General features: G+C 46.5%; 49 protein-coding genes and 1 other annotated feature (2 of these 50 running past the window's edge). Of the genes, 41 read left to right on the top strand and 8 right to left on the bottom strand.

Annotated elements, in window-relative coordinates:
- Nucleotides 1-188: the 3' portion of an NADP-dependent phosphogluconate dehydrogenase gene (gndA, locus tag ACWGXJ_RS15830; protein WP_013310934.1), read on the top strand. Its footprint begins 1219 nt before the window's first position; only the last 188 of its 1407 coding nucleotides appear in the window; its start codon lies off the left edge, out of view; the stop codon is at nucleotides 186-188.
- 248 nt (nucleotides 189-436) lie between these two features.
- Here the strand turns inward: gndA and ACWGXJ_RS15825 are convergent, their stop codons facing one another.
- Nucleotides 437-742, bottom strand: a complete 306-nt coding sequence (locus tag ACWGXJ_RS15825; protein ID WP_010345522.1) for a rhodanese-like domain-containing protein — start codon at nucleotides 740-742, stop codon at nucleotides 437-439.
- A gap of 270 nt (nucleotides 743-1012) precedes the next feature.
- Here ACWGXJ_RS15825 and aroA point away from each other — a divergent pair, with 270 nt between their 5' ends.
- The 4 genes from aroA to ptsP all read left to right on the top strand — a co-directional run bounded on the left by aroA (nucleotide 1013) and on the right by ptsP (nucleotide 6703).
- Nucleotides 1013-2305: a 3-phosphoshikimate 1-carboxyvinyltransferase gene (gene aroA, locus ACWGXJ_RS15820; protein WP_061828990.1), complete on the top strand. Its 1293-nt coding sequence runs from the start codon at nucleotides 1013-1015 to the stop codon at nucleotides 2303-2305.
- Nucleotides 2306-2338: 33 nt separating this feature from the next.
- Nucleotides 2339-2773 carry a CoA-binding protein gene (locus ACWGXJ_RS15815; RefSeq protein WP_322161139.1) on the top strand — a complete coding sequence of 145 codons (435 nt, stop codon included), beginning with the start codon at nucleotides 2339-2341 and terminating at the stop codon, nucleotides 2771-2773.
- Nucleotides 2774-3077: 304 nt separating this feature from the next.
- Complete coding sequence (locus ACWGXJ_RS15810; RefSeq protein WP_023989337.1) at nucleotides 3078-4961, top strand: glucose PTS transporter subunit IIA; 1884 nt, start codon at nucleotides 3078-3080, stop codon at nucleotides 4959-4961.
- Nucleotides 4958-6703: a phosphoenolpyruvate--protein phosphotransferase gene (gene ptsP, locus ACWGXJ_RS15805; protein ID WP_452567125.1), complete on the top strand. Its 1746-nt coding sequence runs from the start codon at nucleotides 4958-4960 to the stop codon at nucleotides 6701-6703. Before ACWGXJ_RS15810 ends, ptsP begins: the two co-directional genes overlap by 4 nt.
- Nucleotides 6704-6953: 250 nt before the next feature.
- Here ptsP and ACWGXJ_RS15800 read toward each other — a convergent pair whose 3' ends face one another.
- Entirely contained in the window at nucleotides 6954-7490 is a 537-nt protein-coding gene (locus ACWGXJ_RS15800) for a type 1 glutamine amidotransferase domain-containing protein (RefSeq protein WP_023989335.1), read from the bottom strand.
- A 338-nt stretch (nucleotides 7491-7828) separates the two neighbouring features.
- Here ACWGXJ_RS15800 and ACWGXJ_RS15795 point away from each other — a divergent pair, with 338 nt between their 5' ends.
- The 4 genes from ACWGXJ_RS15795 to ACWGXJ_RS15780 all read left to right on the top strand — a co-directional run bounded on the left by ACWGXJ_RS15795 (nucleotide 7829) and on the right by ACWGXJ_RS15780 (nucleotide 10645).
- Nucleotides 7829-8275, top strand: a complete 447-nt coding sequence (locus ACWGXJ_RS15795; protein WP_452567124.1) for a hypothetical protein — start codon at nucleotides 7829-7831, stop codon at nucleotides 8273-8275.
- A 101-nt stretch (nucleotides 8276-8376) separates the two neighbouring features.
- A complete protein-coding gene (ytxJ, locus tag ACWGXJ_RS15790) occupies nucleotides 8377-8718 on the top strand; it encodes a bacillithiol system redox-active protein YtxJ (RefSeq protein ID WP_061828995.1) in 342 nt (113 codons plus the stop codon).
- A gap of 106 nt (nucleotides 8719-8824) precedes the next feature.
- Entirely contained in the window at nucleotides 8825-9832 is a 1008-nt protein-coding gene (gene ccpA / locus ACWGXJ_RS15785) for a catabolite control protein A (protein WP_061828996.1), read from the top strand.
- A 114-nt stretch (nucleotides 9833-9946) separates the two neighbouring features.
- Complete coding sequence (locus ACWGXJ_RS15780) at nucleotides 9947-10645, top strand: 5'-methylthioadenosine/adenosylhomocysteine nucleosidase (protein ID WP_061828997.1); 699 nt, start codon at nucleotides 9947-9949, stop codon at nucleotides 10643-10645.
- 12 nt (nucleotides 10646-10657) lie between these two features.
- On the opposite strand, the gene ACWGXJ_RS15775 is transcribed toward ACWGXJ_RS15780, so the two are convergent.
- Nucleotides 10658-11290 carry a GNAT family N-acetyltransferase gene (locus tag ACWGXJ_RS15775; RefSeq protein WP_061828998.1) on the bottom strand — a complete coding sequence of 211 codons (633 nt, stop codon included), beginning with the start codon at nucleotides 11288-11290 and terminating at the stop codon, nucleotides 10658-10660.
- A gap of 239 nt (nucleotides 11291-11529) precedes the next feature.
- Here ACWGXJ_RS15775 and acsA point away from each other — a divergent pair, with 239 nt between their 5' ends.
- On the top strand, nucleotides 11530-13245 hold the full coding sequence (acsA, locus tag ACWGXJ_RS15770; RefSeq protein WP_452567123.1) for an acetate--CoA ligase: 1716 nt from the start codon (nucleotides 11530-11532) through the stop codon (nucleotides 13243-13245).
- 122 nt (nucleotides 13246-13367) lie between these two features.
- On the opposite strand, the gene ACWGXJ_RS15765 is transcribed toward acsA, so the two are convergent.
- On the bottom strand, nucleotides 13368-16391 hold the full coding sequence (locus tag ACWGXJ_RS15765; protein WP_452567122.1) for a transglycosylase domain-containing protein: 3024 nt from the start codon (nucleotides 16389-16391) through the stop codon (nucleotides 13368-13370).
- Between the two features lie 135 nt (nucleotides 16392-16526).
- Nucleotides 16527-16793 (top strand) — a binding site (T-box leader).
- Between the two features lie 66 nt (nucleotides 16794-16859).
- Here ACWGXJ_RS15765 and tyrS point away from each other — a divergent pair.
- Complete coding sequence (gene tyrS, locus ACWGXJ_RS15760; RefSeq protein ID WP_069289895.1) at nucleotides 16860-18113, top strand: tyrosine--tRNA ligase; 1254 nt, start codon at nucleotides 16860-16862, stop codon at nucleotides 18111-18113.
- A gap of 201 nt (nucleotides 18114-18314) precedes the next feature.
- Nucleotides 18315-19184 (top strand): AraC family transcriptional regulator, encoded by an 870-nt coding sequence (locus ACWGXJ_RS15755; protein WP_250268772.1) that lies wholly within the window; start codon nucleotides 18315-18317, stop codon nucleotides 19182-19184.
- Nucleotides 19185-19261: 77 nt separating this feature from the next.
- Here the strand turns inward: ACWGXJ_RS15755 and rpsD are convergent, their stop codons facing one another.
- The gene (gene rpsD, locus ACWGXJ_RS15750) at nucleotides 19262-19861 is read right to left on the bottom strand and encodes a 30S ribosomal protein S4 (protein WP_013310919.1); all 600 of its coding nucleotides are present in this window, start codon (nucleotides 19859-19861) and stop codon (nucleotides 19262-19264) included.
- Nucleotides 19862-20297: 436 nt separating this feature from the next.
- Here rpsD and ACWGXJ_RS15745 point away from each other — a divergent pair, with 436 nt between their 5' ends.
- The 5 genes from ACWGXJ_RS15745 (at nucleotide 20298) to ACWGXJ_RS15725 (ending at nucleotide 25281) form a co-directional block, all read left to right on the top strand.
- Nucleotides 20298-22283, top strand: coding sequence for a diguanylate cyclase domain-containing protein (locus tag ACWGXJ_RS15745; RefSeq protein ID WP_452567121.1), 1986 nt, complete (start codon nucleotides 20298-20300; stop codon nucleotides 22281-22283).
- 218 nt (nucleotides 22284-22501) lie between these two features.
- Nucleotides 22502-23326: a hypothetical protein gene (locus ACWGXJ_RS15740; protein ID WP_452567914.1), complete on the top strand. Its 825-nt coding sequence runs from the start codon at nucleotides 22502-22504 to the stop codon at nucleotides 23324-23326.
- 75 nt (nucleotides 23327-23401) lie between these two features.
- Nucleotides 23402-24517, top strand: a complete 1116-nt coding sequence (locus ACWGXJ_RS15735) for an aminopeptidase (RefSeq protein WP_013310916.1) — start codon at nucleotides 23402-23404, stop codon at nucleotides 24515-24517.
- 89 nt (nucleotides 24518-24606) lie between these two features.
- Entirely contained in the window at nucleotides 24607-24849 is a 243-nt protein-coding gene (locus ACWGXJ_RS15730; protein WP_013310915.1) for an HPr family phosphocarrier protein, read from the top strand.
- A 141-nt stretch (nucleotides 24850-24990) separates the two neighbouring features.
- A complete protein-coding gene (locus ACWGXJ_RS15725) occupies nucleotides 24991-25281 on the top strand; it encodes a YlaN family protein (protein ID WP_007431028.1) in 291 nt (96 codons plus the stop codon).
- 141 nt (nucleotides 25282-25422) lie between these two features.
- On the opposite strand, the gene cax is transcribed toward ACWGXJ_RS15725, so the two are convergent.
- Entirely contained in the window at nucleotides 25423-26493 is a 1071-nt protein-coding gene (gene cax, locus ACWGXJ_RS15720; protein ID WP_061829007.1) for a calcium/proton exchanger, read from the bottom strand.
- A 192-nt stretch (nucleotides 26494-26685) separates the two neighbouring features.
- On the opposite strand from cax, the gene ACWGXJ_RS15715 reads away from it, so the two are divergent.
- Nucleotides 26686-27051 carry an Asp23/Gls24 family envelope stress response protein gene (locus ACWGXJ_RS15715; RefSeq protein WP_013310912.1) on the top strand — a complete coding sequence of 122 codons (366 nt, stop codon included), beginning with the start codon at nucleotides 26686-26688 and terminating at the stop codon, nucleotides 27049-27051.
- A 225-nt stretch (nucleotides 27052-27276) separates the two neighbouring features.
- On the opposite strand, the gene ftsW is transcribed toward ACWGXJ_RS15715, so the two are convergent.
- Nucleotides 27277-28536 carry a putative lipid II flippase FtsW gene (gene ftsW, locus ACWGXJ_RS15710; protein ID WP_250261026.1) on the bottom strand — a complete coding sequence of 420 codons (1260 nt, stop codon included), beginning with the start codon at nucleotides 28534-28536 and terminating at the stop codon, nucleotides 27277-27279.
- Between the two features lie 249 nt (nucleotides 28537-28785).
- Between ftsW and ACWGXJ_RS15705 the strand changes: the two genes are divergently transcribed.
- The 9 genes from ACWGXJ_RS15705 to ACWGXJ_RS15665 all read left to right on the top strand — a co-directional run bounded on the left by ACWGXJ_RS15705 (nucleotide 28786) and on the right by ACWGXJ_RS15665 (nucleotide 38080).
- A complete protein-coding gene (locus tag ACWGXJ_RS15705) occupies nucleotides 28786-29991 on the top strand; it encodes a M20 metallopeptidase family protein (protein ID WP_452567120.1) in 1206 nt (401 codons plus the stop codon).
- An 84-nt stretch (nucleotides 29992-30075) separates the two neighbouring features.
- Nucleotides 30076-30504, top strand: a complete 429-nt coding sequence (locus ACWGXJ_RS15700) for a CBS domain-containing protein (RefSeq protein ID WP_023989320.1) — start codon at nucleotides 30076-30078, stop codon at nucleotides 30502-30504.
- A 177-nt stretch (nucleotides 30505-30681) separates the two neighbouring features.
- Complete coding sequence (locus tag ACWGXJ_RS15695; RefSeq protein WP_452567119.1) at nucleotides 30682-32502, top strand: DNA repair helicase XPB; 1821 nt, start codon at nucleotides 30682-30684, stop codon at nucleotides 32500-32502.
- Nucleotides 32503-32508: 6 nt separating this feature from the next.
- Complete coding sequence (locus ACWGXJ_RS15690) at nucleotides 32509-34527, top strand: helicase-associated domain-containing protein (RefSeq protein ID WP_452567118.1); 2019 nt, start codon at nucleotides 32509-32511, stop codon at nucleotides 34525-34527.
- A gap of 108 nt (nucleotides 34528-34635) precedes the next feature.
- Nucleotides 34636-35076 (top strand): YlbF family regulator, encoded by a 441-nt coding sequence (locus ACWGXJ_RS15685; protein ID WP_061829012.1) that lies wholly within the window; start codon nucleotides 34636-34638, stop codon nucleotides 35074-35076.
- Between the two features lie 39 nt (nucleotides 35077-35115).
- Nucleotides 35116-35376, top strand: a complete 261-nt coding sequence (locus ACWGXJ_RS15680) for a YlbG family protein (protein ID WP_023989316.1) — start codon at nucleotides 35116-35118, stop codon at nucleotides 35374-35376.
- A 230-nt stretch (nucleotides 35377-35606) separates the two neighbouring features.
- Entirely contained in the window at nucleotides 35607-36044 is a 438-nt protein-coding gene (locus ACWGXJ_RS15675; protein WP_023989315.1) for a hypothetical protein, read from the top strand.
- Nucleotides 36045-36254: 210 nt separating this feature from the next.
- On the top strand, nucleotides 36255-37211 hold the full coding sequence (locus ACWGXJ_RS15670) for a selenium metabolism-associated LysR family transcriptional regulator (RefSeq protein ID WP_250268768.1): 957 nt from the start codon (nucleotides 36255-36257) through the stop codon (nucleotides 37209-37211).
- Nucleotides 37211-38080, top strand: a complete 870-nt coding sequence (locus ACWGXJ_RS15665; RefSeq protein ID WP_235309499.1) for a PHP domain-containing protein — start codon at nucleotides 37211-37213, stop codon at nucleotides 38078-38080. The genes ACWGXJ_RS15670 and ACWGXJ_RS15665 overlap by 1 nt, the downstream gene beginning before the upstream one ends.
- Before the next feature lie 93 nt (nucleotides 38081-38173).
- On the opposite strand, the gene ACWGXJ_RS15660 is transcribed toward ACWGXJ_RS15665, so the two are convergent.
- Nucleotides 38174-39919, bottom strand: a complete 1746-nt coding sequence (locus tag ACWGXJ_RS15660) for an Rqc2 family fibronectin-binding protein (RefSeq protein WP_452567117.1) — start codon at nucleotides 39917-39919, stop codon at nucleotides 38174-38176.
- 229 nt (nucleotides 39920-40148) lie between these two features.
- Between ACWGXJ_RS15660 and ACWGXJ_RS15655 the strand changes: the two genes are divergently transcribed.
- The 14 genes from ACWGXJ_RS15655 to rlmN all read left to right on the top strand — a co-directional run.
- Nucleotides 40149-42947: a calcium-translocating P-type ATPase, SERCA-type gene (locus ACWGXJ_RS15655; protein ID WP_452567116.1), complete on the top strand. Its 2799-nt coding sequence runs from the start codon at nucleotides 40149-40151 to the stop codon at nucleotides 42945-42947.
- 109 nt (nucleotides 42948-43056) lie between these two features.
- Nucleotides 43057-43890 (top strand): diaminopimelate epimerase, encoded by an 834-nt coding sequence (dapF, locus tag ACWGXJ_RS15650; protein WP_452567115.1) that lies wholly within the window; start codon nucleotides 43057-43059, stop codon nucleotides 43888-43890.
- A 396-nt stretch (nucleotides 43891-44286) separates the two neighbouring features.
- Nucleotides 44287-45309: a hypothetical protein gene (locus ACWGXJ_RS15645; RefSeq protein WP_254325343.1), complete on the top strand. Its 1023-nt coding sequence runs from the start codon at nucleotides 44287-44289 to the stop codon at nucleotides 45307-45309.
- 147 nt (nucleotides 45310-45456) lie between these two features.
- Nucleotides 45457-47343, top strand: a complete 1887-nt coding sequence (locus ACWGXJ_RS15640; RefSeq protein WP_348620017.1) for a bifunctional homocysteine S-methyltransferase/methylenetetrahydrofolate reductase — start codon at nucleotides 45457-45459, stop codon at nucleotides 47341-47343.
- Between the two features lie 35 nt (nucleotides 47344-47378).
- Nucleotides 47379-48266, top strand: a complete 888-nt coding sequence (locus ACWGXJ_RS15635; protein WP_013310895.1) for a YicC/YloC family endoribonuclease — start codon at nucleotides 47379-47381, stop codon at nucleotides 48264-48266.
- A 56-nt stretch (nucleotides 48267-48322) separates the two neighbouring features.
- Nucleotides 48323-48583 carry an extracellular matrix/biofilm regulator RemA gene (gene remA, locus ACWGXJ_RS15630; protein WP_005548256.1) on the top strand — a complete coding sequence of 87 codons (261 nt, stop codon included), beginning with the start codon at nucleotides 48323-48325 and terminating at the stop codon, nucleotides 48581-48583.
- Nucleotides 48584-48597: 14 nt separating this feature from the next.
- The gene (gene gmk / locus ACWGXJ_RS15625; protein ID WP_013310894.1) at nucleotides 48598-49170 is read left to right on the top strand and encodes a guanylate kinase; all 573 of its coding nucleotides are present in this window, start codon (nucleotides 48598-48600) and stop codon (nucleotides 49168-49170) included.
- A 122-nt stretch (nucleotides 49171-49292) separates the two neighbouring features.
- Nucleotides 49293-49496: a DNA-directed RNA polymerase subunit omega gene (gene rpoZ / locus ACWGXJ_RS15620; RefSeq protein ID WP_013310893.1), complete on the top strand. Its 204-nt coding sequence runs from the start codon at nucleotides 49293-49295 to the stop codon at nucleotides 49494-49496.
- Nucleotides 49497-49586: 90 nt separating this feature from the next.
- A complete protein-coding gene (gene coaBC / locus ACWGXJ_RS15615; RefSeq protein WP_452567114.1) occupies nucleotides 49587-50891 on the top strand; it encodes a bifunctional phosphopantothenoylcysteine decarboxylase/phosphopantothenate--cysteine ligase CoaBC in 1305 nt (434 codons plus the stop codon).
- On the top strand, nucleotides 50891-53467 hold the full coding sequence (gene priA, locus ACWGXJ_RS15610; RefSeq protein ID WP_028540561.1) for a primosomal protein N': 2577 nt from the start codon (nucleotides 50891-50893) through the stop codon (nucleotides 53465-53467). Before coaBC ends, priA begins: the two co-directional genes overlap by 1 nt.
- Before the next feature lie 132 nt (nucleotides 53468-53599).
- A complete protein-coding gene (gene def, locus ACWGXJ_RS15605; RefSeq protein WP_452567113.1) occupies nucleotides 53600-54097 on the top strand; it encodes a peptide deformylase in 498 nt (165 codons plus the stop codon).
- Nucleotides 54098-54103: 6 nt separating this feature from the next.
- Nucleotides 54104-55063, top strand: a complete 960-nt coding sequence (fmt, locus tag ACWGXJ_RS15600) for a methionyl-tRNA formyltransferase (RefSeq protein WP_452567112.1) — start codon at nucleotides 54104-54106, stop codon at nucleotides 55061-55063.
- Nucleotides 55060-56475, top strand: a complete 1416-nt coding sequence (rsmB, locus tag ACWGXJ_RS15595) for a 16S rRNA (cytosine(967)-C(5))-methyltransferase RsmB (protein WP_452567111.1) — start codon at nucleotides 55060-55062, stop codon at nucleotides 56473-56475. Before fmt ends, rsmB begins: the two co-directional genes overlap by 4 nt.
- Nucleotides 56476-56662: 187 nt before the next feature.
- On the top strand, nucleotides 56663-57671 hold the 5' portion of the coding sequence (rlmN, locus tag ACWGXJ_RS15590; protein ID WP_013310887.1) for a 23S rRNA (adenine(2503)-C(2))-methyltransferase RlmN. The gene runs 32 nt beyond the window's last position; only the first 1009 of its 1041 coding nucleotides appear in the window; it begins with the start codon at nucleotides 56663-56665; its stop codon lies off the right edge, out of view.

The following is a 57671-nucleotide window of genomic DNA, read 5'->3' as shown; positions in this document are numbered from 1 at the left end:
AAGTGATTTCCGTGGCTGTATCCCAAGGTATTCCAGTGCCTGGCTTCTCCAGCGCGCTTGCATACTATGACAGCTACCGCACTGAGCGTTTGCCAGCAAATCTGCTGCAAGCACAACGTGACTACTTCGGTGCCCATACGTTCAAACGTGTGGACAAAGAAGGCGTATTCCATCATCAATGGTTCTAATGAACGGACGGATATGCATGAATAGCATTATGTAATACAACGGAAGCTTTTTTGCCCTATGGGTAGAAGAAGCTTCCGTTTTTTAATTTATAATTATGGATACGATTATGATGGCAGTAGAGGATTGTGTAATCTTTTGACGCTATGGTATGATAGGGACAAAATAATTTAATGCATTACCGCGTCTAAGCTTTGAGTCAAAACAAAAAAGACGGGAAGGTTCCCGTCTCTTTTGTTAAGTAGGTTTTCTATTGCTCCTGTGACCATTGCAGCATGCCGCCAGTCATGTTAGTACAGCCTTCATAACCTAGCTGCTGTAGATATTCGCAGGCTCGTTCACTGCGGTAACCGCTCCGGCAAATAAAGATAATTTCACCGGTGCGTTCAATTTCTTCAAGACGACCCGGAAGCTGTCCGAGCGGAATGTGCTTGGCACCTTCAATCATGCCTTCCGCTACTTCTTCCGCTTCGCGGACGTCGATTAATTGCAATTGCTCTCCTGCTTGCAGACGTGCGCGCAACTCAGAAGGTTCAATCAGGGCGATTTGCGTCATGGCCGGACCTCTTTTCTGATATATATTGGGTGCTACGTATGTTTTTGACGTGTGCAAAATGTCACACACACTCTATGTATGATAGCTAAGCTATCTCTAGGCTGTCAATCGGCTTAATCCTAAAGGCAGATAAAGATTAATTAACCGACGGAATTCAACTTGGGGGACTTAGATTAATATTTCTTATTTTTTGGGTGGAGAAATGAATGCTACAACTTGTATAATTAACGTAAAATAGGATGGTTTGAACCGAAAAGGAGCATGTACATTATGGATGTTATCGTTAGACCTACCCCTTCCTTGCAAGGAGAGATTGGGGCCCTGTCCTCCAAAAACTACACTACTCGTTATCTGCTCACTGCGGCACTTGCTGAAGGACAAAGTACCATTTATTATCCAGCCCATAGTGAAGACAGTGATGCTATGCGTCGTTGTATCGCCGATCTGGGTGCAGTACTGGAAGAGGATGATGAAAAAATAGTGATTACAGGTTTTGGTAGCCATCCTCAAGCTGTGAAGGAATTGAATGTGGGAAACGCAGGAGCAGTGCTCCGTTTTTTGATGGGTATTGCATCTCTTTGTCCGGATGTTACATTTGTTAATACATATCCCGACTCATTGGGCAAGAGACCGCATGATGATTTAATCGATGCACTGGGGCAACTGGGCGTGAAAGTAGATCATCGTGAAGGTAAGTTGCCCATTCGTATTCAGGGTGGTCAGGCGAAGGGCGGTAAAATTCAGGTGTCCGGCTCGGTTAGCTCACAATATTTGAGCGCCCTGCTATTCCTTACGCCTTTACTGGAGGAAGACAGTGAAATCGAAGTGCTCCATGATTTGAAATCTAAGGTGGTCATTGGGCAGACTCTGGAGGTATTGCAAGAGGCTGGTATTATCATTCATGCAAGCGATGATTACATGTCTTTCCGTGTCCCGGGGCGGCAATCTTATCAGCCACGTACGTATACGGTACAGGGAGACTATCCAGGGAGTGCAGCGGTGCTGGCGGCGGCTGCAGTAACGAATTCCGATGTTACCATCCATCGTCTTAAAGAGCAGAGCAAACAGGGAGAACGCGCTATTGTAGATGTGCTGCGTATGATGGAAGTGCCACTGACACATGAGAACGATACCGTCGTTGTGAAGGGCAATGGCCGATTGAAAGCTGTTGAGTTTGACGGTGATGCTGCAACAGACGCTGTGCTTGCAATGGTGGCTGCGGCTGTATTTGCTGAAGGCACGTCCCGTTTTTATAACGTGGAGAATTTACGGTATAAGGAATGTGACCGCATTACCGATTATTTGAATGAGCTGACCAAGGCTGGAGCTCGGGTAGAAGAACGTCAAGCGGAAATTATCGTACATGGCAGACCGGAGGGTGTCGAAGGTGGCGTGGAAATTAACGCGCACTTTGATCACCGTGTTATTATGGCCTTGACGATTGTTGGTTTGCGCGCACAGAAGCCGTTAGTGATTAAGGACGCACATCATGTCGCCAAATCGTATCCGCAGTATTTTGACCATCTAACGACGCTTGGTGCTTCTGTAGAATGGGTAAAATAAAAACAAACGAAGATGCGAATAGGAGGGAACAGAATGGCTTTTGAAAATCCGGCGAGAGAAGAGATTAAAAGCATTTTGGAACAAGTAGGCAATATTGCGGTTGTTGGTTTGTCTGATAAATCAGACCGTACTTCATACATGGTTTCTTATGCCATGCAGAAGCGGGGATACCGTATTATTCCAGTTAACCCTGCGGCGGCAGGGCAAACGATTCTTGGGGAGACTTGTTATGCCAGTCTTGCTGAAGTACCTGAGCCTGTGGAACTGGTCAATGTATTCCGCCGCAGTGAATACTGTGCAGAGGTTGCGCGTGAAGCAGCTGCTATTGGAGCTAAGATTTTGTGGCTTCAACAGGGAATTATAAGCCAGGAAGCCGCTGACATTGCGCAGGAGTATGGAATGACGGTTATTATGGATCGTTGCATTAAGGTGGAGGACTCAGTGACCCAAGCTGTACGTAAAGGATAAACATGGATCAGTGATCTGTGCTATACGCAGATGAATAAAAACCTTCTTCCCTTGCTTCACAGGGTTGAAGGTTTTTGGTGCGAAACGAGGAATATGGTACAGTATATTATACTCTCAGGAATCCATATAATGTATGTATGTCTTGATGATGAAATAGCTCTAAACGGATTCATAGTGTTATCTGTTGTGATGATAAAGTTTTTGACCTGTAGTAGCGTAAATAAATATTTTGGCAGATGGAATCATTGCTTTGACAAAAGTATTTATTCGGCTTACCATCAGGGATAGAAAGGAGAGGAATGCCATGAATTGGCTCGGATCCTTACAACAGCTCGGTCGTGCTGTCATGCTCCCGACGATGGTGCTACCAGCCGCTGCAATATTGCTAAGTCTCGGCAGCCTTCCTTGGTCCACATGGGGATTCCCTATGGTGTCTGATATGGCAAATGCGGCTGGACACGGGATTTTTTATTTTTTGCCATATTTATTTGCGGTTGGTGTTGCCCTGGGTATGTCGAATCAGGCAGGTCAGGCGGGACTGGCAGCATTGGCTGGTATGGCTATATACGATCAGGTCACATTGAGATTTGGAAACGGACTCATTCAACCGGCGACGCTCATTGGTATCATTTTGGGGGTCATTTCAGGGGTGGCCTATAATCGGTTCAAAAGCATCAAATTGCCCGAGGTGCTTCAATTTTTTGGAGGTACCCGATTTGTTCTGCTGCTTATTGGCCTCTTCTCGGCTGTGTTTGCAGGACTCATGCTAATTATTGCCCCACTCATACAGAGAGGGCTGCAATTTATAGTAGGTCTGGAATCAAGCTTGGGCGGCTTTGGACTGTTTATCTACGGTATTCTATACCGGTTGCTGGCGGCCTTTGGTCTGCACCATCTGCTTAATAATATTTTTTGGTTTCAACTGGGTACATATAAAACGCCGTCTGGCAACGTTGTGCAGGGCGATTTACCCCGGTTTTTTGCTGGCGATCCGACAGCGGGCTATTTCATGTCCGGGTTGTTCCCCATTATGATGTTTGCCATCCCTGCCATTGCGCTGGCGATCATTCAGGAAGCGCGTGAAGATTTGAAGCCAAAGGTGCAAAAAACATTTTTGACAGCTGCGCTTGTTTGCTTTTTTACTGGAGTGTCGGAACAGATCGAGTTTGCCTTTTTGTTTGCGGCACCATATTTGTTCCTCGTTCATGCAGTTATGTCTGGGCTGGCCATGTGGCTTACCTTTGAGCTGGATATTCATCACGGATTTTCCTATTCGGCGGGTTTTATAGATTATGTTCTAAATTTTCATCTCTCACATAACGCCTGGTTGTTAATTCCAGTGGGAGTGGCGTACGGGCTTGTATATTATGTACTGTTTCGATGGGCTATCCGACGGTTCCGTATTCCAACTCCTGGGCGCGAGGAGGGTTCGGTTCTGGAGGATTGGGCCGGCAATATTCCTTATAGTGCTCCGCTTATTTTGGAAGCACTCGGCGGGAAGGAAAATATTGTGCAGGTAGAGGCCTGCATCACACGTTTGCGGCTGACCGTCCACAATGACAGGCTGATTGATACCGGAGCGATGAAGGCTTTGGGATCGGCCGGGCTTATCAATCTGGGTGGGGGTAATTTGCAGGTTGTATTCGGAACGTATTCAGAACTGATTCGTGAGGAAATCGCGAAGCTGATGGAGCGTGATCTCCCTCAAATTTTGTTCAACGCTCCTGTACATGGAAAAATGCTACCGATTCATGAAGTGCCTGACAAAATTTTTGCGACGAAGCTGGTCGGGGACGGTGTTGCTTTTGTTCCCGAACGTGGTGAACTTGTGTCTCCAGTGTATGGTACTGTGATGCACTTGTATCCGACCATGCACGCTTTAGGCATCTCCACACGAGAGGGACTTGAGGTTCTGCTTCACATAGGGATTGATACTTCACAGCTAAAAGGGAATTTTACTGCTATGGTAGAAGCAGGCGATACGGTGGAACCGGGGCAATTGCTGATCAAATTTGATTTGCAGGCGCTGCGAGAGCAAGCTCCATCGCTGGTGACTCCTATGGTCATCACGAATCCGGATCGCGTCAAGTCGTGGAGCTTTGCTCCGTTTAAAACAGTGAAAAAAGGTCAGGCCTCGGTAATGTCCGTTGTGCTGCATGACAGGAATGTTGGAGGGGTAGAAACATGATAGAAGGCATCGGCGCCGCAGCAGGTGTGGCAATCGGGAAGGCATTTGTCCTGCCGAGCTGGGAGTGGGATTTACCTGATCAAAAAATGGATGCGGTAGATCTTGCAAAGGAATTTGAACGTTTGTATGAAGGGATACGCACATCCAAAAGTGAAATCCAGTTTATTAAGGATGAGTTTCGAGAGATGGTGGGGCCAGAAGAATCCAGCATCTTTGATGCTCATCTTGCGATATTGGAAGATCCGGAATTCATGAATGAAATTCGTGGAATTATTGAGCGTCAGTACAAGGCGGCCGAGGTGGCCGTGAAGGAAGCCATTGATCATTTTGTGACAATGTTTGATTTACTGGACGATGAATATATGAAGGAGCGGGCAATTGATATCAAAGATGTGGGGAACCGGCTGCTCAAGCATTTGCTAGGTGCACCGGAGGTGACTCTTCCCAAGGACACACAGCCCTATATTCTGGTAGCCAAGGAGCTCTCACCCTCCCAATCGGCACACTTGAATCCTAGCTATGTTTTAGGGATTGTAACTATGAATGGTGGTAAAACTTCGCATTCTGCGATCATGGCCCGTGCACTTGGTATTCCACTTGTTTCAGGACTAGAGAGCAATCTGAATTTGCCCGTTCAAACGGGAGACATGATGGTTGTGGACGGAGACCTGGGCAAAGTTTATGTGAATCCGGAAAAAACGGTAACTGATCATTATAAAATTTTGCGCGACGAGCAGCGACGCAGAAAAGAGCAGCTTCAGGTACTTGCTTCTGTAGATGCCGTGACCAAGGATGGAACCACTCTGAGGCTGGCGGCCAATATTAGTTCGATTAAAGAGCTGGAGGCGGCTTTGAGGCATGGCGCTCAAGGTGTAGGACTGTTCCGCACGGAATTTTTATACATGGATCGCAAATCTGCTCCAGATGAAGAGGAACAGTATGAAGTATATCGGCTGATAGCGGAAAAGGCAGGAAACCACTCCGTAGTCATCCGTACATTGGATATCGGTGGAGATAAGCCGTTGGACTATCTTCAATTACCAGAGGAAGAAAATCCTTTTCTAGGTTACCGTGCTATACGGATCAGTCTGGATTGGAAGGAATTGTTTAAAACCCAGTTGACTGCAATTTTGCGAGCCAGTGCAATGGGAAATATCAAGGTAATGTATCCGATGATTTCATCCGTGGAGGAGGTCCGCCAGGCAGATGCTCTTTTGAAGGAGGCTATGGCGGATTTGGATGCAAGAGGGCTTGCCTATAATCCGAACATTCAGCGAGGAATTATGATTGAGGTACCGGCTGCGGCGATGATCGCTGATCTATTGGCAGCTGAAACAGATTTTTTTAGTATCGGAACGAATGATCTGGTTCAGTATGTGCTGGCTGTAGACCGTATGAATGAGCAGATTGCACATATGTACCATCCATACCATCCAGCTGTCCTTCGAATGCTGCGCATGACTGCACAAGCGGCACATCAAGCAGGAATTGATGTGAGTGTATGTGGTGAGATGGCTGGAGATGAACGGTCCGTTCCTCTTTGGCTGGAACTGGGGATACATCAACTCAGCATGTCTCCCCAATCTTTATTGCGGGTCAAGCATCGTGTGCTGAATACGACTGCATCTGAGGCAACGACAGTCGCTCAGGTTTGCTTTGGCATGTCCACTGGTGCAGCGATCGAAGACAAGCTCACTGCAGCTAATGTCAGCTGCACTCCGGCCGGGCCTGGACGGCAGTAATATGTAATGTCCGTATACATCTTCAGGAGGAGCCGAACTCCGTACTGTTAGGTTTGTCGTAGCAAACCTTAATGGCGTAGCATGGTTTAGACGAAAAAGAACCTTCAAAACCACTTTATTCATGGTTTTGAAGGTTCTTTTTTCATCTTGTTGACAACCCCTCTTGTGATTATGGAAAATTCATAATTAGCAATTATCCTGATTCCATTAGATTGGGTTATTCAAGTCCTGAGTGTCAGGACTTAATCTCTTATTTCCGGGTGTTATCTGCTAACAAATCGCAGAACGCTTTTCCGTAGGGTGGAAGATCAGGCGGCCGACGAGCAGATACAATATGTCCATCCGTTACAACTGCCTCATCCTTCCAAATAGCTCCTGCATTCTCCATATCATCACGAATACCTGGTGTGGAGGTTACCGTAACACCATCCAAAATTTTAGCAGAGATCAGTACCCAGCCTGCATGGCAGATTTGTCCAATCGGCTTATGAGCAGCATGAAACTCCTGTACGAGTTGAATTACTTTGGGATAGCGGCGCAGTTTATCAGGTGCCCAACCGCCAGGGACGAGAATCCCGTCATAATCGCTGCTATTCAGTTCCTCAAAGGCATATTCCGCTTCAGCAGGTACGCCATATTTTCCAATATATTTTTTACCCTTTTCCGCACCGGCTAAATGCACTTCTGCGCCTTCTTCACGAACACGGTAAATCGGATACCACAGCTCCAGATCCTCGAATTCCTCATCCACTAGGGCGATAACCTTTTTTCCGGCAAGTCTTGACATCCAACCATCCTTTCGTGCGTCACATGATGACACCTCTGTTTTGTAATCTGTACTTTTACATCTTAAGAAAAAGAACGCCCGAAGTCCATTCCTTCTCAGATTCTTATGTTAGTAGTCTGCTCTTTGACAGCAATTGTCGTCATTTTCTGACCCGCCAAAGCTTTGGTAATTTGTTCATAGCTGCAATCTGTGGAAGGATTTGAGGTCCCAAAGTCGAAATAAAACAAGGTATGATAGATTTAATGGAGTTAACAAATATTTATTAGACTAGTAGATAGATATATTTGGATTCTGACGAGGTCCTCGTATAGTTTGATCCTACGTAATGAGGTGGTTAAATGCATAAGCAATGTCAATGTGGCAAACCGATGGGGCTGGAACTGCGAAAGGTAATCTATGCGGGCAAGGTTCAAATTTTGCACGTCCCTGTATTCTCATGCTCGTCATGCTTCTCCAGTGAGGTTTTGCAGCATGTGACGAAAGACATTAAGGCACTATTACAAAGTCTAGGGAGCAAACCTACGGCACGGAGAATATCTTTTGCTCGCAACAATGAACTGGCAGAAATCATTCGCAAGCTTGTACTGGAGGAAGCGGACAATCCCAATGTGGATTGGCAATCTGCTTTGGAGGAGCGGATGGAGCTTCGAATTAATCTCTTATTGGATCTTTATCGCTATGCGAGAAGTCTGGGAGACGAAGATTGGATGAATGATGTAGAGAGGAAATTGGTTCAATTATCCGGTTTTACCAGTGAATCGGTATTTACGAATACAAAAAACTAAAAAATATGAAAATTTTCATGGTCACCATTGGATTTTACATGTTCTTTTTGTTACGATGAGAATAGGCCATACGACAAGACACAGAAAGGAATGTATATCCAATGGCGACGATGACAAAAATGACTACTGTTCAACAATTAAATACGGCTCTGGAAGCGTCATCAGACAAGCCGTTGCTTCTCTTTAAACATAGCACACGTTGTCCGATAAGTGCAGGCGCATATCAGGAAGTGGAGTCCTATTTGCATGGCGCTCCCAACGAAAATATTGAATACGGTATCATTTATGTAGTAGAAGATCGGCCGGTGTCCAATGAAACCGCGGACAGGCTTCAGGTGAAGCATGAATCCCCGCAGGCCATTTTAATCAAGGACGGAGAGGCTGTTTGGCATACATCCCATTCGAATATTACAGCCCGTGCACTCCACGATCATCTCACATAGATAAATGTGTGCTGTCGTTGCATAAAGTAGTATTTTGTCGTATCATGGTTCTAATTAGTTGATCTAGGATTCGGTTGAAAATTTATTGGCAATGGAGAGAAGGAATGTGACGGTAACGATCTATGATGTAGCTCGCGAAGCTGGTGTCTCAATGGCCACAGTATCCCGCGTAGTTAACAATAATCCTAATGTGAAACCTCAGACCCGCAAGAAAGTGTACGAAGCGATTGAACAATTGGGATATCGTCCAAATGCGGTCGCTAGAGGTCTGGCCAGCAAGAAGACAACGACCGTCGGCGTGGTTATACCGGATATATCGAACTCAATTTTTGCAGAAATTGCGCGCGGTATTGAAGATATAGCGAATATGTATCACTATAATATTATTTTGTGTAATGCCGACAAGCGAAAAGAAAAAGAGATTCGTGTCATCAACACATTGCTTGAAAAGCAAGTGGATGGTCTTCTGTTCATGGGTGGTACAGTAACGGACGAGCATATTCAGGCGTTCCATACAGCTGCGGTCCCTATTGTTCTATGTGCAACGAGTGATGAAAAAGGAAGCTATCCTTCGGTCGATATCGACCATGAAGCCGCTGCTTATGATGCAGTAAACACGTTGATCCGCCATGGACACCGTCAAATCGCAATGATCAGTGGTACGCTTCAAGACCCTGCAAACGGCTATGCACGTTTCCAAGGTTACAAGAGAGCACTGGAAACAGCCGGAATTGATTATCAGGAGGATCTCGTGCGAATCGGGAACTACCGTTATGAATCCGGTGTCGAGGCAATGAAATATTTTCTCGGCCTAAAGAAGAAGCCAAGTGCGATTTTTGCTGCTACGGATGAGATGGCAATTGGTGCGATCCACAGTATTCAGGATGAGGGATTGAAAGTTCCTGATGATTTTTCGGTAATCAGTGTCGACAATATTCGTATGGCCTCTATGGTTCGTCCTCAGCTGACAACCGTCGCGCAACCGATGTACGATTTGGGTGCGGTAGCGATGCGTTTGCTGACCAAGCTGATGAAAAAGGAAAACGTGGAGAACCCTCGCGTTATTTTGCCGCATGAAACTATTTTGCGGTTGTCAGTTAATTATTTAGACTAGACGCAGTGCTGAATAGGATATACCTTCGATGAAAGCTCCTTTGATGGAGCTTTTTTCGCGGATATAAAGCTTCTTATGGACATCATCATCAAACCAAGAATAGAGGGATGCGTAATGAGCCGACTTTATGGATTAATGGGTGCTATGGATGAAGAAATTGAATTGCTGCTGGCAGCGATGACGGAAGCAAGCAAGACGGTCAAGGCTGGAATCACGTACACTACAGGAATCATTCACGGGCAAAGAGTCGTTGTCTGCAAATCCGGTGTAGGCAAGGTTAATGCTGCAGTAACAACACAAATCCTGATTGATCATTTTGGTGTAGAACAGATTATATTTACGGGAGTGGCAGGGGCCGTTCATCCCGATTTAAACATTGGGGATATTGTCATCTCATCCACATGTATGCAGCATGATATGGATGTAACGCCTTTGGGTTATGCCAGAGGGGTCATTCCTTATCAGGACACCTCAGAGTTTGTGGCTGATCCCGAGCTTGTAAGTCTAGCTGAGCAAGCCTGCAAATCGTTTGGCGATCGTTATATTGTCGGCAAGGTACTTTCTGGCGATCAATTTGTTGCAAGTCGTGAGTTAGTGACTGCATTGCATCAGGAAATGGACGGTGCTTGTACCGAAATGGAAGGTGCAGCTGTGGCTCAGACAGCTCATATGAACGCTGTGCCTTATGTTGTCCTACGGTCTATGTCAGATAAGGCTGATGGATCGGCTCACGTTAATTATGCTGAATTTACGGTAGAAGCTTCACATCGTTCGCATCGTATTGTAGAGTTCATGCTCAAGCATTTGGGCTAATGGTATAATTTTTTAATACATGAATCTTCGGACAAACCGGATATGGTCAAACTGCTCCTGTGATGCAAGGGGCACATCCTTTCCCATTCGTACCATCAGACAGTTAGCAGGATGTGAACATATTTCAGGATCATCCGTGGCGTACCAGACCATATCTACAGTTTTCATCAGACGTTCCATCATGCGGCGGTATTCCCATACGGAGAGACCGCTGCCTTTTAAATCCCAATGCCAATAGTATTCGGTCGTAAAAATAATATAGGATTCAAGCTGGCCGTCCTCAAAGGCAATCCGAATCATTCGGCTACCCAGGCCCAGACCACGATAGTCATCGGCTACCTCAACAGCTCCAAGTTCCAGTAAATCCTTCATGCCAGCTTCCGACCAGCGCTCCATCTCATCTGGGTAATGAAAAGTAACATATCCCAGGAGAGTTTCCCCGTTGTGGGCAATGATAATTCTGCCTTCTGGCAGTTCCGAAATATCCACTAATGCATCGAACTGTTCCTTTGGTTTGCGAAAGGCATCTAATTGCTTGTGCATTTGAAATGAACGCAGTTGATCCGCGGATACGGGGCCTTCTACATAGATTGTTTGTCCGTTATGATCCAGCGTATCCAAGTGGTACAGTTTTAAATGCTGCATGCGTACGCCCTCCTTGTTCGCCATAAGCTCGTTCCTCATATCCCCTACTTATAGCAAAAAAACAATTAAATGAAAAGGATGGTCGTCACATCCTGACCTATGATATACTGTTTTAGACATAAAATGTTCACAATTTAAATCAATCAGTAAACCAAAGGACTTCATCTGCTTTATTGATTTTGTAAGCGTTATCTTGTTCTGTGTGATTCTCATTAATCTATTGTGAGGAGGCTGAACGTATGAAGTTTGAAGAACTCCAGACTGTAGTTCCCACATCCAACATGGGCCCGTATGAACAAGCTTACAACAACTTTCAGTGGGAAGATGCAGAGCGTCATTTTACGTGGTATGAAACAGGCAAGGTAAATATGGCACATGAAGCCATTGATCGACATGTACAGGAAGGACGAGGGGAGAAAGCGGCACTATTGTATTGTGACGCAAACCGTCATGAAACCTACACCTTCTCTCAGCTTCGTGCTAGCTCTAACAGGTTCGGAAATGTGCTTCGCAAATACGGTATTGGTAAAGGGGAGCGGGTGTTTATTTTCATGCCGCGTTCACCCGAGCTGGTTATTAGTTTACTTGGTGTTCTAAAGGTAGGGGCTGTTGTCGGTCCATTGTTTGAGGCGTTTATGGAAACTGCGGTTAAGGATCGATTGGAGGATAGTGGGGCAGTAGCATTAGTGACCACACCTGCGCTTCTGTCACGGGTAAAACGTGAGGAGCTTCCTGAGCTGCGACATATTTTTGTGGTTGGTGATATGGATGAACGCGAGCAGGGAATTATCGATTTTGAGACAGAAATGCTCACATCCTCAGAGGAACTTGAGCCAGAATGGTTGAATCGTGAAGATGGATTAATTATTCACTATACATCAGGCTCAACAGGCAAGCCCAAAGGCGTGTATCATGTGCAAAATGCAATGATTCAGCATTACTATACTGGGAAAATGGTGCTGGATTTGCGAGAAGATGATGTGTATTGGTGTACTGCTGATCCTGGCTGGGTCACGGGAACATCATACGGTATTTTTGCTCCATGGCTAAATGGAGCGACGAATGTCATTCGTGGGGGGCGTTTCAGCCCGGAAGACTGGTACCGCACGATTGAGCGTCACGAAGTGACCATATGGTATAGTGCTCCTACAGCGTTTCGGATGCTGATGAGCGCAGGGGAGCAGGTTGTTTCCAAATATGATCTTAGCAGTCTGCGGCATGTTTTATCCGTTGGGGAACCGCTGAATCCAGAAGTGGTGCGATGGGGATGGCAAGTGTATACACAACGCATTCATGATACTTGGTGGATGACAGAAACAGGAGCACAGTTGATCTGTAATTACCCTGAGCTGCCGATTAAGCCAGGTTCGATGGGAAAGCCACTCCCAGGTATCCAGGCTGCTATTTTGGACGACAGAGGGCAGGTGTTGTCTCCTAACCGGATGGGCCACTTGGCGATCCGTACACCATGGCCATCCATGATGAATCGTATATGGAACAATCCGAACAAGTTTCAGGAATATTTCCGCTTTCCCGGTTGGTATGTATCGGGTGATTCAGCTTACATGGATGAGGACGGATATTACTGGTTTCAGGGTAGGATTGATGATGTCATTAACTCCTCCGGGGAGCGCATCGGCCCTTTTGAGGTGGAGAGCAAGCTTCTGGAGCATCCTGCTGTAGCGGAAGCCGGAGTTATTGGAAAACCAGATACCGTGCGGGGAGAGATTATCAAAGCTTTTGTTGCACTGCGTGAAGGCTATGCACCGTCTGAAGCTTTAAAGCAGGACATCTATCGCTTCGTTAAGGAAGGGCTGTCTGCTCATGCTGCTCCACGCGAAATTGAGTTTAAGGAAAAGTTACCCAAAACCCGTTCCGGTAAAATTATGAGACGCGTGTTGAAAGCCTGGGAGCTTAACCTTCCTACAGGTGACTTATCCACCATAGAGGATTGAAGTGCTCTGCATATTAGAATTAAAAAAGGGAGTCTCCAAAGCCTTAATGGCTAAGGGGACTCCCTTTTTGTTAGGGCGAATCTCATTTCACCCAACCTATCACTTTCTGCTTTTGTCTTCAGTTATGGACGGACGGCTCCGGAAGGAGCCGATTCCCCCATGGCATTCATGGAAGTGACACGAAACCAACCTTTTAGCTTTTTCCCTGACTTATATTCAAAGCTGGTAGATGCGGTAGAGCCTATGTTTGTAAAAGGCTCCGCACCGTTTTCGCTGTAATACACGTTATAGCCTGTAATAGCGTCCGCAGATTTACCTGCGCTCCATTGGAGCGCTACGGATGAGCCAGCGGCTTTAGCTTGAGGCTGTCCAGGGGCAGTAGGAACCTCTGTAGGCTGCGCACCTGTTCCATCTCCCTCGCCCGGAACGTTTGGAGACTCAGAATCTGCAGGTGGCACCACAGGTGCTGCGCTTGCTTTCGTGCTTGGCCCGGACTCATGACCGCCCACATCAACGGCAGTCACGTAGTAGCTGGAGCTGCTGCCTCCAGGGCTGTCAGAGAACACCTTGGAGCTGTCAGCCATAACGACCTTGCCAAGCCGTTGGAAGCTACCCCCATCTGTAGAACGATACAGACGGTATCCTACGACGTCGCTGTTTCCGCTTGGGCTAAAGCTGATTATGGCTTTACCGTCACTATAGCTTACGTTGACGCTAGATGGAGCGTTAGGAGCTGCTCCATCGTCCTTGCGTGGATCAATCTGAGTAGGAGCTTCCTTATCTGCATCCTGAGGCAGATAATAGGACAACGAGTTATGTCGTCTCATCACCTTAAAGGCTTGCTGAAGCTCTTTAATCAATTCTGAGATTGACTTTTCCCGTTTCCTAACGGTCCGTTCATATAACATATCATCCGGTGTACCATCGCGTGGAATATAATTCACACCTTGGTAGGTAATATATTTCGCACGGCTCACACCATTTTCACTGTTTTTAGGTGGATACTTACTGTTATAAATGTCCGAACCATACGCGGATGCTGTACGGCTTACAATGCCGTCAGGTCTCTTGAAGCTGTCCGTTTGGAACAGCTGAGCATCTTTAGCTGTTACTTCATTCATGATTAGAGCCCATAAGCGGCGAGCCCGCTCTTTTTGGACTTTCGTTTCAAGTTTATTGACAGGTTGCTTGTAACCAACCCATACACCTAGTGTGACGTCAGGCGTAAAGCCCTCGAACCAAACATCAGTGTAGGATTGCGTAGTGCCTGTCTTGCCGGCAATCGGAATCTTACCGGATTGATCAAAGTTCCGCTTCACCAGTCTGCCTGTGCCTTCCGACACGGCTGTACGCAACATATCTGTCATCAGGTAGGCGGTTTGCGGTGAGAAGGCCTGCACAGGATTAGGATGATGCTTATATACAATATTGCCTTGCGAATCCACAATCTTTTCGATCATATAGGCATCATTAAACACACCGCCATTTGGAATGGCTCCATATGCATTCGTGAGTTCCTCGACGGTCACCCCGTGGGCTAAGCCGCCAAGTACACCCGTTTGGGCGTTGTTATCACTAGATTCCAAGGTGGTAATACCTAGTTTTTTAGTAAAAGCCCAAGCATTGCTAATCCCTACTTTTTCGTTAAACAGCTTGAGTGCTATCGTATTTAGCGATTGATTCAGTGCATAACGCGCCGTGACCAATCCTTGATAGCGGTTGTTAGAATTTTTCGGAATGTGATATCCATTACTGCCATCTTTCAAAATAATAGGGGCATCATCCACGATACTACCAGGCTGCACAAGACCGCTGTCCAATGCAGGGAGATAGGCAGCAATCGGTTTCATTGCCGAACCCGGCTGACGTACCATCTGGGTGGCATAATTCATCTGCTCCTTTTGGAAGTCCCGACCTTCCATCATTCCAAGAATGGCGCCTGTTTTATGCTGAATCAGAATAGCCGCTGCTTGTTCGTCACCCTTGGTTTTACTAGTGGCAGAGAAGTTGTTTTTATTTTCTGCAATTTGACGCATAGATTTGTATACGCTCTTATCAATGGTGGTGTACACCATATAACCGCCTGTGCGAAGCTGCTGTTCGGCTTCCTTGAGTAAATCGTTATCATCCTTGGTCTTGGTATCTGCACTGGCATTAGCTGCTTGACCCGGATTGGTGACAGACATGAGTGCCTGCGCAGCTTGTCGTTCTGTTTCCATCATAAGGTATGGATAGGTGTTATAAGCTTTAACAGTGCGTGGTGCGAGAGATTTTTTGATATCAAAAGCCATCGCTTCATCATACTGTGCTTTATTGATTTTGTTCTCCTCCAGCATTCGACTGAGTACTAGGTGCTGGCGATTGATGGCTCTTTTAAAGCCAGCTTCATTAAACTCACCCTTACCGTTGAAAGCAGAATAAGAAGAAGGAAGCTGTGGCAAACCTGCTAGATAGGCAGCCTGGGATATATTAAGCTCGTTCAGATCATTCTCATTAAAGATACCTTTGGCCGCTGCTTTAATGCCAAAGACGTTGTAACCGCTTGAACCATTACCAAAAGGTACTTTATTGAGATAGGCCGTAATAATTTGTTGCTTGCTTAGGAAGCGCTCAAGGCGCAGAGACAGCAAAATTTCTTTGACCTTGCGGTCATCCGTGCGATCGAGATTTAGAAAGACACGACGCGCAAGCTGCTGGGTGAGGGTACTACCCCCGGTTTGTACGGATTCATGCAGCGCCTTTTGCTTCACAGCACGCAGCGTTCCCGACAGATCGACACCTTTATGCTCGTAAAAATGATTATCTTCAATGGCAATGACTGCGTCAATGACGAGTTGTGGAATCTCCTTAAACGTGACAGGTCTTCGATCTTCTTCTGTCCGAAGTTGTCCGATGGGAGAGCCATCATTGAAATAAGCGAAGCCTGTGATTGCATTCTTATCTACTTCCTGTAGGATCATGGATCTGGAACGCACGGGTTCGCTTTTTACAATAGAAGCAACATAGCCGGCGGCGGCTCCTCCTGCAAATAGTGCCCCCATAAAACCGATGATGACGACCCACTTTATGACACGGCCGAGCCTTCGCATGGTTGTCCGCAAGCGGGAAGGCTTTGGCTCTGATACATTGTTTTTTTCTTCAACCATTAAGTCTTCCTCCTTTATAACAGCCATTATTATAGCATAAAATTACAAAATGAACCCATATGCTAAAAAGCCTGTCTTTTGGTGTCGTTGACTACATAAAAGCAGTGTGTTATAAATAGGTCAAAGTAAATATCGTGAAAAGCAGAGAAAGACTTCAGTAGAAGGCGGATTCACGTTGTACAGAGAGCCGATGGGTGGTGTGAATCGGTAGCGTCCCTCCTTTGAATTACCGTCTGGAGCTGTCTGGATGAATGGAAAGCATTTGCAGGTTTGCGAAGCTATCATAGTAATCCAGTACCGGGTGTAGGCCCGTTATAGGAATGAAGTGAAAGAAATGTATGTCTTTGACATGCGTTTCTTTAATTAGGGTGGTAACGCGAGCAGCTCCTTCTCGTCCCTTGGGATGAAAGGGGCTTTTTGGTTTGTCTAATATGTAATATTTTGGATGAAAAATAGGAGGTATACAGGATGAAGTGGGAAGAATTGAAACCGGAGCAACAGGTAGAGGTCGAGCGACAGCTAGAGGTGATACGTCGTGGAGTAGCGGAAATTGTACCTGAGGATGAGCTGAAGCGTAAGGTTATTAAATCGGTCGTTAGCGGCGAGCCACTCAAAATTAAGCTGGGTCTTGATCCATCTGCGCCTGACATTCACATCGGACATACGGTTGTTATGCACAAACTGCGCCAGTTCCAGGAATTAGGCCATCAAGTGCAACTGATTATCGGAGATTTTACAGGCAGAATTGGTGATCCGACAGGTAAATCGGAGACTCGCAAGCAACTGACTGAGGAAGATGTACAGCGTAATGCACAAACGTACAAGGAACAAATTTTTAAAATTCTCGATCCTGAAAAAACAAAGGTATTCTACAATTCCGAATGGTTAGGGCCAATGTCTTTTGCTGATGTAGTAACCCTGTCGGCCAAAGTAACGGTTGCCCGTATGTTGGAACGGGATGATTTTACAAAAAGGTACCAAAACGGATTGCCGATCAGCATCCATGAGTTCTTTTACCCGCTGATGCAGGGCATGGATTCCGTGGCTCTCCAAAGCGATATTGAATTGGGGGGGACGGATCAGAAGTTTAATCTGCTAATGGGCAGAACCCTGCAAAAAGAATACGGAGTTGAGCCGCAGGCTACGATTACATTACCATTGCTTGAAGGGCTGGATGGCGTCCAGAAGATGAGCAAAAGTTTGGGGAACTACATTGGTGTTGATGAGGAGCCGAACGAAATATACGGTAAGTCCATGTCCGTTCCTGACGAGCTGATGCTGAAATATTTTGAGCTTGCAACGGATATCAACAACGAGGAGCTGGCAGAGCTGGCGAAAGGTGTTAAGGACGGCTCAGTGCATCCACGTGATGCCAAAATGAAGCTGGCTGGAACGTTAGTGCGCATGTACCATGGTGAAGAAGCAGAGGAAGCAGCGAAGCAGCATTTTGTGACCGTATTCCAGCAACGTGCGCTGCCTGACGATATTGAAGAGTTCACCTTGACGGCTGATCAGTTAGAAGAAGGTGGCATTCGTGTGATCCAGTTGCTGACTCATCTGGGCTTTGCAGCATCTAACGGTGAAGCCAAGCGCAGTATTCAGCAGGGTTCGGTCAAAATTAACGAAGAGAAATGGACCGATGTGAACGAAGCATACATGCCGAAGGAAGGCGACATTGTGCAGGTAGGTAAACGGAAATTTGCTAAAATCAAGCTTGGATAATGAAAATATATTCAAAAGCAGCGTTGAGATTGTATCGATCTCAGCGTTGCTTTTTTATTTCTGCAAAGTGAAAAGTCATGGTAAACTTAGCACAAATAATCAAACATGTAGGTAAAGAGTTATACATAATGAAAACGTGGGTTGCACAATTTCGGTGTAGGATCGATAACCAAAACAATTACAAGTGCGGGGAAGGATTATATGGACTACTTTAAACGAATTCAGTGTGCGATTGAGTTTATTGAATTGAATCTCCGGGAGGATCTAAAAATTGCCGATATTGCTTCACAGGCATGCTTTTCAGCTTTTCATTTCCAGCGGGTTTTTCAGGCCATTTCGGGTTTTACGGTTCAACAATATATAAGAAGGAGAAGATTGTCCGAGGCGGCTGAACAGCTAAAACAATCCAATCAAAAAGTGTTGGACGTTGCTATTGAGTATCAGTACAACTCACAAGAGGCTTTTACCCGCGCTTTTGAAAAGAATTTTGGGATCACCCCTGGGAAGTATCGTAACGGTGATATTGAGCTTCCTGAGCAAAGTAAAATCAATTTTCTGGATTACCAAAAAAATACGATGGGGGATTTGGATGTGAATAAGCCGGTGATATTGCAGCTCGAAACGGTCAAAATTGTAGGATATGAATATAAAACAAACCTGAATAATGAGCAGCACTATAAAGAAATCCCAGGATTTTATGGACACTTTGGAGCAAATGAATATTTTATGTGTATCCCGAACAAAATTGCACCGGGAATGTCATATGGGGTTGCCTGTCGATTTGAAGACAACGGTGCATTTTCATTTGTGGTGGGCGAGGCAGTTGAAAAAGAGTCAAAAGAACTGGCAGAGGGTTTCATATATATGGAGATTCCAGCAGGGAAGTATGCTGAGTTTGACGCTTCGGGTTCAGATGGACGGGTTCAGAATATACGAGACTTTATCTATGGCACATGGCTTCCTAATTCTAATTTTGAACGGAGGGAGGGGCCTGATTTTGAAATTACGGACGTGATGAATTCCTCCTATCCAGATCATTTGAGTATGAAGGTATACATCCCCATTGAATAAAACCCTCAGGCTCGATGCATAGAGAATATAAAAAGCACCCGAATAAATTCGGGTGCTTTTTGGTGCTAATGCAAGGATTAGCGGTTGTAGAATTCGACGATTTGTTTTTCATCGATATCTTGGGACAATTCGCCACGCTCAGGCAAACGAATGAATTTACCTTCCAGAGCTGCGTCATTGTACTCCAGGTAAGCTACCAAGTGGTTGCGGTTTTCCAAAGCTTCTTTGATGGAAGACAGGGAACGACTTCTTTCACGAAGACCGATCACGTCGCCAGGGCTTACTTGGTAAGAAGCGATGTCAACTTTTTTACCGTTCACAGTAACGTGACCGTGAGCTACCAATTGACGTGCGCCTGCACGGGAATTAGCAAAGCCAAGACGGAATACAAGGTTGTCCAGACGGCTTTCCAGCAAGAACATAAAGTTTTCACCAGCGATACCGTGCATGTGTTGAGCTTTGTTGAACAGGGTACGGAATTGTTTTTCACCCAAGCCGTACATGTGACGCAGCTTTTGTTTCTCTTGAAGCTGCATACCGTAGTTGCTGATTTTTCTCCGTTGGTTTGCACCATGTTGTCCCGGAGGGAAAGGGCGTTTCAATTCTTTACCTGTGCCGCTCAGGGAAATACCGAGACGACGGCTCAATTTAAATTTAGGACCAGTGTAACGTGCCATTATAGAGTTAACTCCTTCATAATTAAAATTTGAGTTGGGGCTCTCTTTGCGCTCCAATTTGTTCGGCGCTACCTATTAAGGTAAGACGCACTACTGACAGAAAAGTTCAGCCGCTGTCCTGTCAGCAACAAAAAAGATGAGGGTGACACAAACTGTTACGCCCAAAATTTAAGATCCGCACAGTAGATAGTTCTGCCGTACAGTCTTTTTCAATAATATATACTATATGTAAGAGTAGGTCAATGTCAAGAAGAGAAAAAGAATGAAAACGTCAAAATTTGTCGATAGGGCTTTAGAACTAAAAAAGTGGGACGAATTTCTGAAAAATGGATGCAAATTTCTAAAGTTGAGAGTAAAATAGATCATATTATGAGCTATAGTGGTGTATAGCCGCTGTCTTGGTACAGCTAACTTTGCTGTGAAGGAGCGCCTTAATATGTCGGAATTTTCAACAACGGATCAGCAAATGCTTGACAGTAAAACAGTCCAGGCTAGCGGTGCTCCGCTGTTTGATGATAAAGGATATACGTCTTTTGCCTGGCTCCAGAACATGGACATGACACCCTATGATTTCCCCTATATTAATCAGCTTCTTGTCCAAGGATATCGGAGTTGGTTACAGCAGAGCAATGGTATATCCTGGATTAACGAAGAGTATACTGCTGTTTTTAATTTTATAGGTGTTCGTGTTGCTGGTAGGGAAGAAGATGATGACGAGGATTTGGATTTGGTCGAACGTTGTTGCATATCTAGAGAGATGGAAGTGAGCCAGCGCAAACTTCGTGATGGAAGCCTTGCGTTTGTGTATATGGTTCCCATACTATGCCGTAATTATAAGAGGGAGCCCTTTGCCGCTCTTCGTTTTACACGGCCTGCTCAACATTCTGTCTCAAATCAGGATACATTTTTAGTAGCTGCTTTACATTTTAAATCCTGCTTTTACTCGAAGTTTGAGTACATATTTATGGAAGATATCCTTGGGATGCAGAATCGAAGCGATCGTGAAGGTAGACGCCGTTCTATTTTATTTCAGATTGTAAAACGGATGCATGACAAAATTGACGTGGAAGGCGTGCTGGATGAGGTATTCGGGAGCATCGCCTATTTGTTTCCCCATGTAGATATCACGTTGTACATGAGTCAGGATCGACACAGTCGCAATCCGCAGGTCAAACCTTTGCTGCTGCATGAACGGGATGAAGATGTATGCGTCCGTGCATTTATGAAAGGGCAAATGGCTGTGAACGAGCCTGTCGGTACACAAGATGAAATAACTGAAATCGCCATCCCATTACGTGGCAAGCAGGGTGTATACGGTGTTTTCCATATGATTCTTCCATCGGGTACGGATAGTATGAGAAAAGTCGATGTAGAGCTGATTGCCATGATGGCGGATACGGCTGGTACTGCATTTGAAAATGCGAAGCTGCTTGAGCAATCGAATGTACTTATCCATGAATTGCGTCTCATTAATGAACTGGTTCAGCGCTTGAATCAGAGCCTGAAGTTAAATGAAATATTTGAATTTGCCGTGCAGGAGTTATTAAAAATGTTCATGGCGGACTTTTGTTGTATTGTACAGCTTGATCAGGATGGAAACTGTTTTAAAGTCATGTCGAGTAATGTGGAAAGCTTAAGACTGGAAAGTTACCCTCTTGAAGATGGATTTGCTGGGCTGATACGCTTAACAGGAGAACCAGTGATTGTGTCGGACTATAGAAAGGATGGAAAGATATCCTCTCATTTTATGGATGCGACGGACTCCCAGTCTTTGATGGCTGTACCTATGAAGACCAGCGGTACTCCTAAAGGGGTTATACTATTGTCCAGCAAGCTTCCACACTCTTTCTCTTACGATAATTACAAAATGCTGCAAATGCTAGCCCCTCATATCGGATTGGCGGTAACCAATGCTATGCTGCACGCTGAAGTGCGGCGGTTGGCTAATATGGATATGTTAACAGGTCTGTATGTACGTCACTATGTGGACCAAATCATTCAGCAACATCAGGAAAAGGATTTCTGTGGATCTCTTATTTTGGTAGATATTGATCAATTCAAACAGGTGAATGATACGCATGGGCATCAGACGGGTGACGAAATTTTGAAAAGCGTCAGCAATATCGTTCGTTCGGCGACTCGCGATGAGGATGTATGTGCAAGATGGGGCGGCGAGGAGCTTGCCATTTATTTACCACAGCTGGGGGTTCAGCAGGCGCTCGAATATGCAGAAAAAATACGTTACCGTGTACAGCATGAAACCGAGCCTCAGGTGACGGTTTCTTGCGGGATTGCTGAATGGAACTGGCTGGATGAGCAGATCAGTATTGAATCTTTATTTTATAGGGCTGATATGGCCTTGTACGAAGCGAAAAATGAAGGACGCAATCGAATAGTTGTTGATCATGTAGCCAATGTGTAGAGAATATTCCATAGGGAATGTTCTCTTTTTGTCTTGCATAACCCATTGTAGACAGGTAATCCTAAACGTAGCTATATCGTGTGTATGATTGAATTATAGGGAAAACACGATAAAGTGAACCAGGTAGCATAACTGCCTTGAAGCAGGCTTATTGCTCATGAGTACAGTTATGTTCAGGATAGGACGGATGATGGATGTATTGGAGAAAGCAATGGGTGATGCAGGTTTGTGTGTTCCTTGTAATAGGTGTGTTAAGTGGTTGTGCACTGGATCGACAATATACTCCTGAGCAGATTTTTAAGAGAGCTGTTGCAGGAATGGCCGGCAAAGAGATGGTAACGTTTACTGGACGGACTGCAATTAGAGCTGACAGTGGTCTGCCGACGAATAAGCAGTTTGAATATCGCGGTAGGCTAAGAAATCACGATGAATTGACCATGCACTGGGGCTCTGCAGTGGCTTTTCGTAAGCAAGGTGGCTACGCAGCTCTGAAACAAGGTAAGTCCGAGCATGATGTTACACAAGAACGTTTTCTTCGTCAGAGTGGAAAATGGGTTGCGCTGACATCCGGTTATCCTCCTCTGGTTGGAAATGGTATGTTAAATCGCTTCAATCCGATTCAGGAGCTTGAGGAATTAAATACACTGAATAAGAGCATTCGTATGGAAACGGGAGCTGCCCGGGGAACTTGGGTGTTGAGGATTGAACCGGAATCAGCTTCGGCAAAGCGCTGGTTGAAAGATCGTTTAATAAAAGAAATGAATACTTTAAACCCTCAAATCGGGATATTAAAAACGCAGCATACAGGAACGAATCGAGAACTGCAAAAGAAGTTGAGCCAAATATGGGCACAAAGTTGTGAGGATATGAGCAACCAGCTGGAGCAATCCATTGTGCGTACTGTGTATCATCTGACCATAGATCGTCAAACAGGTTTACCCTTAAAGCTTTCATCGGAATGCAGGATTTCCCGACAAGGAGCGAATGAAGAGCTGCATCAAGAGGCTTTGATAACCAGAGTTACTTTTAAGGACTACAAGTAACGTGGCGGGCATGATACAATGAATTTTGAATTAACCATTGTTCAAAAAGAATGAAATAGAGAAGGAGAGAACTACATGAAAGATCCTAGAATACTTAAGCTGGCAGAAAATCTGGTCGGTTACTCTGTTGAAGTGCAGCCTGGAGAAAATGTATTGATCGAAATGATTGGTACAGAGCGCGACTTGCTTAACGCCATCATTCATGAAGTTGGTAAAAAAGGTGGAAATGTTTTTGTACAACTTACAGACCGTAAGGTACAGAGCGCCATGCTTCGTCACGCGACAAAGGAGATGCTGGAGACCTGGGCTGAGATTGACCTTAACCGGATGAAGCAAATGCACTGCTACATCGGAATACGTGCAGGTGAAAATGTAAATGATCTGTCAGATGTGCCGGAAGATAAAATGAAAATGTATAATTCCATTTATCAGCATGCGGTACATAGCGAACAACGGGTGAAACACACTAAATGGGTAGTGCTGCGTTATCCGAATGACAGCATGGCTCAATTGGCGAATATCAGCACAGAAGCGTTCGAAGATTTTTATTTCGATGTGTGTAATCTGGATTATGCAAAAATGGACAAAGCTCAAGATGCATTGGCAGACCTGATGAATCGGACGGACAAGGTACGGATCAGCGGACCGGGTACGGATTTGAATTTCTCTATTAAGCAAATCGGAGCTATCAAGTGTTCAGGTCAATGCAATATCCCGGATGGCGAAGTATACAGCGCGCCTGTACGTGATTCCGTAAACGGAACTATCAGCTACAATGCACAAACCTTGTATAATGGTATTACTTTTGAAAATGTTAAATTCCGTTTTGAAAATGGTAAGATTGTGGAAGCGACGAGTAACGATACGAAGCGGCTGAATGATATTCTCGATTCTGACGAGGGAGCACGTTATATTGGCGAGTTTGCCATCGGATTTAATCCGCACATTTTACATCCAATGAAGGATATTTTGTTTGACGAGAAAATCGCCGGCAGCTTGCATTTTACACCGGGTCAAGCTTATGAAACAGCGGATAACGGTAATCGTTCATCGATCCACTGGGATTTGGTGTTGATTCAGCGTCCAGAATATGGCGGTGGTGAAATTTATTTTGACGATGTTTTGATTCGTAAAGACGGCATCTTTGTTCTGCCTGAGCTGGAGCCATTAAACCCTGAGAATTTAAAATAACGATATCCGTTCTTGCTGAGAAAGCGATTTCAATGTATTATTATGGGTGAGTAACGATACATGACAATTCAGTAAAGCGAGGGATCTCTATGTCCAATAATAACGCGGCGGTTGTTGAAATTGCACAGACGGCGAGCAAGTTCACCTCTTCCATCGTCCTTCATTCCGAAAATAAGTATATTGATGTGAAAAGTATACTGGGCTTGTTTACGACCCTAGTCAGCAGCCATAGCTATGAACTACACGTTCATGGACCAGATGCGGAGGAAGCTAAGAAAGCGATCATCGAGGTATTCGAGAAGCACGGACTTCATATTTCAGTAGCCAGCTAACTTTATTCTTGAAGCAAAAGCATCCCTACCTGTAACTGTAGGGATGCTTTTTTTGTCAGGTTCTTGTATTAGCCTGCAATTTGGTCTAATATTAAGGATAGGACGTCTTGTGCGACATTGAGACATAGGGGGGAAGAATCCATGACTTCATCTGATTTGCAGGAACAATTGAATATCAAGGCTATTAATCTGCTTCAGGAAGATGCAGATAAAATAAAGAAGCTTATTGAAGTACAGATGGAGAATCTGGCAACCCGTTATTGCCCTCTCTATGAGGAAGTGCTGGATACTCAGATGTACGGATTTTCCAAGGAAGTGGATTTTGCGGTTCGCGCTGGACTTCTTCCAGAAATGGTAGGTAAACAGCTGGTCAGTGAGCTGGAACGCAATCTGGCTATTCTATATGAGGCCATGAATAATAAGGCCAATTAGGAAGACGGTTGAATTGATGAGAGCATGCGGAGTTTGAGAGCATGCTTTTTTTGATGCCTTTTTTTAAAAAAATGTTCCTTTAGGATGGCAAAAGCGCCTCGCCCTTCCACCATCCTAATGCACATTTTAAAACCTTAAAAGCTACACAAGGAAGAAGGATACACCTAACAATACATACACTACCAGTAGCATGAGTCCCTCATACCAGTTGGTTGAGCCGTCCTGGGTGATGGATTTGGCGATAAATACAGCGACAGCAATGGCGACCAGCTCAATAGTGGTGAAAACAATATTCATCGTGTTTCCCATAAAGTAACTGACAAAAATTAGCACAGGGGCAACAAATAGTGCAATTTGCAAACTGCTGCCGACAGCTATTTCGACCGATGCACCAATTTTGTTTTTCATCGCCAGTAAAATAGCAGCGCTATGTTCGGCTGCATTACCAATAATAGCGACGAGGAAGGCACCTACGAACAATTCGCTGAGCCCAAATTGGGTCGTAAACACCTCCAGTGTACCTACCAGCCATTCGCTAACAAAAGCGACCATGACGGTAGCGAGTACCAAATAGGCAATGGATTTGTTTCTGGACCACACAGGGGCATGCTCATGTGGCAATTCTTCATCTTTTTGTTCGGTCACGTCAGCTAAATAGTCCTTATGCGTAATCATAGAAAAAATAAGCCACGCAATATACGCGACAATGAGCGTGCCTGCGACAATCAGGCTGAGCGTATCTGATTCGCTATCCGTGATAACGTGTGTGTTCAGAAAGACAGCTGGAACGAACAAGGCAATAACAGCCACAATCATCAGAGAACCACTTAATCCAGCCAGCGATACATTGAAATTTTGCACTTTGTACTTCAAACCGCCAGCGAACAGACTTGCTCCGAGCACCAGCAGCAGATTACCGATGATGGAACCGGTAAGACTGGCCTTTACCATATCGTAAAGACCTTCTTTAACGAGAAAGAATGCGATGATCAGTTCGGCTGCGTTACCAAAGGTGGCATTTAAGAACCCACCTAGACGTTGGCCAGCATAATGCGCGACACTTTCGGTCGCCCTGCCGAGAAAACCGGCTACGAATACAACAGAAATTGCACAAATGACAAATTGGGCTATAGCGTTCCAATGGGTGTAATGAGCGACTGCGCTAAGAGCAAATGTCGCTATGAGCAAAGCGGGAGATAACCATTTTTTCAATGAAGAGCACCTCGATATCAATAGATGTGTACAAGTTTGGCGAAAGCTGTCACTTGTATGGATTTTCTAAATTAATATACCCAAAATGATATAGGTTGTAAACGAAAGTTGTTTTTCATACGTAGGGTTTGCATTTGGAGTGGCTGAGGCTTTACAATACAAATAAAGGATGGATGAAGGGGGACATAGGTCATGGCAGAGCAAATTCAACAACTGGAAGCAGGAAACATCAAGATTTCCAACGATGTCGTAGGTAAAATTGCCGGGATGGCCGCATTAGAGACACCGGGCATTGCTGCAATGTCAGGCGGTTTATCGGAAGGCTGGGCCAAAAGGCTGAGCGGTAAAAATGTACAAAAAGGCGTATCAGTGGAGGTTGGACAGCTGGAAGCTGCCATTGATCTACGTATTATCGTGCTCTACGAAACACCTATTCATGAGGTGTCCCGAATTCTTCAGCAAAATGTGCGAGAAGCCGTCGAAAGTATGACGGGTTTGCGGGTTGTGGAAGTGAACGTAAAAGTGGAAGGTGTCGCGTTCAAGGACGACGCAGTGTAAAAGAATCAGGAACTGACAAATTGACATTTTTAACCAATTGTATACATGTCGGGAAATTCCGTGGGATAACCCGAATAAAAACACGAAAACTGGTGGTTATAGAATCGCCAGTTTTCGTTTTGTGAATCAACAGTATAGCCATTTTTGCAGAGGGCTCTCGTATTTTATACATAACCAAAAGAACTTCCAAAGCCACCGTTGTAAGTGGACCTTGGAAGTTCTTTTTTAGCGAAAACGGTTGGTTCTACGAGTTTGAAAGCGATTGGGTACTTCATTACGGACAGCTACCCCTGTGGTGCGTTCTTGCACCGCTTGTTTGGTGTTCTCACGAGAAATACTGAGCATAATGCCCATGGAAAACATCATGACAAGTAGGGAGGAGCCACCAAAGCTGATAAATGGAAGCGTTACGCCAGTGATTGGAATCGTTTGGGTTACACCGCCGATATTAATGAAGGCCTGAATGGCGATCAAACCCATGATGCCGGTGCCTACCAACGTTCCGAACGGATCATGGCAACGAAGAGCAATGATCATGCCTCGCCAAATGAAATACAAATATAGCATCAGGAATATGGCTGTTCCGATAAATCCGAATTCTTCACCGATTACGGAAAAGATAAAATCATTAAATGAATTAGGAAGATAGTGAAGCTTGATAATACCTTTACCAAAGCCTGACCCGTTTAAGCCGCCTTCACCTATAGCTTGTAAGGACTGTACCAGATTGTATCCCGTTCCTTGTCTATATTTCTCGGGATTAAGAAAGGCTTGAAAGCGCCCGATTTTATAATCTTGCTGGGCAGCAGCTTGTCCCTCTGTGGTTCCAGAATCTCCTCCAAACAACGACCCAATACCAAACACGATGGAAGCACCTAGCACGAGCAGGACGATTGATGCTGTAATATGCTTGACACTGGCTCCCCCGGCATAAATAATCAGACCACTGGTGGCAACCAAAATGAAGCAGGAGCCTAAATCAGGTTGAAGCATGATGAGTCCTGCAACACAGCCTACAATGACTGTTACAGGTATGTAGCCAGTCCGCAGATCTCTAAAGCGATCACCTTTTTTGACGATGAGTGCGGATAAGTAAAGAATGATGGAAATTTTCGCAAGCTCCGTTGGCTGGAAGCCAACACTACCAAACCTGAGCCAGCTTTTTGCGCCGTTAAGTGAGCCTGTAAAAAGAACGATGATTAGTAGTAATATAGTTATGAAAAATAAAGGTACAAAAAGCTTTTTATATTTTTCCATCTTAATATTCATAGCTACCAACATAATAAAAAGTCCAAGTACAGCAAAAGCAGATTGGCGCTTCACAAAATATAAAGAGTCAAAATTGTATTCTTTATTCAGCAGAGCTACGCTGGAGCTGGAGCTAAATACCATAATTACACCGAATCCAACCAGTAACAAAGTGAGGATCAGCAATTGGAAATCCGGTGTGCCTCTTCTTCGAGTCTCCGGCTTCGTATTTCTCATATCAGCTTCCCCCGGTATTCGCCACAAGGTATATTCCTCGCAGACGGTTATCATTTTATCGTTTATCCATTTTATCATATTATGTTTGATGGGCTTCTGCAAGCTCCCTGGAGCAACAGATATCGCAACAATTCCATATCTGCTACAATAGGATAAAAATGAAGACTTGAGAGTAGCGGTGCATACGTGGTGACGCTGCATGATTAATCGGGAACTTGCCCGATGCTTTAAAAGGAGAGGTGGAGCAGAATGACACAACATGTGATAGACGAGACCTGGTTTGATCGTTTGCAAGAAAACATGGTGGAATGGCGTAGACATTTACATAAGAATCCCGAAATTTCCTTTCAAGAAAGCAAAACCGCAGCTTTTGTAGCGGATAAGTTGGAGAGTTGGGGAATCGAGATTCGCCGTCAGGTAGGGGGACACGGTGTTGTAGGCACCATTCGTGGTGCTAAACCTGGGCCTGTCGTCATGCTGCGCGCCGATATGGATGCTCTTCCTATTCAAGATGAAAAGGAATGTGAATATCGCTCCAGCGTGGACGGAGCCATGCATGCTTGCGGCCATGACGGACATACATCCGCGTTACTTGGAACGGCTTACTATTTTAGTCTGAACCGGGACGAGCTGCAAGGAGAAATTCGGTTGTTGTTCCAACCTGCGGAGGAATTGCTGCCTGGCGGAGCGGTCAGTGTGATAAAGGATGGTGTATTGGAAGGTGTGGATGTCATTTATGGCATCCATTTATGGACACCTTTTCCGGTCGGGACGGCCGCGAGTTGCGCAGGGCCGCTGATGGCGGCGGCAGACGATTTTTATATTGAAATCACAGGTAAGGGTGGGCATGGTGGCATGCCTCAGTCCACTAATGATAGTGTGGTGGCGGGTTCAGCTCTTGTTATGCAACTGCAAAGTATCGTAAGCCGTTCAGTCGACCCTTTGCGACCTGCCGTGCTGACGGTGGGAACCATCCAAGGGGGCTCTGCGCAAAATGTGATCGCAGAAACGTGTCGCTTGAGTGGGACGATTCGTACGTTTGATGAGGAGACACGAACGGTAATGAAGGAGCGACTGCATCAGGTGACAGAGCTTACAGCCGCAACATACGGTACAACAGCACAGGTTCGCTATATTATGGGATACCCACCAGTTGTCAATGACGCACATGAAGCACATCGTTTCTTTAATGAAGCAAAATCTGTTTTTGGCGAGGAGAATGTACAGGAAGCGTCGAAGCTGATGCCTGCTGAAGATTTTGCGTATTATTTGGAACGTGTGCCAGGTTGCTTCATGTTCGTAGGAGCGGGTAACCCAGTTAAAGGAGCAGTTTATCCACACCATCATCCGAAATTTGATTTTGATGAGGATGCTATGATTAACGCGGTTCGTTTGTTTATTGCGATGTCTACGGGATACGCTGCGGAACGAAAAGCAGGGGCAATTAAGGGCTAAAATGAGTTGAATTGGGAACGGTTCAATCTGGAGTATGAGCTGAATGAAATGGGGTACCCTACTCTTGAAAAGGAGGGAGTACCCATGAAAAAAGTTCAGGAAGTTATGACTAAAAAATGCGTAACGGTTACCCCGCAGGACAATATTTATGAAATTGCGGTCAAAATGAAGGACAATGATACTGGTTTTATTCCGGTTGTGGAAAGCGAAGGCAGTGATAAGTTGATCGGTGTAGTAACGGACCGTGATCTTGTCGTTCGCGGCTATGCTGCTAAAAATTCGGGTTCGGGTTCGGTCGATACAGTTATGACGACAGGTATTCGTACAGCTAGTGCGGACATGTCGGTGGACCAAGCAGCTGAGCTGATGGCAGAGCAGCAAATCCGTCGTTTGCCCGTGACGGAAGGAGACCGTCTGATCGGGATTGTCTCGATCGGGGATTTGGCTGTTCGTAATATTTTTGCAGACAACGCTGGAGAGGCGCTTAGTCATATTTCCGAGCAGGTCCACTAGAAGAATAATTAAGGTAGGCATTGGTTTGGGGAGGTCTTTACCCCGAGCTTCTAATCAGGAGTTCAACCCGAATATGGGTTGGGCTCCTTGCTGTTCTGGTTGATATGCGAATAAACGGATAAGCTATTTATTATATAACTTTAAAATGATGTATGGTTAGATTATCAGGAGGTAGTTATGAATCCAGAACATCCTTGTATTGTACAACGTGATTTTACCGTTCTGCTGGAAATGGGCTTGCCCGGTTCAGAATGGGCTCGTTCACAGTTGCAGATTTATGCGGAGCTGGTTAAAAGCCCGTCCGCTTTTCATACATATCACCTCACCCCACTGTCTTTGTGGAACGCAGCTGCCCTCGGATGGAGTGCTGAGGACATTCAAAATAGTTTGAACTCCATGTCCCGTTGGGATATTCCACGTGATTTGTTGAAGGATATTGAACAGCTCGTTTCTCGTTATGGGACGTTGACGCTTTCAAGGGAGGGTACGGAAGAAGAGCGAACTTATAGCACAGATACGATTGGCGCATACCGTGCTGAACATGAGCCAGACGGAGGTATAAAGACAGGGAAAGCCAACAGCTATACAATAGGTGATCGCTTGATCTTGGGAGCAGAGACCCCCGCTTTACTGGATGAGCTTCTGACCAAGCAAGAGCTAAAACAGCTTGGTTTACTTCGCGTTGATGAGGTAAGCGCATCGGTCCCGCCCGAAAATCGCGGCTTGCTCAAGCAGGAATTAACGCGCTTGGGATATCCCGTTGTGGATACGGCAGGCTATCTTGAAGGGAATCAGCTTAGTTTTACCTTGGGAAAGGGACAAACGAAGTTGCAGCTTCGTGATTATCAAGTAAAGGCCGCTGATGCGTTTGAAGGAGCGGACGGCTTAGGGGGTAGTGGTGTACTGGTGCTTCCATGCGGAGCCGGAAAAACAGTGATAGGTATGGCGGTAATGAATCGGTTTCAGTGCGAGGTGCTTATTCTAACATCTAATACTACATCTGTACGGCAATGGGTAGAAGAGTTAAAGCAAAAGACGGATATTCCTGCCGATTCCATCGGAGAGTATAGTGGTCAGAAAAAAGAGGTGCGTCCGATTACGGTGGCAACTTACCAGATTTTGACACACCGTCGCACCAGAGATGGAGAGTTTGAGCATATGAAACTGCTAAGTGAGCGGAAGTGGGGACTCATTATATATGATGAGGTTCATTTGCTACCCGCGCCAGTATTCCGGGCGACGGCTGACATTCAGGCTACCCGTCGTTTGGGGTTAACGGCCACGCTGGTTCGAGAGGATGGTTGTGAACGGGACGTGTTCTCTTTAATTGGACCCAAACGATACGATATGCCGTGGAAGGAGCTGGAGCGACAGGGCTGGATCGCTCAGGTCGATTGTGTGGAGCTACGGCTTCCAATGACAGCTGAACTCTTGGAGCGCAGTATGCGTGCGGAGGGCAGACAGCAGTACCGAATTGCAGCCGAAAATCCGGTCAAACTGGAGGCGGTGCGTAGCCTGATTCAGCAGCACAGCGGTTTGCCCACGCTTATTATTGGTCAATATTTGGACCAATTGCGTATATTGGCTCAGGAGCTGGGCGTCCCACTGATTACGGGTTCAATGAGCCAGACCGAGCGGGTGCGTTGGTTCGATGCGTTCCGCAAGGGTACAATTCGGACCCTATTGGTGTCCAAGGTTGCAAACTTTGCGGTGGATTTGCCAGATGCGGCAGTAGCCATAGAGGTATCGGGTAGCTTTGGCTCTCGCCAGGAAGAAGCACAGCGACTGGGCCGTATTTTGCGACCAAAGTCGGGCGAGAATAAAGCTTATTTTTATGCGCTAGTGACGGAGAATAGCAAGGAGACGGATTTTGCGGCTCGTCGTCAGCTGTTTCTGATCGAGCAAGGCTATGAATATGCGGTTCGCAGATTTAGTGTGACAGAGGCTAACGGAGGCCGGAATGCTAAGCCTGATCTTGGGAAGAAAAAGGAGGCCTAATCAAGAATGGGCGTAACGAACACGCAAGACAGCTGGAATGAGCTTTCATCGGATGAGCTACTGGTGCTTAGACGATGCTTTATCTGGTACACGGGACAGCCCATGAAGGAAGAAGAACCTATACAGCTTACCCGGGGAGTGTTAAGCGGGGTCGAAACGAAACTGGCACTGCGTGGATTACGTTCCCGGGGCTGGCTGGAGGCTGTTACCAAATCGTGGGGCGAACGAATTTTATATATTCCGGTTCATCGGCTACCGGATCTGTACGATATGTTGTTAGAGCAAAATCCAATGAACATGATGCATTCGGATCATCCGATAACGGTACATGAATCAATGACAGGCCTGGAGTCGGAATTGCTGCATGCGTTGTCACGTATTGCGGTACAAGGTGTCCCTTTGACGGCCAAAGGAACCATACATAAGCGATCATTGCAAAAATTGAATGAACTGACCCCCTTTCGCCCAGATGACCTGATGGGTCTTGGGTTGAATTATGCACATGCAGAGTTGTATCCAGTGCAAACGGTGGTAATGTTGGATTTGCTACTCAGTTTGGGGCTGTTAGTGAAAGAAACTGTGTCTTTTCGCATTCAGGAAACGGAACTGGCGACTTGGATTCGTTTGTCTGCTTGGCAAATGCGCAAGCATATTTTTGCTACACTCATGGAAAGATACGGCAAGGCCGAAGCGTCTATGCAGCATTTTCGCTATATGCTGTGTGCCGTCTCCCAGTATGTAGGAACAGAAGGGTGGATATCTATCAAGTTTCTGCTGCAATGGATGCTTCAGGTAGGCCTAATCCAGCATGAGAGTACGAGCAGAGCTGATTCCAAGAATGGTGCCCTTTTAGACCTTGTTCCTATAATCTCAAATCCGGAAGGGTTTGCGGGAGAAACGGGTTCTGATTTTAATTTCAATGAACCTTTCATGGAGGAATTGAAGGGTTGGCTGAAGGCTCTGACTGCTTTTGGAATGGGTGATTGGGGCCAGACTGTAACGGGCGAACTGTGTTTTCGCTGGAATGTATCTGTAATAGAAATGCTTCGTCCCAATAATTACGAGGATACACATCAAGAGCAAGGTACTTTTTATGTACAACCTGATTTTGAAATATTGGTTCCACCAGATGTGGCATATGATGTGCGCTGGCGACTGGAATGCTGCTGTGAACGTGTGACAGGAGATCGTATGGTAGTATACCGGCTCACCAGAGAAAGTGTTACAGAGGCAATCGAGTTAGGGATGGAAGCCAAAGCAATTCCTGCTCTTCTGGATAAATACAGCCGAACAGGTGTGCCTGATCATGTACGTATGACGGTAGAACAGTGGGCAGGTGATGTCGGACGGACCGCTTTTGCAACGGTAACACTTTTGCGATGTGGCACACAGGAGGATGCAGACATAGTTGCACGCCATCCCGCGCTGGAAGGATTACTGGAACGGCTGGGCGATAGGGACTTTATTATTCCGGCAAGCTCTGCTGTCAAAATACGAAAAACGCTTGCTGCAATTGGATTAGGCCCACGTCGTGAACCGGAAGGTGTGGACGAGCCAACTCATCATTATCCATTGATTTCGGAAACAGAGAATTCAGGCAGTCCCAACAGTGAAATGGAGTCCGACCCGATTCAGGCCCGTCCTATCTTTTCCCAAGAGGGAAGAGCAGGTTTGGTTTATACAGGGCGCACGCTGCATTTTTACGAACAAGAGCACATGTTGCCTGATCCGTCTGACTATTTTCCAGAAAGATCTACAGTCCCCTCCTCATGGACAAAAGAATGGAGGAGTTACCATACTTCCACTGCCCGGCAGTTGATCGAGCAAGCGATCCGTTGGCAGGCCGCTGTGGGATTGCGAATCGGTGGGAAAGAGGTTAAATGGATACCGGAGGCGGTGGTTCCCGGTGCGCCATGGAGTGTCACAGGCTGGTATGCCTCAGGAATGGATGACGAAACACCTTCTCAAGCGAGCTTACAGCCAAGTGAATGGTCAGACATGCGGCTGCTGGTTCCTTTTACATAGTAGAGCCAGGAAGTGCATGAAACTCCTTCTTCTCAAAAGAAGGATGTGGTATGATAAATGAGTCTACTTTTACTGGGTAGAACTTTATATAAAGTGAGATGAACATTCATGAGCGTAGCCGAATTGAATACGGTCAATATGGCAGAAGTGCTTATTAACGCCTATGAATTGGGCGATATGGTCAACCGATCCTTTGAGGTATCGGATTATTTATATTGGAAACAGCGTGTGGAATTGAATCCGTCTATTCAGGCGTGTGTACGCAAGCTGGATGCCAAAAAGGAGCTATTCGCGGAAACGGAGCGTTTTGGGCATTTTCATCCGAACTATCATGAAGCGAAGGATGCAGTGCAGGTCGTTGAGCTGGAACTGGAACAATTCGTGGAGGTTAAGGAGTTCAAACGAGCCGAAAAGGCGCTGGATGATATGCTTCATGCCATGTCTGAAACGATTGCATATTCCGTGTCCGAGACCATTAAGGTGCCGAGCAATGATCCGAATGTGAAAAAGGGCGGATGTGGCAGCGGAGGGAAATGCTCCTGTGGATAGGTCATAGGAATGATACCGAGTGGAGGGGAGATGAAGCGAATGTTTGCCGAGCGGACAGGGTACATCATTTGGGTAAGCGATATCAAGGCTGCCCGCAATCTGGAGAAATACGGAAATGTCCACTTTATTTCAAAGCGTATGCATTATGTAGTTATATATATGAATGCGGATCGGGCAGAAGACACCGTTAAAAATATTCGCAGACTTTCCTATGTGCGTAAGGTCGAGCGTTCTTTTCGAAATGAGATTAGGACGGAGTACAACGACGATAAGGAAAAGATGAAAGAATATGAAATATAAGTTTCTAATATCTATAAATTGTAAAATATTCTTAAAAGGTCAGCCTACGGGCTGGCTTTTTTTTGTAAAGTCAGGACTTTTGCATAATGGTCTTAATGCTGTTAGACCTAAAAAATCTTTAAAAACCGCCCATAAACTTCAATTTTGTAACTTGTAGTCCCGGGTCTGTTGAGGTAACATATGAATATATTGGTAGATATAAAGACCTATCTGGTGGGGAGAGTGATCCCGTGCGTGACAAAGCAATGCAGCGATGGAGTACATACGAACCGTTCTACGTGGAGATGGGCGATAAAAAAGTCGCCGATATCGTGATTACAAATCATGCGAAAACTCGCTACTTAGATCGGATAGAGCAGAAACAGTCCGAGACGAATCATATCGCCGCCTGGCTTTGGGAATGCCTGAAGCAAAACAGGATGGAGTCCTACTATCATAACGAAGAGGATGTATATTTAATTGATGGTGATCTGGTCGTCGTGGCCGAATTTGGAGAGTTGCCCGGCGAGATGGATATTGCGGGGAATCCGCTTCACAAGATGATTGTCATTACCTTTTTGGGTCGAATGTCGGAGACCATTGAATTAAGGGATTTGAAGTCATACTATTCATGGCTACGCCATTCGCGACGCATGACACTGATGAAAAGCACTCGTAAGCAAAAATAGACGGTGATTGGGCGGTCGGCTCTAGATGAAAAAATCTCCGAACTTATGATTACCGTCAATTTTGAGTAGAAAGTATGCAGTTATCAGCTGCATGCTTTTTTTATTTCCAGCAATAAAACTCCCCCAATTCAGTAAGTTTACTTGGAAATGCTTCGACAGATGTTTTTCTTATGGTAAAATAGAGAGATCAGAGGGGAGAGGGCTGTCAGTATGAACTTTCATCAGTTGCACATTTTTTATACCGTAGCGGAGCGTGGGAGCTTTTCGGCGGCGGCACAAGCGCTGCATATGACACAACCTGCGGTGACGATGCAAATTCAGTCTTTGGAAGATTATTTCGGCACGAAGCTGCTGCAACGTTCGACTAAAAAAATCGAGCTTTCAGAGGCGGGAGCGACACTACTACCTTTTGCGAAAAAAAGCATGCAACTGATTAGGGAAGCTGACGAGGCGATGTCTGCTTTTACTCACATGCTGGAGGGAAGATTGCATATTGGCGCCAGCCTAACGATTGGTGAGTATATTGTACCAAGAATGTTGGGGCCGTTTGGCCAGGAATACCCTCATATACGCATGGCAATGAATGTGATGAATACGACTCAAATTATGGATGATATACTAAAACATCAGTTGAATTTAGGACTGATTGAGGCCCCAGTCCAGCATCCGGATATTGTGGTAGAACCTGTAATGCAGGACGAACTGAAACTGATTGTGCCTTCAGGACATGCGCTGGCCAAGGCTAAAAAAGTGGTTCTGGAAGATGTGTTTAAGCATCCCTTTGTAGCCAGAGAAAAGGGATCTGGTACACGTCAAGTGATAGAAGATGAGCTGAAAAGTCGTGGTGTGGATGCCTCTCGACTTGGTATTGTAATGGAGATGGGGAGCACTGGAGCGGTTAAATCGGCGGTGGAGGCTGGACTGGGAATTACCATGCTATCACCTTCTTCGGTGAAGCATGAAGTTGCGCTCGGTTTGTTGAAAATTGTGAACATTTCAGATATCGCGTTCAAACGAGAATTTTATGCAATTCATTTGAAGTCGGCGTTGTTGCCGATTCCGGTAGTCACCTTCCTGTCTTACTTGCGTCGTCATGATCAGGGAACGGACGTGCTGAGGGACTCGCAGGACGAGCTGGCAAAGGTGAAAGAGAAGGGGGATGTATAATGAAGGAGCAGATTAACGTAAAACGATATGATTTACATACACACACCCAAGCATCTGACGGCATGCAGCCACCCGCAGATAATGTGCGCTGGGCCAAGGAAAAAGGACTGGCAGGTGTAGCCATTACAGATCATGATACGGTAGCTGGTCTGGAGGAAGCTCTGAAGGAGGGAAAACGCATAGGAATTACTGTGGTGCCAGGAGTGGAAATTAGTACTCGAGCTGGCGGTAAGGATATTCATATACTCGGTTATTTTATGGATTACCGCAATAAAGTGTTTTTGGAGCGGTTGGAAAAGCTTCGCCAGGCGCGGGATACCCGTAATGATTTGATTTTGAGTCAATTGCGTAGTCTGGGCGTGGAAATCACACTGGATGAAGTGGTGGCTACGATGGGCAGACCGCTGGCACCAGATGAAAGCATTGGACGTCCGCATATGGCAGATACGCTGGTTCAAAAAGGGTATGCGAAGGATATGCGGGATGCGTTTGACCGTTACTTGGCGGAAGGAGCACCCGGATATGTGTCTGTACCCCGTGTAGAGCCTGCGGAGGCCATAAACTGGATTCGTGAAGCAGGAGGGGTTCCTGTGGTGGCCCACCCTGGCTTATACGGAAATGATGAGCTGGTTCGCTCTATTATAGAGGAGGCGAAGCCTGTGGGCTTGGAGGTGCGACATTCGGACCATGATGCTGAGGCTGAGAGCCGATATACTGCGATGGCGGCACAATATGGACTCATTGCAACTGGCGGCTCGGATTTTCACGGTGCACGCCAAGGTGTTATTTTCCACGGTGATCTGGGTAGCCGTAGTGTGGAAGATCAGGTTGTCGAGGAATTGAGGAAGGCTGCTGTTGGACAAAAGTAAATAAAAAGCCCCTTGCCTTATGCATGGAACACAAGAAGTGTATCGTGCAAAGAACAAAGGGCTTTTTTTGTGGATTCAATAGGCTGGTGAGACTTAGCCGTTTTTAATGCGATTCGGCAGCTTTTTGACTAGTTCCTCATCGGGTGTAATGAAGAGCGTACGCTGATGGTCGTAGATGACAAAGCCGGGCTTGGCTCCGCTGGGCTTACGTACATGCCGAATCAGGGTGGCGTCCACAGGCACACTGCTGGACTGCTTGGCCTGGCTAAAGTAGGCAGCGAGTTGAGCTGCTTCCTCCAGCGTCGTATCCCCGAATTGCTCAGCACGAATAACGACGTGTGACCCCGGAATATCCTTTGTGTGCAGCCAGGTGTCATTTGGTCCGGCCAGTCGATTTGTCACATATTCATTTTGCAAGTTGTTTTTGCCGACCAGTAACTCGATACCTTCGGATGATGTATAGACGTGCAGGGTTGGACGGTCGTTTTTCTTCTTTTTCTTTCCTTTTTTGACCCGATCTCTGAGATAGCCCTGCTGAACCAGTTCTTCACGTATTTCCTCAATGTCATTCATAGAGGCGTGGGCTAGCTGCTGAAGAAGATTGTCCATATAACGGATTTCTTCGTGCGTTTTCTCCAGTTGTTCGTCAATGACAGCCAAGCTGTTTTTATATTTGTTGTATTTTTTAAAATACCGTTGTGCATTATCCGATGGGTTGAGTAGCGGGTCCAGTGGGATGGTCATTGGACGCTGTTCCTCATCATAAAAGTTGGTGAGCGTCACTTCTTTGTCCCCTTTTTTCACCTCATGCAGCGAAGCGAATAGCAGCTCTCCATAAATGCGAAATTGATCCGCATCTTCCGCCTCGGCCAAATCCTGATGGAGATAGTCGAGTTTTTTTACGTTTTTACTCCGCTCGTTTTGCAGAAACCGCAGTAGGTCACTGACCTTTTGCTTAACCGTATCCCGTTCTGCTTTTTCACCGAAGAAGTCCTCCATACACTCACTGATAGTAGCGTACTCCTTACGTTCTTCTTGGATCAACGTCAGTGGAATGGCTGAGAATATCACTTTATCTTGTGCGTTTAGTCCAGATACTGGCTGAAAACGATGATTCCGCACGTCATCCATGATGTGACTGAATGTACTCCATAGTGAACGATCACTATCACCAGATACTTCATTAGTTACTCGAGTTAGTATCTCTTCAGCAACGAGGGGACTGAGTCCAGTAAAAGTGTTCACGATCCAGCGTTTGGGAGCTTCTTCGGCCTCGATCGCTGTTTGATACGAGGATACGAAGGCTGCCTCTTCTATTTCTAGGGGATTCAGCTTGTTTTGTTCAGGAGGCTCCGTGTATTGAAAGCCGGGCATAATGACCCGATAACTGCTGATAGACGGTGTGACATGATGAATGCCATCCAGCATCACGCCTGTTTCCGGGTCAAGCAAAATAATGTTGCTGTGTCTACCCATCAGTTCAATGATAATTCGTTTGAGTGAAATATCTCCCAGTTCATCACGTTGACGAATATCCATGTGAATAATACGCTCCATGCCCACCTGCGTGATTTTCTCAATAACGCCTCCTTCGCAATGCTTGCGAAGAAGCATGCAAAACATAGGGGCTTCTGTCGGATTAAGAAAGCTTTGTTCTGTAAAATGTACACGCGGGAAGGTCGGATTAGCCGACAGCAGCAGCTTTACGCTTCCGCCTTGTGCCCGCAGATTCAGCACGATATCGCGATCATTTGGCTGATGTATTTTATTAATGCGCCCGCCCCGGATTCCTTGCAGTTCGTGTACGATAGCGCGGGTTACGATTCCGTCCAATGCCATAATTATGTTCTCCTTTGAAGCAAATGTATTTTCGCCTTCCTTCTATGATACATAACTTTGGGACAAAACTTAAGCGGCTTTGTGATATTTCAGGTCCTGTCCGAATAGATTGAATCTAGAAAGTCTGTCCAGCTTATCAGCAATCGCGGCACAAAAATATAATAACGGGCAGCCATCCTACGCACAACCGACGGAAACGGACTATCTGACCGGGAGGGAATTGGGGAGAATGGAACAAGCACACTGGCACCAATTAAGCAATGAACAGCTTTCAACAAGTCTGGAAGTCGACCCGAAGCAGGGTCTTTCGGAGGAACAGCTTGCGGAACGAAGAGAAAGGTCAGGATGGAATGAGCTGAGCGAGGGGAAGCGAGTTTCGGCAATCTTGCTGCTGCTCAATCAGTTCAAGGATTTTATGATGCTTGTATTGATGGGAGCGACCCTGATATCCGGACTGCTTGGCGAATATTTGGACGCGATCACCATTATAGCTATTGTTGTACTGAATGGAATTCTCGGCTTTGTACAAGAATTCAGAGCTGAGCGTTCATTGCGAGCTTTGAGACAACTGTCGGCCCCAACCGCCAAAGTGTTGCGGGGCGGCAAACGAATTCAAGTTCAGGCCAGAGAACTGGTGCCGGGTGATATTGTGCTGCTGGAAAGTGGTGATCGCATTCCCGCAGATGTAAGGTGGTTGAGTACGAACGGCTGTGATGTAGAGGAGTCCGCCCTGACAGGTGAATCAGTTCCGGTGAGTAAGCATTGCCGCCCTATTCATGCCGCCGAAGTACCACTCGGGGATCAAAAAAACATCGGTTTTATGGGCACGATGATGACCAGAGGAACCGCACAAGGAATGGTTATACGTACAGGTATGAGTACCGAAATGGGTAAGATCGCAGACTTGATTGAAAATACGGAGTCGCAGGAGACACCGTTGCAGCACAGATTGGAGCAATTGGGCAAAATTTTGATTATCGTAGCGTTGGCGCTAACGGTGCTCGTTGTCGTAGCAGGCATTTTACATGGACAGCCAGCCATGAGCATGTTCTTGGCTGGAGTGAGCTTGGCTGTGGCGGCTATACCGGAAGGGTTGCCAGCTATTGTGACGATTGCGCTCGCATTGGGTGTGCAGCGTATGATTAAACGAAAGGCGATTGTACGTAAGCTGCCTTCTGTTGAAACGCTCGGCTGTGCATCTGTCATTTGTTCCGACAAAACGGGTACCCTGACCCAAAATAAAATGACAGTCACCAAGCTATGGCTGGACGGTCGTTTCTGGGGAGTTACGGGAGAGGGCTATGACCCACACGGGCATATTATGGACAGAGACCTTCCTGCCGATCTTAAAAACGGACAATCTCTGCGTAGACTACTGCAAGCCAGTGTGCTTTGCAACAATGCGGAAATTGTTCAAGCCGATACAGAGGAGCTACGTTCGAAAAAGAAAACCAAAGAGCCGACGCCGTCCGCCGTTTGGGAACTGAAGGGTGATCCGACGGAAGGAGCGCTGATCACGTTAGCTGCCAAGGGCGGAGTCACGCGACAAGGGCTATATGAGCTGTACACAAGGGACCGAGAATTTCCTTTTGACTCGGATCGGAAGCGAATGTCGGTACTCGTACGCCACCAGGGAGGACACATTGTCTTTGCCAAAGGTGCCCCGGATGTACTGCTGGGTCAGTGTTCCTACATTTTATGGGAAGGAAATGTCGTTCCGTTAACGGGTACGTTGCGCCAAAAGGTACTGGCGGCTAACGAAGCAATGGCCTCGGAGGCGCTACGTGTACTTGGTGTCGCTTACCGTGATATCCGCTCGCATGAGCGTGTCTCCACGGTTGAGGAGGCTGAAGCACAGCTGATCTTTATTGGGCTGACAGGCATGATTGATCCGCCACGTCGTGAGGTTCGCGAAGCCATTGGCAAGTGCCGTCGTGCTGGCATTCGCACTGTGATGATTACCGGAGATCACGGTACAACTGCAGAGGCCATTGCACAGCAGCTGGGCATTCTTCAGCGCGGATCCCATGTGTTGACAGGACAGGAATTGTCTGCGATGGATGATGCGGCGCTGGACAAAGCCGTTGATACTGTCTCTGTGTATGCACGAGTTTCACCGGAGCACAAGCTACGGATCGTTAAGTCGCTGCAAAGACGCGGACATGTCGTAGCCATGACCGGAGATGGTGTCAATGACGCTCCAGCGATAAAGGCGTCGGACATCGGTATTGCCATGGGCATTACGGGGACGGACGTGACCAAAGAAGCGGCTGCGCTTGTTCTGAGTGATGATAATTTCTCAACCATTGTAGCCGCAATTGAGGAAGGACGGAATATTTACGAGAATATCCGCAAATTTATCCGTTATCTACTCGCCTCCAATGTTGGTGAGATTTTGACGATGTTTTTTGCCATGATGGCCGGGTTGCCATTACCTTTGTTACCGATCCAGATTTTATGGGTGAATCTGGTGACAGATGGACTACCAGCGATGGCTCTGGGGGTGGACCAGCCAGAAAAGGATCTTATGGAGCACAAACCTCGTGGCGCAAAGGAAAATATTTTTGCTCGTCGATTGGGCTGGAAAATCATTAGTCGTGGCTTGTTGATTGGTTTATGTACGCTAGCGGCCTTCTGGCTGACATTACGTATTGCACCGGATGACGCAGGACAATTGATCAAAGCACAGTCCGTTGCCTTTGCTACGCTAGTCTTGGCACAGTTAATTCATGTATTTGATTGCCGCAGTTCCCGTTCTATTTTCCATCGTAATCCGTTTCAAAATAGTTATCTCGTGCTTGCCGTGCTCTCCTCCGTAGTGCTAATGCTGGTGGTTATGTACGTGCCTGTGCTGCAACCTATTTTCAAAACGGTACCGCTTGGATTGCGTGAGTGGGCGCTATCCATTGTGGCAGCCGGGATTCCTACGTTTCTTATGGGAGCGGGAAGTGTATGGGGCGGTCGACGCAACCGTCGTCGCGGCGGAAATACACACTTTTCAGCAGGACGTACGAAGTTTTCAGCCTAGTAATCGGGTCATGCATACCGCATCGCTTTCCCACTGTTGCCCTGTATGATATCATGGGATCAAAGCTTCATGAGGAACATGATATCAGCAGCAACGGCGGAGGTAAGCTATGGAATTCACAAAAATGAACGGTCTAGGTAATGATTTTATCGTTTGGTTTGGGCATCAGGATTTGCCGTCTGACGCCTCGGAATTAGCTGTTCGGCTATGTGATCGACATTTTGGTGTTGGCGCCGATGGGTTGGTATATATATTGCCGTCAGAAAAAGCGGATTTCTGCATGCGCATCATTAACTCGGACGGCTCGGAGGCCGAGCAATGTGGTAATGCTATCCGTTGTGCTGCCAAATACGTATATGACCGTAAACATATCAACCGTGAACAGATCACGATCGAGACCCTGGGCGCAGGTGTGCAGCAGGTGGAACTAACTGTAGAGAACGGACTTGTTCGTATGGTGAAGGTAGATATGGGAGAGCCGATTCTTGAGGGTTTGAAAATTCCAACTACACTAGAGCGGACTAGGGTAATTAACGAGCCTATTGAAGCTGGAGGAAGTGGTTTTCGCTTTACGGCTGTATCTATGGGGAATCCGCACTGTGTCATTTATGTGGAGGATGCGCCAAGCTTTGATCTGGAAGCCTGGGGGCCGAAGCTGGAATGCCATCCGTTGTTCCCTAAAAAAACAAATGTTGAGTTCGCCACGGTACGTAGCCGGAAGCATATAGATATGAGAGTATGGGAGAGGGGAGCCGGACCAACGCTAGCTTGTGGAACCGGAGCCTGTGCTACGCTTGTTGCTTCTGTACTAAACGGATACAGCGACCGTCACGCCATTGTAAGCCTGAAGGGCGGCGATCTGGATATCGAATGGAGCGAGGAAGATAATCACATATATATGACGGGCCCGGCTGAGATCGTGTACGAAGGTCGTCTGTTCTGAATCATGTGAATTATAAAGATAGCGTGTAACTGGCCTATGAATCGTATAGAAGTGAGTGAAAAGAAGACCTTAGAGGTCTTCTCAGAGTGTCGAGAAAGTCCAAAGGACTTTCCGGCACTTTATTTTTTATTTGGGGAGACTCAACTTTTAAAACAAAAATCGATTTAAAACGATCTGAGGACCCATTTTTAATTGATCAAAATGACCATTTTAAACCTCATTAAAAAAACAGGGGGTTTCTCGACAGCCTGAGAAGACCTTAGAGGTCTTCTTTTTTTGGACTTACATGCCCCTGTATACAAGGAATACGATGAAGAAGGCAATATTCTGTCTTTTTTTGGCGCCTGAACGATGTATAATATAGAAAATGAAAAAACAATAAGGAGGCCGTTCATAGTGCGGAAATTTCGTTGGATTTCAGCAGTTGCAGTCCTCATATTTGTAGCCACCGCGCTTCCGGTTCAGGCGGCGACCATTCCTGCTGCCGCGGAAACGACGGACAAGCAGGTTGGCTCGCTAACTCCGACAGTGGTAAGCCGTTTAGAAAAAGCGGTGCAAGAACTCATTGGTTCAAAGACAGCATTTCAATTTGACGATGTGACAGATATGGGGAAAACCTGGATTGTAGAGGGCGAACTGGAAGACGGAACTGCTACGTTGCAGACAGAATATAATAAAGAAAAAAACAGAGTGGATTCTACAACCATACGATATAAAATAAGCAGCTTGGGAAAGGCGATGAACGCGCCACTCAAGACGAAAGTGCTAAACAGCGCCAAAGCGTTTGACAGCAAGCGTCCTCTGCAATTTGAAGCATTTTGGCGGGTCAAATCCCCTTATCAGTCCAACAAGCCTTCAAATTACTGGGTGTTTTGGGGTGCAGGAGAACAAGCTTCCTCGTTGTATGTGGATGTGGATCGAGGTAACGCTATTACCATCAACGCGGACTATGCCCTGAAGCGGGTGGACCCTGTGTTACTGAACCGTGCAATGAACACATTTAAGCGTGTGAGTGGACAGCGAATCAAGGTACAGCACGCTTCACGGTACAAGGACGAGACGAAGGGACTTTCATACTGGTCGTTTGAGGATGCAAACGAGGCGAGTGAGGTCAAAATTAGCGCGGTAACCGGTAAAGTGCTGGCCGTATCCACCTATGGGGTAGACTGGAACGATGACGCAGATTTCAAAAAAACATTTGCAAGCCCGAAATATACTGCCTCAGAAGCTTTGAAGCTAGTCAAGCCCAAGGCTCAGATGTTGTTTAATATCAATTTGACCGGCTATAAAGTGAAAGTTCAAGGGAATCAATATACGTTCTCCAAGCAGCAAAAGGGAACGGATTCTATTGTGGCTAAAGTGAATAAAAAAGGGACTTTTTACGCTTACTCTCTCCATTCTTCCGATGGGAAAATGTAGTAGGAAATAGAAAAGATAAATTAAGCCGCTTCACTCCTGATATCATATTGTCGGGGAGTGGGGCGGCTTTTTTTGTTTTTGGCTTATGTTTGTAGTCTCTTTATGTTACATTAGTATGAAAATAAAGAGCGGGGTGGAGCAGAGGACATGAAACCGGATTTGCGTACTGTGCTGAATCGTGAAATTATTGTCGGAGACGGCGCAATGGGGACTTTTTTATACCAGCTAGGATTTCCAGTAAATACGTCTTTCGAAGAACTGAACATCACTTCGCCTGACGTTATATCAGACGTGCATGGTCAATATTTAAGTGCAGGAGCTCGATTGCTGGAGACTAATACATTTTCTGCAAATGATTATAAGTTAGCCCGGTTTGGTTTGGAATCTAAGGTAGAAGAGATCAATCGTGCCGGTGTGAGAATTGCCAGAGCTGCGGCCGGACCTGAACATTATGTGGTAGGTGCGGTGGGTTCCATATGTGGGGGCAAACGGCTTAACATATCAAAGCTGGAGCTGGCAAGAAACTATGAGCAGCAAATTGATGCCCTTCTCTCCGAAGGAGTCGACGGCATTTTGTGCGAAACGTTTTATTCACTGGATGAAATACGCATTGCGCTTCACAGTGTACGTAAATACAGTGACATTCCGGTAATTTGTCAGTTTGCAGTTGATCAGGTTGGTCGTACCCAAGATGGTTTTTTGGTGGCGGAAGCTTTTTCGGTGCTGCGTAATGAGGGGGCAGACATCCTTGGATTTAACTGTCACTCGGGTCCGCAGGGAATTATGAGTGTAATGGAGCAGCTGGACGGCCCTTTGTCTGTACCGCTGTCCGTATATCCGAATGCAGGACTAGCAGATTATGTGGACGGTCACTATGTATACGGTGCATCACCTGAATATTTTGGAGAATGTGCCAAGTCCTTTGTAGACCTGGGGACGAGGCTGCTCGGTGGTTGCTGCGGAACTACACCGGACCATATTGCAGCTATCTCCAAAGCCTTGAACCGTTTGCAACCGCCTCCGCTGGCTTCAAAAGAAGCTTTGTCGAAAGAGTCCTTTCAAGTGGCAGAGCAGATTGCAGATGAAGAGGAACGAGGAAATGGCAGACATACCAGCGAGCCCAATATTGTGGATCTGGTTAAGGAACGACATACGGTCATTGTAGAACTGGATCCTCCACGCGATCTAGACATTACAAGGTTTATGCAAGGTGCTCATGCATTGAAGAAAGCAGGGGCCGACGCGCTTACACTAGCTGACAACTCGCTTGCAGTCACTCGCATGAGCAACATGGCGCTTGGACATTTGGTCAGTATTGAAACAGGCTTGCGCCCATTAATTCATATAGCATGTCGTGATCGCAATCTGATTGGTACTCAATCCCACATGATGGGTTTTGACGCGCTCGGTATTGACCATGTACTGGCGGTTACTGGAGATCCGGCGCGGTTCGGTGATTTGCCAGGCGCCAGTTCGGTGTATGATATGACCTCTTTTGAAATCATACGCATGATCAAGCAATTAAATGATGGTGTCGCATTTTCCGGTAAGCCACTGAAGCAGAAGGCTAATTTTGTGGTAGGTGCCGCATTTAATCCTAATGTCAAGCATTTGGGTAAAGCCGTACAGCGGTTGGAGAAGAAAATTGCCTCCGGAGCCGATTATGTTATGACTCAGCCCGTATACGACCACGAGTTGATTGCAGCCATCGCGGAAGCGACACGACATTTGGAAGTACCGATTTTTATCGGTATTATGCCGCTGGCTAGTGGGCGCAATGCAGAATACTTGCACAATGAAGTACCAGGGATTCAGTTATCCGATGAGGTACGTGCACGTATGTCTGGTCTTGAGGGTCCGGAAGGACGAGCAATGGGCGTGTCTATTGCCAAGGAGTTACTCGATACGGCAATGGAACATTTTAATGGAATCTATTTTATGACTCCATTTATGTTCTATGAAATGACAGCTGAACTGACTTCTTACGTATGGCAAAAATCAGGCCGTGCACAGGCCCCCTTGTTTCGACTATAATAATCAATTACAATAGTATAATGGATGTGATGCCGATGTCATTGAGTATGACCGGATACGGTCAAGCCATCCTTCATTATGAGGGCTATAAAGTGCGCTTGGAATTGAAATCGGTGAATCACCGCTATTGCGAAGTGATGATGAGAATTCCGCGCGAATGGACTCGATACGAAGATGGCTTGAGAAGAACGGTTCAACAGCAGATTAAACGCGGTCGTATCGATGTCTTCATCCACAGGGAACGCGATGAAGAACAGATGCCCGCCGCGCGGTTGAATGACACTGTGGTGCAGGCTTACCTGCATGCAGCGGAGCAGCTGGCGGATCGTTATGGAGTGAAAGGAACGTTAGGGATAAGCGATATTCTTGCTTTGCCTGACGTTCTGGGTGAGCCTGGAGAGGCTTGCCATGGAGATGAAGAGGACTGGGAAGAGCAACTACAGCGGGCTTTGAATGAAGCTTTGCAAGGTTTACTGGAGATGAGAAGACGAGAAGGCGGGCATTTGGCGCAAGATGTGGAATCCCGTATTTTACGTCTGGAATCTCTGCATCATGAAATGACGGTGCTGGCTCCTCATGTTGTGAGCGACTACCGTAACAGGCTGAAACACAGGCTTAAAGAGCTTCAGGACGGTTCATTTACGCTTGATGAACATAAGTTCGGAATGGAGATTGCGTTATTCGCGGATCGCAGCAATATTGACGAGGAACTTACCCGGCTTCAAAGTCACTTTGGACAGTGCAAGGGATTGCTGCTGTCAGACGAGCCGGCCGGTCGCAAATTAGATTTTTTAATCCAGGAAATGAACAGGGAAGTCAACACGATCGGCTCCAAGGCTAATCATCTCACATTGGTTAATTTGGTCGTTGAGATGAAAGCAGAGCTCGAGAAAATTCGTGAGCAGGCTGCAAATATTGAGTAGCTACCTGGTAGCGGCACGGCTGCAAGAGTCACATGTATAGGGGGAAAGACCTGAATATGGCAATCAAATTGATCAATATTGGTTTCGGCAATATCGTGTCGGCCAACCGAATTATCTCCATCGTCAGTCCGGAGTCTGCTCCGATCAAGCGGATTATACAGGAAGCCAGGGACCGTCATATGCTAATTGATGCTACCTATGGCCGCCGGACGCGGGCTGTTATTATTACAGACAGTGATCATGTAATCCTGTCTGCGGTGCAGCCGGAGACGGTCGCTCATCGCCTATCCACTAAAGATGATGACAATGACGAATAAAAATGGAGTGTACTATGGCTAAGGGATTATTATTTGTAATATCCGGACCTTCGGGTGTCGGTAAAGGGACGGTAGGCAACGCATTGCGTGACAAGCTACCAGAGATAACATACTCCGTTTCTGCTACAACTCGAACACCTCGTTCAGGCGAACAGGATGGAGTGACCTATTTTTTTAAAACGCGTGAAGAATTTTTGGGTATGATTGAACGAGATGAAATGCTGGAGTATGCTGAGTATGTAGGGAACTATTATGGTACTCCACGTGATTTTGTAGATCAGACCCTTGCGCAGGGAAAAGATATTTTTCTGGAGATTGAAGTTCAGGGAGCGCTAAAGGTTAAAGAAAAATTTCCAGAAGGCATATTCATTTTTCTGCTTCCGCCTTCGCTAGACGAATTAAAGGATAGAATCCGGGGACGGGGCACAGAAACTCAAGCGACCATAGACCACCGTATGTCGGTAGCTGTGGATGAAATGAATTTGTTGCGTCACTATGATTATGCGGTCGTCAATGATGAGATTGATTTCGCTTGTAAACGAATAGAATCCATTATTATCGCCGAACATTGTAAGGTTCATCCTTAAACGAGGGCTTTACATATGCCAAGCGTACTTAAAGAGAAATAATACTGTATAAGCTGAGCTTGAAGGTGTACACTGGAGTTCAGCTTATACAGTCCCAAAACTACATGAAGAGGTGTCTATTCGTGCTGTATCCTTCCATTGATGAAATGATGAAAAAGGCAGATAGTAAGTATTCGTTGGTTGTAGCGGCTTCACGTCGTGCCAGACAGTTGCGCGAGGGTGAAAAGACGACTCTCAAGAATCCTAAATCCCACAAACAGGTTGGAGTGGCGTTGGAAGAGATTTACGCGGATCATCTGCGTCTTGAAAGCGGCGAAGACGAGTAAGAATTATACACAACTATTATAACCGGGCGCAATGCCAATTCCTTTGACAACCGCAAGGTTGTTATTTTTTTAGGTCAGGGGGAGTTAACGATGTTGAAGGGAAAAGTTATTATTCTTGGTATAACTGGCGGAATTGCTGCTTACAAAGGGGCAGCGCTGTGTAGTAGGTTGACGCAAAAGGGCGCCGATGTTCATGTGATTATGACGGCCTCTGCCAAGGAGTTTATTACCGAACTTACGCTGCAGTCGCTCTCTCGTAATCCGGTGTACAGTGACACATTTGATGAAAGAGAGCCATCAGTCGTATCCCATATTCATCTGGCGGATGCGGCTGATTTGGTGCTTGTTGCTCCTGCAACTGCGAATATTATCGGGAAAATGGCGCATGGTCTTGCTGATGATATGCTGTCTACAACGTTGTTGGCTACAACAGCGCCTATTATGGTGGCACCTGCGATGAATGTACATATGTACACTCATCCCGCAGTCATGCAAAATATGGAGACGCTTGTATCACGTGGCGTGAAGATGATTGAGCCTGGTGAAGGATTACTGGCTTGCGGTTACGTTGGCAAAGGACGTTTGGAAGAGCCGGACACAATTGTGCAAACCATAGAGCATTTTTTTGATCAGCAAGCTCAGGAACAAAAAACCACCATCAAGTCTGAACCACGATGGTTTGGTGACGAATCTATGGAGGCTCAAATGCCTGAGTCACTTGTGAATGAGAATGAATCGGTGCTTTCAGGCAAAAAAGTCATTGTAACGGCTGGAGGCACGATCGAGCGAATTGATCCAGTACGTTATATCACAAATGATTCATCTGGCAAAATGGGCTTTGCCATTGCAAAGGTGGCTCAGGAGATGGGTGCAGAGGTGCACTTGATTGCTGCCAATACCAGCGCGGAACCGCCTACTGGTATTATGCTTGAAAGAGTCCAGTCAGCTGAAGATATGTACGACGCTGTATTAAAACAATGGGAAACGAGCGATATGGTCGTTATGGCTGCTGCAGTTGCAGATTATCGACCACGTGAGATTGCACAGACCAAGATCAAGAAAAAAGATAGTGTATTTACGCTAGAGCTAGTGAAGAACGTCGATATTTTAGAATCACTCGGACGGAGTAAGAAACATCAATTTTTAATTGGATTTGCAGCTGAAACCGAACATTTGGAGACGTATGCGATAGATAAATTAGAACGTAAAAATTGTGATTTGATCGCGGCAAACGATGTAACTGTGAATGGTGCTGGTTTTGGCATCGATACGAATGCTGTTCAAATTTATGACCGAAGCGGGATCGTAGAGCGTATTCCTGTACAGTCAAAGGAAGAAGTCGCGCGTAAGTTGCTTACTATAGCCGCGGGACGCATGGGTGGGGTGCTGCATTAATGGAGACGGGCAATTTAGTTGCCAAGGTCATTGTCGATGTACCTGCCAAGGATACGGACCGCACCTTCGATTATCTGATACCAGACTCAATGAGACCTTGGATTGAGCCGGGTAGTCGGGTAGCTGTGCCATTTGGCAAACGGACGGTGCAGGCTTTTGTCATCTCGGTAGTCCCAGCTGATGATCCACCGAAATACAGAATGAGAGCGATCCAGGAACTGCTGGATTTGGTACCACCCTTATCTGCCGACCTAGTCGAACTGGGCAAATGGATGAGCGAACGTTATGCTTGTAATCAAATTATGGCACTGCAAGTGATGATTCCTACCGCGCTCAAGGGCAAAGCAGAACGCTATATCTCAATTGCGGAACAGCATGAGTTAACGCATCCACAACGTACTATACAACCGAATCAGGGCGATGAGCTCGAATGGGCACTTCTGACCGACGATGGTATGAGTGATCCGACGGAGCGTCGGATTGTTAGCTTCATTCAGGAGAAGGAGCAAGTCCCATTGCAGCAACTCAGTCGACGTTTCCCTGAGGAAGCAGAGGTTATTAAATCCCTGTTACGCCGGGGTGTGCTTCAGGAAAGTCAAGTTATCAAAGACAAACTTGGCAAAAAGACCATGAAATCCGTTGATCTGGCTATTGGCATAGACGAGGCATCAACGGCGCTGGAGCAATTTTCTGCCAAAGCGCAACGTCAGCGGGAGGTACTTGCTTTTTTGCTGGAACGTAGCGAGTTTCTGCCTTTGTCGCTGAAGGAAGTCATGACCTCACTGAGTGTCTCGGCTGCAACGGTTAAGGCGCTGGAAGATAAGGGCTATGTGTTGCTGGAGGATGTCGAAGTGTTCCGCGACCCCTACCGGGGCAGACACTTCAAGCCTACAGAGCCACTCCCTCTCACAGCAGAGCAGCAGTCGGTTTATGAACGCATTATTCGCCAGCTGGACACGCGTGAGCAAGGAGCTTATTTGTTGCATGGAGTCACAGGGAGCGGTAAGACGGAAATCTATCTACAGACGATTCAGCGTTGTATCGAGCAGAATCGACAGGCCATTGTGCTGGTACCTGAAATATCGTTAACCCCACAAATGGTGGAGCGTTTTAAAGGCCGGTTTGGCGATCAGGTAGCAGTGATGCACAGTAGGTTGTCCGGGGGGGAACGGTACGATGAGTGGCGCAAAATACGCGAAGGCCGTGTGAAAGTGGCGATTGGTGCTCGCTCGGCAGTATTTGCGCCTTTTCGTGAGTTAGGTCTTATTATTATGGATGAGGAGCACGAAACGTCCTATAAGCAGGAAGAGACACCTAAATATCATGCGCGTGATGTCGCCATTCGCAGAGCCCATCAGCATGGGGCTGTTGTTATTCTCGGCTCGGCTACACCGTCGCTGGAAAGCTACTATGCAGCTCGCTCACAAAGCAACGACGAGTTTGCGCCGTTGCTGCTTGAAATGCCAACTCGCGCATTGGGGAACACGTTACCCGAAGTACATATCATGGATATGCGTGAGGAACTGCGTGCTGGCAACCGCTCTATGTTCAGCCGTGCGTTGCATAATGGAATTGCAGAGCGGTTAGAGCGTAAGGAGCAGACGGTACTCCTGTTGAATCGGCGTGGGCACTCCACGTTCGTCATGTGCCGTAGCTGTGGCTATGTCGCGGGTTGTCCGCATTGTGATATTTCGCTTACGTATCATCAGCGGTCGAACAATTTACGTTGCCATTACTGTGGCTATTCCGAGCCCGTGCCTCAGACTTGTCCTGAGTGCGGTAGTGAGCATATTCGCTATTTCGGTACAGGTACCCAGCGAGTGGAGGAAGAGCTGGCGAAGCTATTCCCCGGTATACGTGTTGTTCGAATGGATGTTGATACAACAACAGAAAAAAATGCCCACGAAAAGCTCCTCAAGCAATTTCGTGATAAAAAAGCGGACGTGCTGCTCGGTACTCAAATGGTTGCCAAAGGCCTGGACTTTCCCGATGTGACACTGGTTGGTGTCATTACTGCGGATTCGGCTCTCAATTTACCGGATTTTCGGGCCGCGGAAAAGACTTTTCAGCTGTTAACACAAGTAGCTGGACGTGCTGGGAGACATCAATTGCCAGGGGAAGTATTTGTACAATCCTATACTCCAGAGCATTATTCGGTGATTCACGCAAGTCGCCATGATTATGCTTCTTTTGTGAGGGAAGAATTGAAACACCGCCGCAATTTGCACTATCCACCATATTGTCGTCTTATTTTGGTGACCTTTTCTCATGAACAACTCCCGGTGCTGGTCCGACTGGCTGAGAATTATTCAGCAACACTACAGGGACGGGCCAGACAACGGGGCTGGTTCGGGAATATGGATCGTCTTACATCGGATGTACTCGACATTTTGGGACCAGTAGCTTCACCCATTTCGAGAATCAAGAATAGATACCGATTTCAATGTATGATAAAATGGCGTGGAAATATCGATGCGATTAGTTTGGCTCAGCAAGTAGCTGATGAAATGGCCGAATCCGCACAGGCACAAAAGTTGCTGATTAGTCTGGATGTTGATCCGCAAATGCTTATGTAGAGTGTTGCCACAAAAGTTATTAGCACAATTAATGCGGACAAGCCGTCCGTACATAGGATAATGTAGCAGTCGCGTTTGTGATGAATACAGTTAGGCCTAAATGAAGCATAAAGAGGAAGGTGTTCTGTTGTCATGTCAATTAGAATTATAGTGTTGGAGCCGGATGACGTATTGCACAAAGTAGCAAAGGAAGTCACTAAAATTACGCCTAACGTGCAAAAGCTGCTCGACGATATGGCAGATACGATGTATGAAGCGGAGGGAGTAGGTCTTGCTGCTCCGCAAGTAGGTATTTTGAAGCGTCTCATCGTTGTAGATGCTGGAGATGAGCATGGTTTGATTAAAATGATCAATCCAGAGATCGTGGCCGAAGAAGGGGAGGAATTGGGTCCTGAAGGCTGCCTGAGTATACCAGGGTTGAACGGGGATGTGCGTCGTGCCGAGAAGGTTACAGTCAAGGGAATGGACCGCGAGGGTAAAACCATTACCGTTACAGCGACAGGGTTGCTTTCTCGTGCTTTTCAGCATGAAATTGACCATTTAAATGGAATTTTGTTCACGGATATTGCAGAAAAAGTATATGAGGTTGCGCTGGAACAGCCAGGACCGAACCGTCAGATAGGAGAGTGAGGTTCGATGAGTCAAGACATTCGTATTATCTTTATGGGTACGCCTGAGTTTGCAGTGCCATCGCTGAACATGTTACTGGATAACGGTTATAACGTGGTTGGTGTGATTACACAGCCCGATAAGCCACAGGGACGAAAAAAAATATTGATGCCTACACCAGTCAAGGAAGCGGCAGAAAAACGCGGATTACCTGTACTGCAACCGACCCGCCTGCGCCAGCCAGAAGCGGTGGCTCAGGTGGCAGAGCTGCGTCCTGATCTGATCGTAACCGCAGCCTATGGGCAAATTTTGCCTAAGTCCGTACTAGACCTGCCTCGGTTCGGCTGTCTGAATGTGCATGGTTCGTTACTTCCCCGTTATCGGGGAGGTGCACCGATCCAGCGTGCGATTATTAATGGTGAAACTGTGACGGGTGTGACGCTGATGTATATGGCGGAAGGACTGGACACTGGCGATATGATATCGCGAGTTGAGGTTGCTATAGAGCCGGAGGATACCTCTGGTACTATTTTTGAGAAGCTAAGCGTAGCTGGAGCAAAGCTTTTGCAGGACGAGCTGCCTAAGTTGCTGGCAGGCCAATCAGACCGTACGCCGCAAAACGAGGACGAGGCAACTTATGCCCCGAACCTGAACCGCGAGGATGAGCGTATTTCGTGGAGTGACAATGCTCAGCAGATATACAACCGGATTCGCGGCCTGGTTCCTTTTTCCGGTGCGTTTACGCTTTGGGAGGAAAATGTTTTTAAAATTTGGGCTGCTGAGCAGCCTTTCATAAACAGTGAAGTGAGTGGCTCAAATGTTCCAGCACCCGGAACGGTTCTTCAATTGACTGCTCGTGGCATTGAGGTGCAGACAGGCGAAGGAACTCTTTGGCTGACTCAGGTTCAACCGGCTGGCAAAAAGGTTATGGATGCCGGAACCTTTGCACGCGGCGGACAGATGAAGCCAGGCACGGTGCTCGGATGAGCGGGAGTCACTCCCGCCAGGGAGGCCAAGGCAAGGGAGTGGGTGTCAGATCCGGCAAGACTCGCAATCAGACGGCGCGGGAAGTTGCACTTGATGTGTTGACCGGTGTGGAGCAAGAGGGTGCATATAGCAATCTTGAGCTAAATCGTCGGCTTCAACAGGCAGGTTTATCTGCAAGTGACGCTGGTTTGGCGACGGAACTTGTATATGGTACAATCGCACGCCGAAATACACTAGATTATTTCCTGAATAAATTTGTTCAAAAAGGAACGGCCAAGCTTCAGGCTTGGGTACGTTCGTTGCTGCGGATGAGTGTGTATCAGATGGTGTATCTGGATCGAGTTCCGGATCATGCAGTCGTTAGTGAAGCGGTGACCATTGCCAAACGTCGTGGGCATCAGGGGATTTCCGGTATGGTCAACGGCGTGCTACGCAGCATGTTGCGTGAGCCGGACAAGCTGCGTATTCCTGATGATTTGTCACCAGAGGAACGGATTTCATTAGAACATTCCCATCCACAGTGGCTGGTTAAGCGCTGGATTAAGCAATACGGTGCAGATACTGCTGAGGCTATCTGTCAGGCTAATAATGAGCCCCCTGCGGTCAGCGTACGGGTGAATACGACAATGACCAGCCGTGATCAGCTGCTGGACGAGATGCGCTCAAAAGGGCTTGATGCCGTTCCTTCCGCAGTTAGTCCCTATGGGATTGTTGTTCGTAGCGGTGGAAATATGGCGCTTACCTCGTGGTATACGGACGGCTTGCTGTCCGTACAGGATGAAAGCTCCATGCTCGTTGCCGAAGCAGTCGCTCCTGAGCCTGGCATGCTGGTACTGGATTGCTGTGCCGCTCCAGGTGGAAAAACAGCTCATATGGCCGAGCTGATGAAGGATCAAGGCCGGATAGTTGCGAATGATCTGCATGCCCATAAGCATCAATTAATCCGTGAACAGGCTAATCGACTTGGCCTGGATGCTGTGGAAACAGTCACTGGTGATGCGCTAGAACTGAAAGAACGCTATGCTCCAGCTTCTTTTGACCGTATTTTACTGGATGCGCCATGCTCTGGCTTTGGAGTAATTCGTCGTAAACCGGACCTGCGTTGGAGCAAAACTGCGCAGGATGTTCGCGACATTACACAGCTTCAGCATGAGTTGCTGGATAGTGTGGCGGGATTGTTGAAGCCAGGTGGTATTCTGGTGTATAGCACATGCACGATTGAACCGGACGAAAATGAAGGACAATTGACTCAGTTTTTAAGCGAACATCCAGAGTATGAATTGGCAGAGGGTCATTCCTTCCCGGACGTGAGCCACGAAAAGGATAGTATTCAGGGAGGCTCGGTACAGCTGTTACCGCAGCATTTTCACAGCGACGGGTTTTATATCGCGCGCCTGCGTCGGGTGAAATAGCGCGGAAGAGAATTCCAGGCAGCTTCCCACCAGTATTTCCACATTCCGCCGGAACATTTCCGGCGGTTTTTTGCATGAAGATGAAAAATTTTTACCCCTCCAGGGATTTGTGCTAAAATAGGAAGAATGAAAAATACGATCTACGATCAAACAGAACTTAATGAAGAAGGAACGGGTGCAAACATTGATGAAACCTTTTATATATGATTTAACTCTGGAGGAGCTTCAGGACTGGGCCAAGAACAATGGCGAGCCTGCTTTTCGTGGCGGACAAATTTTTGACTGGCTGTATGTGAAGCGGGTCAATGATTTCAGCGAGATGACGAATTTGTCCAAGGCGCTGAGAGAGAAGCTTGAGGAGCAATTTAGTTTTGTGACGCTTAGTGAAATTACAAAGTTGGAATCAAAGGACGGTACAGTAAAATTCCTGTTCGGTTTGCACGATGATCATGCCATTGAAACGGTCATTATGAGACACAATTACGGAAACAGTATTTGTGTAACGACGCAAGTGGGATGCCGGATTGGTTGCACTTTCTGCGCATCGACGCTCGGAGGCCTCAAACGGAACCTGACAGCTGGTGAAATTACTGCACAGGTAGTACAGGCTCAGAAAATTTTGGATAAAACGAATGAACGAGTGAGCAGCATCGTGATTATGGGCTCAGGCGAGCCTTTTGAAAACTATGAAGCGACCATGACGTTTTTGCGTACAATGGTTCATGAAAAAGGTCTGAACATTGGTCAACGTCATATCACGGTGTCGACTAGCGGTATTGTACCGAATATTTATAAATTTGCCGACGAGGATACCCAGATTAATCTGGCAATATCCATTCATGCGCCTAATGATGCGCTTCGTTCGAAGCTGATGCCTGTAAATCGGCGTTATCCCTTTAAAGATGTTATGGATTCTCTACGTTACTATCTTGCTAAGACGGGGCGGAGAATTTCGTTTGAATATGCCCTGATTGGCGGGGTAAACGATCAGGCAGAACATGCTGAAGAGCTAGCGGATGTGTTAAAGGACATGCTGTGTCACGTCAATTTGATTCCAGTCAACCATGTGCCTGAGCGCAAGTATGTGCGCACATCGCGTAGCGATATTTTTAATTTTCAACGTATACTTGCCGAAAAAGGCGTCAATGTGACGATCCGGCGTGAACAGGGTCACGATATTGCCGCTGCCTGTGGTC

The sequence above is a fragment of the Paenibacillus sp. S33 genome (assembly GCF_053615415.1).
Note: the sequence above shows the minus strand (reverse complement) of the source record. Positions and strands in the feature narration are given on the sequence as shown.

Coding starts and splice junctions, on each gene's coding strand:
- ACWGXJ_RS15825 (WP_010345522.1), bottom strand. CDS start 742: ATGACGCAAATCGCCCTGATTGAACCTTCTGAGTTGCGCGCACGTCTG.
- aroA (WP_061828990.1), top strand. CDS start 1,013: ATGGATGTTATCGTTAGACCTACCCCTTCCTTGCAAGGAGAGATTGGG.
- ACWGXJ_RS15815 (WP_322161139.1), top strand. CDS start 2,339: ATGGCTTTTGAAAATCCGGCGAGAGAAGAGATTAAAAGCATTTTGGAA.
- ACWGXJ_RS15810 (WP_023989337.1), top strand. CDS start 3,078: ATGAATTGGCTCGGATCCTTACAACAGCTCGGTCGTGCTGTCATGCTC.
- ptsP (WP_452567125.1), top strand. CDS start 4,958: ATGATAGAAGGCATCGGCGCCGCAGCAGGTGTGGCAATCGGGAAGGCA.
- ACWGXJ_RS15800 (WP_023989335.1), bottom strand. CDS start 7,490: ATGTCAAGACTTGCCGGAAAAAAGGTTATCGCCCTAGTGGATGAGGAA.
- ACWGXJ_RS15795 (WP_452567124.1), top strand. CDS start 7,829: ATGCATAAGCAATGTCAATGTGGCAAACCGATGGGGCTGGAACTGCGA.
- ytxJ (WP_061828995.1), top strand. CDS start 8,377: ATGGCGACGATGACAAAAATGACTACTGTTCAACAATTAAATACGGCT.
- ACWGXJ_RS15780 (WP_061828997.1), top strand. CDS start 9,947: ATGAGCCGACTTTATGGATTAATGGGTGCTATGGATGAAGAAATTGAA.
- ACWGXJ_RS15775 (WP_061828998.1), bottom strand. CDS start 11,290: ATGCAGCATTTAAAACTGTACCACTTGGATACGCTGGATCATAACGGA.
- acsA (WP_452567123.1), top strand. CDS start 11,530: ATGAAGTTTGAAGAACTCCAGACTGTAGTTCCCACATCCAACATGGGC.
- ACWGXJ_RS15765 (WP_452567122.1), bottom strand. CDS start 16,391: ATGGTTGAAGAAAAAAACAATGTATCAGAGCCAAAGCCTTCCCGCTTG.
- tyrS (WP_069289895.1), top strand. CDS start 16,860: ATGAAGTGGGAAGAATTGAAACCGGAGCAACAGGTAGAGGTCGAGCGA.
- ACWGXJ_RS15755 (WP_250268772.1), top strand. CDS start 18,315: ATGGACTACTTTAAACGAATTCAGTGTGCGATTGAGTTTATTGAATTG.
- rpsD (WP_013310919.1), bottom strand. CDS start 19,861: ATGGCACGTTACACTGGTCCTAAATTTAAATTGAGCCGTCGTCTCGGT.
- ACWGXJ_RS15745 (WP_452567121.1), top strand. CDS start 20,298: ATGTCGGAATTTTCAACAACGGATCAGCAAATGCTTGACAGTAAAACA.
- ACWGXJ_RS15740 (WP_452567914.1), top strand. CDS start 22,502: ATGCAGGTTTGTGTGTTCCTTGTAATAGGTGTGTTAAGTGGTTGTGCA.
- ACWGXJ_RS15735 (WP_013310916.1), top strand. CDS start 23,402: ATGAAAGATCCTAGAATACTTAAGCTGGCAGAAAATCTGGTCGGTTAC.
- ACWGXJ_RS15730 (WP_013310915.1), top strand. CDS start 24,607: ATGTCCAATAATAACGCGGCGGTTGTTGAAATTGCACAGACGGCGAGC.
- ACWGXJ_RS15725 (WP_007431028.1), top strand. CDS start 24,991: ATGACTTCATCTGATTTGCAGGAACAATTGAATATCAAGGCTATTAAT.
- ACWGXJ_RS15715 (WP_013310912.1), top strand. CDS start 26,686: ATGGCAGAGCAAATTCAACAACTGGAAGCAGGAAACATCAAGATTTCC.
- ftsW (WP_250261026.1), bottom strand. CDS start 28,536: ATGAGAAATACGAAGCCGGAGACTCGAAGAAGAGGCACACCGGATTTC.
- ACWGXJ_RS15705 (WP_452567120.1), top strand. CDS start 28,786: ATGACACAACATGTGATAGACGAGACCTGGTTTGATCGTTTGCAAGAA.
- ACWGXJ_RS15700 (WP_023989320.1), top strand. CDS start 30,076: ATGAAAAAAGTTCAGGAAGTTATGACTAAAAAATGCGTAACGGTTACC.
- ACWGXJ_RS15695 (WP_452567119.1), top strand. CDS start 30,682: ATGAATCCAGAACATCCTTGTATTGTACAACGTGATTTTACCGTTCTG.
- ACWGXJ_RS15690 (WP_452567118.1), top strand. CDS start 32,509: ATGGGCGTAACGAACACGCAAGACAGCTGGAATGAGCTTTCATCGGAT.
- ACWGXJ_RS15685 (WP_061829012.1), top strand. CDS start 34,636: ATGAGCGTAGCCGAATTGAATACGGTCAATATGGCAGAAGTGCTTATT.
- ACWGXJ_RS15680 (WP_023989316.1), top strand. CDS start 35,116: ATGTTTGCCGAGCGGACAGGGTACATCATTTGGGTAAGCGATATCAAG.
- ACWGXJ_RS15670 (WP_250268768.1), top strand. CDS start 36,255: ATGAACTTTCATCAGTTGCACATTTTTTATACCGTAGCGGAGCGTGGG.
- ACWGXJ_RS15665 (WP_235309499.1), top strand. CDS start 37,211: ATGAAGGAGCAGATTAACGTAAAACGATATGATTTACATACACACACC.
- ACWGXJ_RS15660 (WP_452567117.1), bottom strand. CDS start 39,919: ATGGCATTGGACGGAATCGTAACCCGCGCTATCGTACACGAACTGCAA.
- ACWGXJ_RS15655 (WP_452567116.1), top strand. CDS start 40,149: ATGGAACAAGCACACTGGCACCAATTAAGCAATGAACAGCTTTCAACA.
- dapF (WP_452567115.1), top strand. CDS start 43,057: ATGGAATTCACAAAAATGAACGGTCTAGGTAATGATTTTATCGTTTGG.
- ACWGXJ_RS15640 (WP_348620017.1), top strand. CDS start 45,457: ATGAAACCGGATTTGCGTACTGTGCTGAATCGTGAAATTATTGTCGGA.
- ACWGXJ_RS15635 (WP_013310895.1), top strand. CDS start 47,379: ATGTCATTGAGTATGACCGGATACGGTCAAGCCATCCTTCATTATGAG.
- remA (WP_005548256.1), top strand. CDS start 48,323: ATGGCAATCAAATTGATCAATATTGGTTTCGGCAATATCGTGTCGGCC.
- gmk (WP_013310894.1), top strand. CDS start 48,598: ATGGCTAAGGGATTATTATTTGTAATATCCGGACCTTCGGGTGTCGGT.
- coaBC (WP_452567114.1), top strand. CDS start 49,587: ATGTTGAAGGGAAAAGTTATTATTCTTGGTATAACTGGCGGAATTGCT.
- priA (WP_028540561.1), top strand. CDS start 50,891: ATGGAGACGGGCAATTTAGTTGCCAAGGTCATTGTCGATGTACCTGCC.
- def (WP_452567113.1), top strand. CDS start 53,600: ATGTCAATTAGAATTATAGTGTTGGAGCCGGATGACGTATTGCACAAA.
- fmt (WP_452567112.1), top strand. CDS start 54,104: ATGAGTCAAGACATTCGTATTATCTTTATGGGTACGCCTGAGTTTGCA.
- rsmB (WP_452567111.1), top strand. CDS start 55,060: ATGAGCGGGAGTCACTCCCGCCAGGGAGGCCAAGGCAAGGGAGTGGGT.